Consider the following 55,281-nt stretch of genomic DNA (forward strand, 5'->3'; position numbering starts at 1 on the left):
ATCGGCGGATCCTTTTGGCGAAGAATCCTCCAATCAAATCACTTCAAGCCGTCCTCACCCTTGCGTCGTGTACTGTGAGCGGATCCAGGCGACGCGCTTCAAGGCTTTGTTTTCATGCATGTCGTTATCGCAAAACCGCTGCACACTTTTGCGCGACACGCATTAGCCTGACCCGTTGCGCACTTTCATGGAATTGCTCTCACGCCATCGGCGGCACCATCAATCCGTCTCGAAATTTCCGTGCGGGACGGTGAGACGGTATTCCATGCGGTCCTTGCCGATTTCCAGCGTCGCTGAGCCATTCAGCGACATCGGCACGACGCGTTCCAGCGCCACGCTGCCGAAGCGCTTCTCATTGCGCGGCGCGTCGTCGACCGCCTCCGTCCAGGTCAGCAGAAGGTTGGGCGAGGTTCCGTTTTCGGTCTCGAGCCTGGCGCGAACCTCGACATGGCCCTCCGGCCGCGACAGCGCGCCGTAGCTCACGGAATTCACGGCCAGCTCATGCATCGCCAGGCCGATATGCAGGGCGGCATTGGGGTTGAGATAGGGATTTTCGCCCGCGAACCGCAGACTGTTGGCCAGATCGCTGCTGTAGCGGCCGACCTGGCCGGAGACGAGCTCCTGCAGCGCCGCTCCCCGCCAGTTGGAGGATGTGACCAGATCCTGCGAGGACGAGAGCGATTGCAGCCGGCCGCGAAACCGCGCCAGGAACTCGCCGAGCGTCTCCGTATAGCGCCCGGTCTGAGTGGCGATGCTCTGGATGATGGCCAGAAGATTTTTCGATCGATGGCTGACTTCGCGCAGCAACGCCTTCAGCGTCTGCTCGCGGCGTTTCTGCTCCGTCGTCTCCACCATCGTGGTGACAACGCCGAGGACGTCGCCGGCGTCGCCACGGTCGGCATCGATCCAAAGCTGGAACCAACGTACGCCCTGGTGTCCCGGAATGCTGAGCTCGAGCTGGTCCGCGTTGCCGGATTCGATTACCTTGAGTTTGGCGGCCCTTATGCGTTCGGCCTGCGCCGGCGAGAGCAAGTCCTTGCCGGCGGCTGTATCGGACGCCCAGGGCGCGTTCATGTTGCGCGCCCAGACCGTTTCCATCTGCCGATCCTCGTAGACAACCGAAATCCCGGCATTGTGCAGGGCATGAAGCAGGGCTCGCCCCAACTGCATCCCGCTCTCCGAGGGATGCATCGCGATCACTTCGCCTTTCTGCTTTTCAACCCTGTCTTTCGTGGGACCCTCGGAAGGCATTGGAACATCCCGCACTCGGTCCTGGAACGGCTCAATCCGCAACTGGTTCCGCGTGAGCCAGCGCCTTGAAATCGCAGTGGCCTTGAAATCGCAGTGGCCCTGAAATCGCGGGGGCTCTCCAAAAACGGTCCGCCGGACGGTGCTCTTTCGAGGCGCCGTCCGACGGTGGCTGGAAACCGTTTGAGGGGTGCGGCTTCCAGTGTCGCGGTCAGGCTCTCCTGAAAAGGCCTGCGATGAGCGAAATCACCAGGAAGGCGAGGAAAATGAAGAACAGGATCTGCGCGATGCCCGCCGATGTGCCGGCGATGCCGCCGAACCCAAGCGCGCCGGCGATGATCGCAACTACGAGAAATACGAGCGCCCAGTACAGCATGATGCGTCTCCTTCTTACGTCGGGAAAAGAACGTGGCTCGGTGTCGTTTGTTCCACCATTTGCTGAAAAAGACGATCCCCTTGAAGGGGCTTTTCAGACCGCAAACGGGCCAGGCGTCACGCGCGGCGGAGGGCCTCGCATGACGCTCGAGGTCCAAGCTCCGGAAGGATCAGGCGGCGGCCTTGGCCTGACGGTCGAAGAACAGGGCCTGGCTGATCAAAGCCTTGACCATGTCGGGATTGAACGGCTTGGTGACCAGGAAGGCCGGCTCGGGGCGCTCGCCGGTCAGCAGGCGTTCCGGGAAGGCGGTGATGAAGATCACCGGCACCGGCGTCGAGGACAAGATCTCGTTGACCGCTTCGATGCCCGAGCTCCCGTCGGCGAGCTGGATGTCGGCCAGAACCATTTTCGGCCGCGTCCTGCCGAACACGGCCACGGCCTCGGCATGGGTGCGCGCCGTGCCGACCACACGGTGGCCGAGACTCTCGACCATCTCCTCGATGTCCATGGCGATCAGCGGCTCGTCCTCGATGATCAGCACGTCGGTCGCGACCTGCCGGGAAATCTCGTTGCTCGCCTGGGCAAGCAGTTCCGAGAATTCGTCCTCGTCTACATCGAGGATTTCCGCCGCCTCGTCCTCGCTGAAGCCCTCGACGGCAACCAGAAGGAAAGCCTGCCTCGGCAGGGGCGCGATGGCATTCAGATTGGCCGCGGCCCGCTGCTCCCAGGCGGTCTGGGCCTGTTCCTGCGGCACGCGGATGGCCACGGAGGTGAACAGTCTGGCGAAAACCTTGTACAGCGCAATACGGTCGCTCGAGGCTTCGGGAAAGATATTGGTATCGGCGATGATGGCTTCCAGCATCGCGGCGACCAACGCGTCACCGCTCTCCTGCGATCCCGATACCGCCCGCGAGAAGCGGCGCAGGAACGGAAGATGCGGCGCGATGGTTGCGGACAAACTCATTATCGACGTCTCCCTCAAATGACGTTGCACGTTCAAGGCCGCACTGATTGCATGCCCCTGAAAATCAAACGCCGGCTTTCGGAAAAAGTTCCGCCGGCTGTGGAACTAAATTAGCAAGCGGGCGTTTCGGGGTTTGGGATGGGCAACCAGACGAAGGTCCCGCTTGCGTTGTGGTTTGAAGTCGAAGAGCGGTTCAGGCGCTGGAAACTAGGGCGACTATGAAAGAAATGAAGAAAAAACAGTTGGCTGATGCTGCAAGCAGGCATCGGAACGGGGACGGTAATCCGCTTGGGGCAAACTCAGAGATAGCCCGCAAGCTCAAACAATATTATGACGAGTTGGTCTCGGACCATGTGCCGGACCGTTTCGCTCAGTTGCTCAGCCAACTGGAACAGACCGAACCTGCCCAGAAAAAGGACTGAGGCATGGCGGTGGTATCCCAGAGCTTCAAGACCGAGTTGCTCGGTGCGATCCCGAGTCTTCGCGCCTTTGCCGTGTCGCTGACGCAGAATGCGGACCGGGCCGACGACCTCGTCCAGGAAACGCTGGTCAAGGCGTGGGACAAGCATGAGAGCTTCCAGCCCGGCACCAATCTGAAGGCCTGGCTGTTCACCATCCTGCGCAATGAATTCTATTCGCAGATGCGCAAGCGCGGCCGCGAAGTTCAGGACAGCGACGGCATCATGACGGCCAGGCTTGCCGTTCACCCGGCCCAGCATGGCCAGCTCGACCTCAAGGATTTCCGCGGCGCGCTCGAGCAGCTGCCCGAGGACCAGCGCGAGGCCATCATCCTGATCGGCGCCTCCGGCTTCTCCTATGAAGAAGCCGCCGAGATCTGCGGCTGTGCCGTCGGCACGATCAAGAGCCGCGTCAGCCGGGCGCGCGCCAGGCTCCAGGAAATCCTCAAGATTTCCGGCGAGGACGAGTTCGGGCCCGACGCGATCTCGGCGCAGGTCACAGGTTCGAACGCGGCTTGAACCGACCGGTTACGATTGCGATTGCAAGGATGGCCTCAGGCCGCCTTTGCCCGGCCGCAGGCCATGGCCAAGGCTTCGATCAGATCGTCGCCTGAGTAGGGCTTGGCGATCAGCCGGATATCCGGAAACGAACCCTTGATCTCGTCCGAATCCGAATAGCCGGAGGCAAATACGAACGGCACGCCCTCGCTGCGCAGCCGCGCGGCGAAATCCAGAGTCGAGACGCCGCCGAGCATCAGGTCGACAACCGCCGCGTCGAAGCGCGCAGGCAGCGCCTGCCCGTCGATCTCGCCGAGTTCACGCGCGATCGTCACATCTGCGGCGCCGTGGTCGCGGCAAAGCTGCTCGACATCCATCGCGATCAGGAACTCGTCTTCCAGAACGAGAATACGCAGTCCATCAAGCAGCGCTGGCACTTATCAGTGTCTCCTCGGCAGGACCGCACTCATGCGCGGAATTGGCCGCCATGTCATTTAAAAAAGACATGGATCCCAGCCTCACGGAACCCCTACCGGTCTCAGGCGTTTCCTTGCGCCCATAAGGGCAGGGATTTCGAAGAGGGGTCGAAATGTCCGGCCAAAGCGCACGCGCGGCTGCCAGCCGTCAATATCCTTGTGAAAAGTGCCCGTTGCGGCCGTTGCCGGCGTTCCGTGAGTTCGACAAGCTGGAATTGTCATTCATCGGCACCTTCAAGCGCGGTGAACTTGCGGTCGACAAGGGGGCGACAGTCCTGGTCGAAGGCAGCCACAGCGCGCATCTCTATACCGTGCTGTCCGGCTGGGCGTTCCGCTACAAGCTTTTGCCCGACGGACGTCGGCAGATCCTCAATTTCTCCATGCCCGGCGACCTCATCGGCCTGCAGGGAAGCCTGATGGGCGAGATGCAGCATTCCGTCGAAGCGCTGTCGCCGATGCTGCTGTGCGTCTTCGAACGCGACCAGCTGCAGGAACTCTATCGCAACCATCCCGGCCTTGCCTATGACATCACCTGGATCGCGTCGCGCGAGGAGCGCATGCTGGACGAGAACCTGCTCAGCATCGGCCGCCGCACCGCGCTCGAACGAGCGGCCTATCTCGTCGCCTTCATCGCCGGTCGGGCGCGCAGCGCCGGATTGAATGGCAAGACACCGGTGCAGATTCCGATCACACAACAGCATATCGCCGACACGCTCGGCCTTTCGCTGGTCCATACCAACAAGACCATCCGCAAGCTGATGGACCGCAAGCTCGTGATGTGGCGAGATGGCCGCTGCGAAGTGATCGACTATGATGGACTGAAGAAGCTTGCCCGATGGGAGGGACTGGGCGAGGAACGCAGGCCACTCATCTAGGATGCCCAGGGACGCGACGACCGGAACCATGGCGCTGGACGGGCGTTGAAACCAACGCAAACGCAAGGAGTTAGAGAATGGCAACCGCCGCAGGCAAATCCGCAACGGACCAAGCAACCACTGCCGACCTCGAGGCCGATATCGAGCAACTGAAGGCGGATATCCAGAAACTTACGGAGCAGCTCGCCAAGACCGGTCAACACGGCTATGGCGCGGCCCGTCGCGCCGCCGCGGATGGCGTCGAGCAGTTGCGGGCGCAGGGCGAAGCCGCGTTCGAGAGCATGCGGGGAAATGCCGAGGACATCGAAGCGCAGCTGATCGCCAAAGTGCGCGAGAAGCCGGTGACGTCGCTGGCCATCGCGGCGGGCGTCGGTTTCCTCTTCGCCCTGCTTTCCCGCCGCTAACCGCAGATGGGGGCGCTTGTCTCGCTGATCTCGGCCCTCGCCTCGGGCGAGGCCATGGCCGCCTTGCACAGGGCGCGGACGACGGCGATCCTTTACGGACTTGCCGCCGTTTTTGCTCTGTGCGGCATCGGTTTCCTCATCGGCGCCGCCTATATCTGGCTGGCGGCGCGCTACGGGCCGCTGGCGACCAGCCTCGGCTTCGGCATCGGCTTCCTGGCGGTTGCCGGGCTCATCCTCGTCATTCACAAGCTGACGACCAGCATGCGCAGCAGGCGGCGCGCAAGACGGCGGCAGGCCGACATGACCGCGCTGGGCGTTACCGCGGCACTTGCCCTGCTTCCGGCCATTGCCAAGAGCAAGGGCGGGCTGGGAGCCGTCATCGCGCCCGCCCTGGCGGTCGTCGCCTACGCCATCTATCGCGAGAACGCCAAGCCCACGCCACCGAAGCAGGATCCGCAGGACATGTCGTAAGCGGTTCAGGAAACGCCGGGACCTCAGGGAGGCTCGGCGGCATCTTTCCTGCGGGCGAGGACGCCGGCGGAACTCGTGGCCAACGTCGCTGACTTGGGCAAGGCGGCGGATGTCATTCCCTGGTTCGGAACCTTCCCGATCAAGACCCGTTACCCGACCGTATCGTGCCTAAAGCGCCCGCCGCCGCGCAGCATGGAGGCCAAGAGTGACCAAGATCGTACCCGAAGACAAAGCACGCCAGGGGCATTGGGGCTGGCATGCGCTCAGGATCCTCATCGCGGGGCTCTTGCTCGCCTTCATCGCGTGGGGGGCAGTCGAGATTTACGGCGAGCTGATCAAATCGCCGACGACGCAGCAGACCGTGCCGGAAGCGCCGCCCGCGGCTCAGAAATCCGTCCAGGGCGGTTGATCCCCGCATCACGCCGCCCTTGCCTGCGCATTGCTTGCCGGAACGAGCACTTTCAGCGCGCCGGGGTGAATCTCGATCGTTGTTTCGCGTTCTAGCCTGACGAGTTCGCCATCCAGCACCGCGCTGAACTTTTTGGCGGGCGAATGGATCTTCAGCACAGCCCTGCCTGCCTGATGCACTTCGACATGCGCGCTCTGGCGCAGCCTCCCGCGCAGCATGTCCAGCAGGAGTTTTGCCAAGTGATGACGCTGGCGCGCGACGCTGACATAGATGCCGAGCACGCCGCCGGCCGGGTTGTCGGCATAGGGCAGATGGCCTTCGCCGAACAGATTGTTGGAGATGCCGATGCCGGTGGTGCGGGTGACGATCTCGGCCTTGCCGACGCTCAGGCTGACCTTGAGGGCGGGCGGATTGTTGATCGCCGCCCATGCGGCGCGCACGGATGCCTGCATCTTTCCAAGGCGCGAGCCGAAGTCCATCTTTTCGCGCAGCTGAACCATCTCAGCGTGCATGCCGACGGAGAACTGGTGCACGAAAGGCTGGCCGTTGGCGCTGGCCATATCGACCGCGATCACCTCGCCATCGGCGAAGGATTGCAGGGCGGCTTCCAGTGTCTGCGGAATGCCCAGGCCGCGCGCGAAGAGGTTCATCGTGCCGGCGGGCAAGATGGCCAGGACCTTCTTCTTGTTCATGAGGAGGGACGCCGCGGTGGAAATCGTGCCGTCGCCGCCTCCGGCAAGAACGACGTCGATGTTCCGCCTGGCGATGGCCTTCTCCAGCGCCGTGGCGATGTCGCGGCCGGCGACGATATCGATCTCGACCGAATGTCCGGCCGCTTCGAGCGTGTGACGCAACTGTTCGGAAAATGCTTCCAAATCGATGGTGCGGAGCGTGCCGCCGTCCTGGTTCAGCACCGCAGCAAACCGCATGCACCACTCCGTGTCGCTTCAGGTCAGTTTGAGCCGGCAGACCCTCAGCCGCACGCTGGAACGAAGATGCGGCCGCAAAGGTTCCACCGGAGGTTCAGGATTCCAGCCAGTCGTGGATGCATTGTGGTTGGAACAACACCCCGGTCACGACGTTGTGAACCTGTCGACACTGCCGCTCCCGACCCGCCGCTCAGAGGTTGGTCGAGGCAGTGTCATATACAAATCAGGCACGAGGAGAGACCATCATGATCCGCACTCTTTTTGCGACGACCGCGATCGCGACGCTGCTCGCAAGCGGCGCTTTTGCACAGACGACGCCCGCCCCCGCTCCACAAGCCCCAGCAGCCGAAAATCCAGCGCCGGTCATGCGCTCGGATGGCGCCCTGATGACGAACATCATCGGCGAGTCCGTCTACAACGGCACCGGCGATGACGCGCAGGACATCGGCAAGGTCGATGATGTCGTCTTGGATTCCAGCGGCAAGGCCAAATCCGCCATTATCGGGGTCGGCGGGTTCCTTGGCGTCGGCAAGAAGGACGTCGCTTTCGACTACGGCAAGCTGGAATGGGCCGAGAAGAACGGCGACCGCTGGCTAGTCGCCAAGTCCACGAAAGATGAACTGAACGCTCTGCCGGCATTCGACCGCAAGCCTTATGATCCGGCGCCAGCGCAGTCGGCCGACGCTACGCAACCTGCTAACAACACGACCACAACGCAGGCTCCGGCGGCCGCACCGGCTGAGCCGGTGAACAAGGCCGAGGGCAACCTCGCCACCAACATCATGGGCGAGTCGGTCTATAACGGCACCGCGGACGACGCCCAGAAGATCGGCGACGTGAAGGACATCGTGCTTGCCAAGGACGGCAAGGCCGAGTCGCTGGTGATCGGCGTCGGCGGCTTCCTCGGCATCGGCACGAAGAACGTCACCTATGACTTCGCCAAGGCAAAATGGGCGGAGAAGAACGGCGACCGCTGGCTGGTGGCCGAGACGACGAAGGAGGAGCTGCAGGCCCAGCCCGATTTCGACCGCAAGGCCTATGATCCGGCGCCCGGCTCGACGACGGCAGCGAGCAACGCTCCTGCGGCGACCACGCCCGCTGTGGTATCTTCGGATACGACCTCCGACAAGGGGGCCAAACCGGCAGAGCCCGCCAAGTCGACGGCCGAGAACAAACCTGCGACGCCGCCGGCCCAGAGCACGGCCGAGAACAAGCCCGCCGATAACGGCACGGCCGCAACCGACCAGACCAAGACCGCTTCCATCGACAAATCGACGCTGAGCGAAATGCCGATGGGCAACATCCGCGTCGACGACCTCAAGGGCACGACGGTCTATGGCGCCAACGATGCCAAGATCGGTTCGATCGGCGATGTCGTGCTGACGCCCGACAACAAGCCGGACGCAGTCATTGTCGATGTCGGCGGCTTCCTCGGCATCGGCGCCAAGGAAGTGGCGATCGGCATGGACAAGCTCAAATTCATGACCGACAAGAACGGCAAGAAATATCTCTATACCAACTTCACCAAGGAACAGTTGCAGGCGCAGACGGCCTATGACAAGAGCAGTTATGCCGCCAACCGCGACCAGCAGCGGATGATGTTGAAGTAGGGATTATGGATTAGGCAGTAGGCAGTAGGGAATAGGCAGTAGACGAAAGAAAAGTTAGCAAAGCAACCCGCGCGGTTTGGATATTCACTGCCTACTGCCTACTGCCTACTGCCTACTGCCTACTGCCTACTGCCTACTGCCTGACTAACGTACCCAACCAAGCCATCTTCCGTCAGTTCCGCCAATGCCAGCGACTGATCGAGATGCGCGGCGCGCCAGGCGAGCATCCTTTCGGCGAACTCAAGCCGTACGGGCAGATAGGCCGGGTCGCCTGCCACGTTGTTCAACTCGCCCGGGTCTTTCGAGAGGTCGAAGAGAAGCGCCGGCAGACCGCCACCGAAATGGACATATTTGAACTCGGCCGTGCGGATGACGGCAAGGTTGCAGGCGCTCGATGCGATACCGAAATGGCGCTCCGCTTCGTCTTTGGCGACTGTACGGAAGTCAAACTCCCAATGCGCCGCGTCGCGCCAGGTCTCCGGCTTCTTGCCCTCGATCCAGGGCACGAGCGAACGGCCGTCGAGATGGCGCTGTGGCGCGGCGCCGATCAGGTCGAGCAAGGTCGGGAAGATATCCACCGCCTCCGTGAAATGGTCGACGGATGAACCGGCCTCGGCTCTCCGGCGCGGATCGCGGATGATCAGCGGAATGTGGTAGCTGGCGTCGAAGAAGCCGCCCTTGCCGAGCATGAAATGGTCGCCCATCATCTCGGCATGGTCGGAGGTCAGCACGATGACGGTGTCGTCCCAGGCGTCCGCCGATTTGATCGCCCGCCAGATGCGGCCGAGCTGCGCGTCGACCTCGGCGATCATGCCGTAATAGATCGCGCGGACTAAGCGGAAATTTTCCTCGCTCCAGTCCGGCACCTTGCCTTCGATGCCGGGAACGAATTTTGTCCGCTTCTGCCGGTCGAGATCGTAAGCGACATAGGGATGGCTTTCCGCCTCGGCCTGCCAGCTTGCAGCGCGCCGGAAGGCGGGACCATCGTCTGGATCGTACATCGTGTTGTAGGGTTCCGGCACGATGAAGGGCGGGTGCGGGCTGATGAAGGAGATATGCGCGAACCACGGCACGCTCTTCTCCTGCTCGCCGAGCCAGCGGATGAATTCGCCGGCCAGGAAAGCGGTCGGCGTCTGGTCTTGCGAATAGACCGGCGGCGCGTTGGTCACGTCGCGTTCCGCTTGCCCGTTGGCCGGACGGTGGATGCCGGGGCTGCCGGCGCCGGTGTCGATGCCCTGCGCCTGCAGCCATGACAGCCACTGCTTCTGATGCTCGGGCAGGGCTTGGCGCACAGTGAATCCCGGTAGCACGCCTTCATAGCTGCACAGCCGCGGATCCTCGGGGGAGAGTTGTCGGGGATCGAGCGAGACATCGGTGTAGCCGAACAGGGTCGGATCGTAGCCCGCCGCGCGCGCCGAAAGCGCGATATTGCCATGGCGCGCGTCGAGCGGCGTGCCGTTGCGGCAGACACGATTGTTCATCTGGTAGAGCCCGGTATAGAGGCAGGCGCGGGCCGGCGAGCAGGGCGCTGCGCCTCCGTAGTGCCGGCGGAAGAGCACGCCTTGCGCGGCGAGCGCATCCGCATTCGGCGTCTTCACCACCGGGTGGCCGGCGGCCGACAGGCAATCGCCGCGCCACTGGTCGCAGGTGATGAGGAGAACATTCGGGCGGCTCGTCGGATTATCCAAGATCGTCTCCTTGTGGACGCGCGCCCCAGATGGGACGGAAATCACCGGCGTTGCAAGCCGAAGTCAGTGATGGATCGGTGAACATATTTTGAACAGTCGTTCACTTTTATGACACAGTCCATTCTGTGTTTGCCCGCTTTGCCGCCGGCCCGCCGATCCTCATATTGGCGTGGACAGCGGCGAGGGCCGCACAAGGACAAGGGAAGGAGCACGATCATGCTCAATCAGATCAAGGGTCTGCATCACGTCACCTCGATGGCGAGCGACGCGCGCCGCAACAACGAGTTCTTCACCAAGAAGCTCGGCCTGCGCCGGGTGAAAAAGACCGTCAATTTCGACGCACCGGATGTCTACCATCTCTATTACGCCGATGAAGTCGGCACGCCGGGCTCGGTGATGACCTATTTCCCGTTCCCCGATATCGGCCAGGGCCGGCATGGCGTCGGCGAAGTCGGCACCACGGTGTTCTCGGTGCCAGAAGGCACGCTCGCCTATTGGGAAAAGCGCTTCGCCGACGAGGGCGTGGGCAACGTCGCCCGCACGGAAAGTTTCGGCGAGAAGCGGCTCACCTTCACCGGTCCGGACGGCGACAGCTTCGCGCTGGTCGAGGACAAGGCCGACAAGAGGGCGCCCTGGGTCAAGGGCGGCGTTCCCGGCGACGAGGCGATCCGCGGCTTTCACTCGGTCTCGCTCCGGCTGAAGGATGGCGGCGCCACCGAGGAGCTTTTGAAGTTCATGGGCTATGAGGAGGTCGACAAGTCCGGCAACGTCCGCCGGCTGGCCATCAAGAACGGCAACGGCGCCGATGTCGTCGACATCGAATCGCTGCCGGGCGCTGGCTTTGCCAATCTCGGCGCCGGCTCAGTGCACCACGTCGCCTTCGCGGTCGAGGATCGCGCCAAGCAGCTCGAAGTGCGTAAGGCGCTGATCGACACGGGTTATGGCGTGACGCCGGTCATCGATCGCGACTATTTCTGGGCGATCTATTTCCGCACGCCGGGCGGTGTGTTGTTCGAGGTGGCGACCAACGAACCGGGATTCGACCGCGATGAGGACACCGCGCATCTCGGCGAGGCGCTGAAGCTGCCGACGCAGCATCAGCATTTGCGGCCTTATCTCGAAGAGCATCTGCAGAAGCTGGAAGGATGAGCCATGAGCAAGGACGCTTACATCCACAAGGTGCTGCCCGGTTCGCCGGGCGGTCCACTGCTCCTCCTCTTCCACGGCACCGGCGCGGATGAGAACCAGCTTCTTGGCTTCGGCCGCGAGCTTTTGCCTTCGGCGACGATCGTCTCACCGCGTGGCGACGTGTCGGAGCATGGTGCCGCCCGCTTCTTCCGCCGCACCGGCGAGGGCGTCTACGACATGGACGACCTGGCGCGCGCGACATCGAAGATGGCGGGCTTCGTCAAGGCGCATGTCGAGGCGGCAAAACCCTCGGCGGTGTTCGGCCTCGGCTACTCCAACGGCGCCAACATCCTGGCTTCGGTGGTGTTCGCCGAGCCGAGCCTGTTCGACGCCACGGCGCTGATGCATCCGCTGATCCCGTTCGAACCTGAGGTGCGGGGCAGCCTTGCCGGCCGCAGCATCCTGATCACGGCCGGCAGGCGCGACCCGATCTGTCCGCCCAGCCTGACATCGCGGCTCGAGGCTTATTTGCGCGCCGACGGCGCCGATGTCACAGTGGAATGGCACGACGGCGGGCATGAGGTTCGGCCGAATGAAATCGAAGCGGCGCGGCGGCTGTTCGCGCTCGCGCCCGCTGAAGGAGGCAAGAACAATGGCTGACCAACTGCCCGAGATCGAACTGGAGGACCGCGGCTCCAAGGGACGCTACGTGCTGCGCGGACCCGGCGGCGCCGAGGCCGAGATGACCTTCACCAAGATCGGTGAGCACCAGCTCATCATCGACCACACCGAGGTGCCGGATGCCTTTCGCGGCCAGGGCGCCGGACTTCGGCTCGTCACCCGCGCGGTCGAGGACGCACGCGCGGCCGGCAAGAAGATCATCCCGCTCTGCCCCTTCGCCAACGCCCAGTTCCGCCGCCATCCGGAATGGGCGGATGTGCTGAAGCAATGAGCTTTCCCTTCTGGAAGAAGGTGGATCGGCGCGCGGCGCCGAGACGGATGAGGGGTGTTTCAGCGGAGTGAGACGTCGGCGTTTCCTGGAACACCCCTCATCCGTCGCCTTCGGCGACACCTTCTCCCACAAGCGGAGAAGGAGAAGCCCTTGGCATTTGCACGGCCCGATCATCTTGCCTAAGTTGACGGTTCGCCCGGACGAAACCTGTCGTCCCGCCTGTCCCCGATTTGAATGGCTTCCCTGATGACCGATACCGACCTGATCCCCGTTTTCGACGGACATAACGACACGCTGCTTCGGCTCTACCAGTCGAAGGAAGCCGACGTCGAAAAGCTGTTCATCGAGGGGACGCCGGGCGGCCATATCGACCTGCCGCGCGCTAGGAAGGGCGGCTTTGCCGGCGGCATGTTCGCTATCTTTCCGCCGCCGGTCGAGAAGTCGAAGCGCAGCGCCGTGCCGCCGGCGCCGAGCGACAACGAGCCGCTGCCGCCGGAGCTGCCGCAGGCCGAGGCGATCACCTCGACCATCGGCATGGCCTCGATCCTGTTTCGGCTGGAGCGTGCCGGCGCGTTGACCGTCTGCCGCAGCGCCGGCGATGTGCGTGACGCGATGGCGAAGGGTTCGATCGCGGCGGTGTTCCACATCGAAGGCGTCGAGGCGATCGATCCCGGGCTTGCCATGCTCGACGTGCTTCACGCCGCAGGCCTGCGCTCGCTTGGCATCGTCTGGAGTCGCCCCAACGCCTTCGGCAATGGCGTGCCGTTCCGCTTTCCTTCGTCGCCCGATACTGGGCCGGGCCTCACCGACGCTGGCAAGGCGCTGGTCAAGACCTGCAATCAGCTCAGGATCATGATCGACCTCTCGCATCTCAACGAGAAGGGCTTTCGCGATGTCGCGGCGCTGAGCGACGCGCCGCTGGTCGCCACCCATTCCAACGTGCACGCGATCTGCGGCCACTCGCGCAACCTGACCGACTGGCAGCTCGGCGCGATCCGCGAGTCGGGCGGCATGGTCGGCCTCAACTTCGCCACCGGCTTCCTGCGCGAGGACGGCCGCATGAATGCCGACACCAGTATCGACATCATGGTGCGCCACATCGACTCGCTTTTACAGGCGCTGAGTGAAGACGGGGTCGGGCTAGGTTCGGATTTCGACGGCGCCATGATCCCGGCCCCCATCGGCGACGTCGCCGGCTTGCCGAAGCTCATCGACGCGCTCGCCGCGCGCGGTTTCGGGCGCGCGCTGATCGAGAAGATCGCCTATCGCAACTGGTTGAGCGTGCTGGAAAGGACGATCGGCTGAGCGCGTTACAGCGCGTAACCCATCCGCTTCAGCCAGTCCTTGCCGACGCCGCGGTCGCGGATGATCGGCAAGGGATTTTCCGCGTCGAGCCGGGCGCAGATGCGGTAGACCTCCAGCGTCTCGGCGTTCATCTCGCCGCGCTTGAAGAAGAACATCGCCGCCGCGTAGCGGGTGCGGCCGGACCACATCTCGCCGAGCGGCGTGTTGACCAGCTGCCACTGCTCGGTGGCTTCCGCTTCTAGGTCCTCCGCTTCGCTTACCATGGTCAAAAGTCCGCGGGCGGGTTGGCGGTGCGGCGGTCGAGCTTGATGAAGGGCCGCTGCACCACCTTCGCCTTCTTCATCAGCTTCTGGTACTGCAGCTCGCGCATGGCGTAAATCTCGACCCAGAGGTCGTCGACGATGGTATCGCCATAAGGCCGCTGCAGCGAGGCAAGCGCGATGTTGCGCTTGGCCATGGGCGACCACATCGCCGCGCTGACCAATCCGACCTCCTGGCCTTTCTTGTAGTAGACGATGGCATGCTCGGCCGGAATGTTGCCTTCGATCTCCAGCCCGACCAGCACGTGGCGAAGCCTCTTCTTGGCGCGGGCTTCGAGGATGGCGCGGCGACCGTTGAAGTGGCCCTTGTCCGGATCGATCATGAAGCCGAGGCCAATCTCGTCCGGCATGCGCAGGCGGTCCGTGCGGACGGCGTGCTCGGCAGCTGTGAAGTCGCCGTTGGCGACGATCAGCCCGGCTTCGAGGCGAGCGCGGTTCAGCGCGGTATAGCCGATGGCGCGGATGCCGCGCGGTTCGCCCGCCGCCATCAGCCGGTCCCACAGGCTCAGCGCCTTGTCCGCCGGCACGAACAATTCATAGCCGAGATCGCCGGTGAAGCCGGTGCGCGAGATGGTGACTTTGCCAGTTCCTTGGGGAGCGCCATCATGCGCGAATTCGGCGAGGTCGAAGAGCTTCAGCCGCTCGACGCCGGCAAAGCCCGCGTCGCGCAGGACGGCGAAGGAGGTCGGGCCCTGCAGCGCCAAGCCGGCAACCGCCTCGGTCTCTTCCTCGACACTGACCTCGTAGCCGATCGCGCTGTCCAGCAGCCAGGGCAGATGCCGCTCCTGCGAGCACAGCCGGAAGCGTGTCGGCGAGAGCCGGAACAAAGTGCCGTCGTCGAGCACGAAACCTTCGTCGTCGCACCAGGCGGTGTAGTGGACGCGGCCCGGTTTCAGTTTGGTCACGTCGCGCAAGGTGACGCGGTCGAGATAGGCTTCGGCGTCCGGACCTTCGACCCGGTATTTGGTCATCGGCGAGATGTCGAAGAGTGCCGCCTGGCTGCGGATGGCGAAATATTCGAGCTCCTCATCCCACAGCGAATGCGGCGCGCGGTAGCCGGCCCAACTGTACCAATCCTGCTTCAGCCCCAGCGCGTCGATGCGTGGCTGGAAGGGCGTGCCGAGCCGCAGCGTGCGGAAGTGGGATTGCGCGGCTGCACGGGCTTCGAGGGCGGGATCAATCACCGTCTCGACGGGCTTCTTCCTGGTTGCTTGCGCCATGCTCATGCCCTCATCGCGATGATGCGGCGCGCGGCGTTGAGGCCGGGCGCGCCGGAGATGCCGCCGCCCGGATGCGAACCGGCGCCGGCAAGGAACAGCCCTTCGAGCGGCGTGTCGTAGCCCGACCAGCCGGAAACGGGCCGCGACATCAGCATCTGGTCGGCTTGCAACTCGCCATGGTGCCAATGGCCGCCGGGCATGCGGTAGCGCGCCTCGATGTCGGCGGGCGTCAACAGCTCGACGTGGCGCACCGTTGCGCCGATGCCGGGCGCATAGGTTTCGAGCTGCGCCATGATCGCCTTGAGGAATTGCGGCTTGCCGGCGGTCCAGCCCTCTTTCAGCGCATAGGGCGCGTATTGCACCACCGCCGAGAGCACGCAGGCGCCGGACGGTGCGAGCGATGGATCGGCTAAGCTGGGCAGCGTGATCTCCATCACCGGCTCGGGCGAGAACTCGCCATATTTCGACGGGTTGAAGGCGCGCTCGACATGGTCGGGCGAAGGCGCGATGACGAGGCGGCCCTTGTGGCCGGCGGCGTCGACGCCAGTGAATTGCGGCGGCCGGTCGAGCGCCAGATGCAGCTTTGCCGCGTCGCCCTTCATGCGGATATTCTTCACCTTGCGCACGAAGCCGGTGTCGACTTCGCGCGGGCCGACGAGATCGAGGATCGTCGTTGCGGGATTGATGGCGGAAACGACGGTCTTGGCGCGCAAGGTTTCGCCGCTCTGCGTGACGACACCGACGGCGCGGCCCTTCTCGACGATGACCTTGGCGACCGGCGAAGCCGGGCGGATCGTAACGCCAGCCTTTTCCGCCGCCGCGCGGATGGCGGCGACGATGGCGCCCATGCCGCCTTTCGGCTGCATCTGCGCCCCGGCAAGGCCGCCGATCTCGCCGGCCAGCCGGTAGTAGAGGCCAAGCAGTGAGGTCGGCGAGCGCGGCCCGAGATGCGAGCCGAGCGTGGCGTCGAAAGCAAGCAGGCCCTTCAGTCGATCGTCCGACAGCTGTTCGTCGAGCAGGTCGTAGACATTCATCAAAAGCACGCGCAGGAAGTCGCGCATATCTTCCTTGCCGAGCCGCTTCAGCGCCAACGCGGTCTGGCCGAGCCCGGTCATTTCTGCCAGCGACATGCCGGCAAGGTCCGGCGGCCGGCGCGACAGGAAAGGCTTCAGCACGCCGGCATAGCGCAGTAATTGCGCGCGCAGGTCTTTCCAGGCGGATTGCTCCGAGGGGCTGGCGCCGGTCAGCACCTCGCCATAGGCGCCGTGCAGCACCAGCGGATCATCCTTCGACAAAGCAACTGACGGCACGAAATCGCCGCGCTCGATCTTCAGCCCGTGCCGCTCCAGCTCCAGCGTTTTCACGACATCGGGATGCAGGCGATTGAGCAGATGCGCGACGGCGGAAGCGCGAAAACCCGGCGCGAACTCCTCGGTGCGCGCGGCGCCGCCGACATCGTTGCCGGCCTCGAGGACCAGCACCTTGCGGCCGGATTTGGCCAGCGTGGCGGCGGCGACGAGGCCGTTATGGCCACCGCCAATGACGATGGCGTCCCAGTTCAAATCAGATGACGTCATGGGCGGGGCTCATATGCAGGGTTGGCTTGGCGAGATCGCGCAGGATCTCGGCGGCGGCGTTGCGTCCGGGCGCGCCCATGACGCCACCGCCCGGGTGGGTGGAGGAGCCGCACATATAGAGGCCGCCGACCGGCGAGCGGTATTGCGCGTAACCCGGCACCGGGCGGTTGAACAGCAACTGGTCGAAGGTGAGCTCGCCCTGGAAGATGTTGCCTTCGGTGAGGCCGACCTCGGCCTCGATCTCGCGCGGCGTGCGCACCTCCATATGAACGATGCGGTCGCGGAAGCCTGGCGAATATTGAGCGATCTGGGAAATCACGCTTTCGGCGAAGCCGTCACCGTCGGCGTCGGTCCAGTCGCGGCCGTCTATCTTGGGTGGCGCGTATTGCACGAAGCAACTCATGAAATGCTTGCCGGGCGGCGCCATGGTCGGATCGAGCGTGGTCGGGATCATCATGTCGAGGGAGGGATCGGCCGACCAGCGCCCGGCCTTCCAGTCGTCATAGGCGCGTTCCATGCGCTCGATGGAATCGGTGAAATGCATGTCGGCGCGGTAGACCGGCGAGTCCTTCGGCAGAGCCGGGAACTCGGGCAGCGAATCCAGCGCGATGTTGATCTTGCCGGAGGAGCCGCGGATCTTGAAATTCCTGACACGGCGCAGGAAGATGTCGGGCAGCTCCTTTTCCTCGACCAGCTTCAGGAAGGTGCGCTTGACGTCGGCATTGGAGATGACGAGCTTACCAAAAATCTCCTCGCCGCCGGCGAGCACCACGCCCTTCGCCTTGCCGTTCCTGATCAACACATGGTCGACCTCGGCGCCGGTGCGGATGGTGCCGCCGCTGGCCTTGAAGGAGGCGGCCAGCGCCTTGGTGACGGCGCCCATGCCGCCGCGCGCATAACCCCAGGCGCCGACCGAGCCGTCGACCTCGCCCATATAGTGGTGGAGCAGAACATAGGCCGTGCCGGGCGACATCGGGCCGAGCGCCGTGCCGATGATGCCGGAAAGCGCGAAGTTCGCCTTGATGACGTCGGTCTCGAAATACTCGTCGAGGAAGTCCGAGATCGACATGGTCCAGAAGCGCAGGGTCAGCGCCATTTCCTCGGCCGAGAGCCCGGCGAATTTTTTCCCCAGATAGAGCAGTTCGCCGAGATCGCGCGGCCTGAAGCTGGTCGGGTCGGGCGCGGTGCGCATCAAGAGCGGCTGGATGAAGCGGCACTGCCTTGTGACGTCGCGCGAATAGCGGTCATAGGCCTCGGCATCGCGCTTCGAGAAACGGGCGAACTCGCGGCGATGCGCGTCGTGGTCGCGGTAATTGGCGAGATAGTCGCCGTCGCGCGTGAACACCGCGCCGCCTTCATAGGAGATTACCTGCAGGCCGAAGCGCGGCAGCTCGAGATCGCGCATGATCTCGGGCCTGAACAGCGAGCAGACATAGGAGCAGTTCGAATAGAGGAAGCCCGGCGTCAGCTCGCGGCTGGTGGCCGCGCCGCCGACCCAGTCTTTCTTCTCGACCACCAGCACATCCAGGCCGGCGCGCTGCAGATAGCAGGCGTTGACCAGCCCGTTGTGGCCGCCGCCGATGACGATCGCGTCCCATGCCTTCATGCGCGCCGAGCCTCCATCCGGTTTCCCTATCTTCTTGTTTTTGCGCAATTCCGGACGGAAAACCGCTTCACACTTTTCCTGGAATTGCTCGGTGCGTTTTGTTCCCCGATTGCCCGAATTTGGCACGGATCACAGTTTTTTGTCCAGCCATATTGAATGAATGTTCAACAAATGGTGTTGCGTTTTCCCGTTGATGCGCTAGGCTTTGCCTGCGTTCTGGACTGATCCACATCGGCATTTGGGGTTGAAGATCCGATGATCGAAACGGCTGACGCCGAGCCGGAATATGACGACACCGCCATTCGCTTCCTCGAAGCGCTATGGGGCGAGGGCTACCTGTCGCCCGGCGGTCCGGAAGAGGTCGACCGCGTGGTCGAAGGCTTGTCGCTCCAGGGCAAGACGATCCTCGATGTCGGTTGCGGCGCCGGCGGCATCACGCTGCATCTGGTAGCGCGGCACGGCGCGGCTCGGGCCACCGGCTTCGACGTCGAAAAGCCGGTGATCGAGACGGCGAGGCGAGGGGCGGCCCGGCAAGGTCTCGAAGACCGTGTCGGCTTCGTGCAAGCGCCGCCGGGGCCGCTGCCTTTCACGGACGCTTCCTTCGACGTCGTCTTCTCCAAGGACGCGCTGCTGCATGTGCCGGACAAGGACGCGCTATTCGCCGAAATTTTTCGCGTGCTGAAGCCCGGCGGGGTGTTTGCGGCGTCGAACTGGATGATCGGGCATGACGGCGAGCCGTCGCCTCAGATGAAGGCTTATGTCGCGGCCGAGGGGCTCTCCTTCGCCATGGCCTCGCCGGCACGCTATGCCGAAGCGATGCGGCGCGCCGGCTTTACCGACATCGCCGTCCGCGACCGCAATCCATGGTACCGCGAGGTCGCGCGGGAGGAACTGGCGCGCCTCAAGGGACCGCTCTACGCGCAGGCCGCCGCGGCGGTCGGCGCGGCCTATGTCGACAAGAACATCAAGACCTGGGAGGCGATGCAGAAGGTGCTTGACAGTGGCGAGCACCGCCCCACTCATCTGCGCGGTTGGAAGCCGGTCGGATAGCCGGCAATGCTGGAGATCGTCACACCCATGAAGACTGCAGAGGCGAGCGACGCTCTCCCCGAAACGACGCGCAAGGGCGATGCCGAAAAGCGCGGCCGCAAGGCCTCGAAAGAGGTCAGGCAGCTGCAGCTGATCGAGGCGACGATCGATTCGCTGGCCAAGCGCGGCTATGCCGAAACGACGATGGCCGACGTTGCCGACGGCGCGGGCCTGTCGCGCGGCATCGTCAACTTCCATTTCGAGAGCAAGGAAAAGCTGCTGATCGCCACGCTGCAGCACATGTATGACGAGTATTCGGCGCATTGGCGCACGGCCTTGCAGAAGGCGGGCGACGATCCGGCCAGGCAACTGCAGCAGCTGGTATGGGCCGATTTCGACCGCTCGATCTGCAACAAGCGCAAGCTCGCCGCCTGGCTCGCCTTCTGGGGCGAGGCCAAGTCGCGGCCGACCTACCAGGCGCTGAGCAGCTCGCGTGACAATTACTACCAGCAGGTCTTCATCGATCTCTGCACGACGCTCAAACAGAGCGGCGGCTATGCCTATGACCCTCAGGTCATCGCCCTGGCGCTCAGCGCCATGCTCGAAGGCCTGTGGCTGCGGCTGATGATGGGCACCGAGGACACGACGCGCGAGACGGCCTTGCAGTCGGCGAATGCATTTTTGGCCGCCGCTTTCCCGAAACACTATGGCTAGCAAAAGCCGGGGTTTGGCGACAGCCGGCCAAACAAGACCGGCAAGACCAAAAGAGGATGGAACAGCATGAAGAAATTCAGCCGACGCCTGACACTGACCTTGGCGCTTGGCGGCGCGCTCGCGGCCTCCGCGGCAGCGTTCGCCGTCGCCGCCGACAAGGACCTGATCGTGTTCGACTGGTCCGGCTACGAGGATCCGAGCTTCCACGGCAAATATGTCGAGAAGAACGGCGACTCACCGACCTTCGCCTTCTTTGGCGACGAGGACGAGGCGTTCGAAAAGATCCGCTCCGGCTTCAAGTCCGATCTCGGCCATCCATGCTCGCAGAGCGTCGTGAAGTGGCGCGAGGCGGGCCTGCTGCAGCCGCTCGACACTTCCAAGATCGCCGGCTGGAAGGATCTCAACCCCGGCATCATGGCGATGAAGGACCTTGCCACGACGTCCGACGGCAAGGCCTGGTTCATGCCCTGGGATTGGGGCGACACCCAGCTCACCTACAATTCCGACAAGATCGCCGAAAAGGACGTGCAGTCGCTGAAGGCCTTCGCCGATCCGAAATACAAGGGCAAGGTTTCGATCGGCGACAATGTCGACGACGCCTACGCGCTGGCCAGCCTCGCCATCGGGCTCAAGGACTGGACCAAGATGACGGACGACCAGTTCAAGCAGGCGTCCGACTTCCTGCGCCAGGTGCACAAGAATGTGCGCTCCTACTGGACCGACACAACCGACATCGTGCAGCTGCTCTCCGGCGGCGAAGTCGATCTCGCCTGGGCCTGGAACGACGCGGCGGTGCAGTCGCAGGCCGCCGGCGTGCCGATCAAGTCCAAGAAGGACACCGACGAAGGCATCTCGACCTGGGTGTGCGGCTATGTGCTGTTCAAGGACGCGCCCGGCAACATCGACAAGGCCTATGACTACCTCAACGCCGTCAACGATCCGGAAGTCGCCAAGGTGCTGGTCAAGGATTGGGGCTACGGCCAAGCCAATGCCAAGGGCATGGCCGGCGTCGACCCGGCGATCCTGAAGGAAAAGGGCTATGACGACGTGGGAAAATTCGTCGACAAGACGCTGTTCCAGTCGCCGGTGCCTTCCGCGCTCAAGCTCAAGATGATCGCCGAGTTCGAGAAGATCAAAGCCGGCTATTGAGTCGACCTTCAGCGGCCCGCTCACTACAAAGCAGAGCAAGGTGAGCGGGCTCGCCAAAGCCCGGGAATTCTCCTAACCTCCCCCGATATGTCCGCGATGGGGGAGTTTCTCGGGCCATGAAAACCATGCTTCGCCGCTTTGCCCTTGCTGCCGTCGTCACCGTCGGCGCGGGTACCGCCTATGCGCTTGCCGAAGGCGGCGGCGACCTCGTCGTCTTCGACTGGTCCGGCTACGAGGACCCGCTGCTGCATCCGGCCTACGCCGCCAAACACGGCGCCGAGCCGACCTTCTCCTTCTTCGGCGACGAGGACGAGGCCTTCGAGAAGATGCGCGCCGGCTTCAAGGCCGATATCGCGCATCCCTGCTCGCAAAGCGTGGTGAAATGGCGCGAGGCCGGTCTCTTGCAGCCGCTCGACACCTCGAAGATCGCCGGCTGGAAGGACCTCAATCCAGGCATCATGGCGATGAGGGATCTGACCACCACCGCCGACGGCAAAGCCTGGTTCATGCCTTTCGACTGGGGGAATACCTCATTGCTCTATCGCACCGACAAGGTGACCGCCGACGAGGCGCAGTCGCTGAAGATCTTCGCCGATCCGAAATTCAAGGGCCGCGTCACCATCGGCGACAATGTCGACGACGCCTATGCGCTGGCGAGCCTGGTCATCGGCCTGAAGGACTGGACCAAGATGACGGACGAGCAGTTCAAACAGGCCTCCGCCTTCCTGCGCGACGTGCACAAGAACATCCGCTTCTACTGGACCGACGACACCGATCTCAACCAGGCCTTCACGGGCAATGAAGTCGACCTGGTCTGGGGCTGGAACGAGACCTATGTGACGCTGAAAGGCCAGGGTCTGCCGATCGCCATGAACCGCGACACCAAGGAAGGCATCTCGACCTGGGTGTGCGGCTATGTGTTGCTCAAGGATGCGCCGGGCAAGCCCGACCAGGCCTATGATTTCCTGAGCGCCGTCAACGCGCCGGACGTTTCGGAGTATATGGTGAAGACCTTCGGCTACGGTCACGGCAACAGCGCGGGCATGGCGGCGATGGACCACAAGCTGCTCACCGACCGCGGCTTCGACAATCTCGACAAATTCCTCGACAAGACGCTGTTCCAGCAGCCGGTTGCGCCGGATTTGAAGCAGCGCATGGTCGCCGAGTTCGAGAAGATCAAGGCCGGCTATTGAGCAGCATCATCGAAAGAACCGACGTCGTCATCGTCGGCGCCGGCTTCACCGGCCTGTCCGCCGCGCTCGACTTTCAGCGCGCCGGCGTCGATTTCCTTGTGCTGGAGGCGCGCGACCACGTCGGTGGCAGGGTGGAGGCTGTCCGCAATGGGCTCGGCGAACTGATCGACAGCGGCGGCCAGTTCCTGTGCCAGGACATGCCTGAGCTGATGGCGCTGGCCAGGGCGCGCGGCAAGACTTTCGTCGAGACCTATATCGAAGGCGAGTTCATCACCCATCCGTGGATGTCGGTCGAGGAGGCCGAGCGGACCTACCAGGTCGCGATGGCGATCCGCGAGCGCATGAACAGGATCGAGCCGGACGATCCGTCGATCGCAGGGCTGACGGTCGCGACATGGCTCGAGCGCCAGAAAGACACGACCGACGCCAAGGCAGCCTTCCGTTCGATGATCGAGGGCCTGTGGTGCCTGGCGCTGGACAAGGTGCCGCTGTGGTACCTGATCGACAATGATCGCCGCATCACCAACGAAGTATTCGAGCTGCAGTATTTCCTGCGCGAGACGATGCAGTCGCTGGCTGATGATCTGGCGGCGGACCTTGGTGATCGGCTGCGGCTGAATGAGCCGGTTGCGCGCGTCGAGCATGGGCAGCAAGGCGTTCGGGTCGTTTCGGCCCGCGGTGTGATCGAAGCGCGCACGGCGCTGGTCGCCCTGCCGCCTGCGACGGCCGCGAAGCTCGACTTCACGCCCGCCTTGCCGGCGGAGCTCGCAAGCGCGCTCGGCGTCTGGGAAAGCGGCGCGGTGATCAAGATCCTGGTGCGCTATGCCAGCCCATTCTGGCGTGAGCGGGACCTGTGCGGCATGGTCATGTGGCGCGACCAGCCGGGGCTGTTTGCCTGCGACGCCAGCACGGATGCCGATCATGCCGCGCTTATCGTCTTCGTCGGCGGGCCGTTGGCGCTGCGCTGGCACCCGCTCGGCGCGGCGGCATTCCGCGCGGAAGTCACGGCGAGGCTCGTCGAGGCGCTCGGCCCGCGAGCCGCCGACGTCGTCGATTTCAGCGCGCGCGACTGGACGCATGACCGGTGGAGCGGCGGCGCCTATAGCGACCTCATCGTCGACGTGACCGCGCGGCATGCCGAACGAGCAATTCTCGCGGGCGCGCCGCCCGTCTATTTCGCCGCTTCGGAAGTGTCGCCGTCTTTCCCGGGCTATGTCGAAGGCGCGATCGTCGCCGGCCGCATCGCGGCCGGGAAGATTCAGTCGGCCATCGCCACCAGCGCCTCGGGGTCGTAGGCGAGGCGGATCGGTGCGCCGACCGGAATGTCGTCGGCGCCGAAATCGTTGGTCTCGGTCACCGAGAGCGGCTTCTCCAGTCCCGGTATCTCGACGATCAGATGCGTGATCTCGCCGAAATAGTGGCGCTCCACCACCTTGCCCGCGACCTCGAACTTTGCCGTCGCGGTGTCCCACAAAACACGCAGCCGCTCCGGCCGGATGCCAAGCGTGGCCGCGCCGCCATTGCGCACGAAAGCCCTCGGCTTGTCGGTCTTGACGCGGCCGAAGCCCAACGTGTCGAGCACCATTGAAGTCCCGTTTTCCTCGACGATCTCGGCCTTGACGAAGTTCATGCCGCCGAGGAAGTCGGCCACCTGGCGATTGACCGGGCGCTGGTAGATCTCCTTCGGCGAGGCGACCTGGGCGATCTTGCCGCCGAACATGACGGCGATGCGGTCCGACATCGCCAGGGCCTCGTACTGGTCGTGCGTGACCAGCACGAAGGTGATGCCGACCGCCTGCTGCAGGCGGCGCAATTCGACCTGCATCTGCTCGCGCAGCTTCTTGTCCAGCGCCGAAAGCGGTTCGTCGAGCAGCAGCACTTTCGGCCGCATGACCAGCGCGCGGGCGAGTGCGACGCGCTGGCGCTGGCCGCCGGAAAGCTCGGTGGCGCGGCGTTTGCCGAGGCCGGTCAGCGACACCTGCGCCAGCGCTTCCTCGACGCGGCGCTTCTCCTCGCCGGCGTCGAGCCTCAGCCGCCTCAGCCCATAGGCGACATTCTGCTCGACATTGAGATGCGGGAAGATCGCGTAGCTCTGGAAGACCATGTTGGTCGGCCGGCGGTTGGCGGGGATGCCGTCCATCGGCTGGCCGTCGACGGCGATGGAGCCGCTGGTCGGCGTGTCGAAACCGGCGATCATGCGCAAGAGCGTGGTCTTGCCGCAGCCGGAAGGCCCGAGCAGCGAGAAGAATTCGCCCTCCTTGATCGCCAGCGAGGCATTGTCCAGCGCCTTGAAGGCGCCGTAGCTGCGCGTGACGTCGCGGATCTCGATCATGGTGCGATCCGATTGCGTGCGCTCGGACTGGACGCGCTCAAGCATAGAGGCCTCCCTCATTCTGGGTGCGTCTCGCCGCGCGGCGGCGCAGGATTTCGGCAATCGTCATCAGCAGGAAGGACGCAAAGAGCAGCAAGGTGCCGAGCGCCAGCACACCGGGAAGCTTGGCCGCGAAACGCAGCTGGCCCCAGATGTAGATCGGCAGCGTCGCCTCGGTGCCGGTGAGGAAAAAAGCGATGATGAACTCGTCGAGCGAGATGGTGAAGCAGACGAGCAAGCTGGAGATGATCGCCGGCGCGACCATCGGCAGCGTCACGCGCCGGAAGGTGCCGAAGGCGCTCTCGCCGAGATCGGCCGAAGCCTCCTCCAGGCTGCGGTCGAAGCCTTCGAAGCCGGAGGTCAGCACGGTCATCGAATAGGGAATGCAGACCAGCACATGGCCGAGCACGACGGTGAACAGCGACAGGCTCAAGCCGAGTTGCAGCATGACCAGCAGCATGGAGATGGCGATGATTACCTCCGGCAGCACCAGCGGCGCCATGATCAGCCCATTGATGGCGCGGCGGCCCGGGTAACGGTAGCGGGTGATCGAGCGGGCGGCGAGGATGCCCAGCACCGTCGACAGGATCGCGGCGGAAACGCCGACGATCAGGCTGTTCCAGGTGGCGTCGATCAGCGCCGGCGTGCGCGGCAGGTCCTCGTACCAGTGCAGCGTGACGCCCGAGAGCGGGAATTTCGGCGTCGCTGCCGTATTGATCGAGAAGATCGGCAGGAAGATCACCGGCAGATAAAGGAAAAGCAGATAGAGGACGGCGTAACTCGAGAGCCAGCCGGGCAAGAAACGTCTTATCGCCGTCATCGTGCCAGCCTCTGCAGGGCGCGGAAGACCAGCACGGTGGCGCCGGCCATCAGCGAGACAATGATCATGGTGGTGACGGAGAGCGCGGCACCCAGCGGCCAGTTCGACGCCTTGCCGAACTGCGCCTGGATTGCGTTGGCGATCATCACGCCGTCCTTGCCGCCGACCAGCTTCGGCGTGACGTAGTCGCCAACGGTCGGGATCATGACGATCAGCGCCGCCGAGATGACGCCGGGCGCCGACAGCGGCAAGGTGACGCGCAGGAAGGAGCGCAGCGGCCCGTCGCCGAGGTCGGTCGCCGCTTCGACCAGGGTCCGGTCGACCTTCTCCAGCGAAACGAAGATCGGCAGGATGGCGAAGGTCGCCCAGGCATGGGTCAGCGTGATGATGACGGCGGTGGAATTGTAGAGCAGCGCGTCCGATGGCTCTTGGATGATGCCGAGACCCATCAGGCCGGAGTTCAGCACGCCGTTATAGCCGAGGATCACTTTCCACGACATCACGCGCAGCAGGTAGCTGGTCCAGAACGGGATGGTTATGAGGAACAGCCACAGGCTCTTGTGGCGGCCGCCATGGAAGGAAATGAAATAGGCGATCGGGTAGGCAAGGGCCACGGTCAGCAGGCTGACCGTCAGCGAGATGTAGAGCGAGCGCCAGAGCAGGTCGCGGTAGATCGGCTCGGTCAGCGCGATCCGGTAATTCTCCAGCGTGAATGTGTGGTCGATGGTGAGATAGTTCTGCGTCCAGAAGGAATGCGCGATGACGACCAGGATCGGCAGGACCAGAAGAATAAGGGCATAAACGAAGGTCGGACTGATCAGGGCAAAGCCCTGGACGGCTTCCGATTGCAGAAGGGGACTTCGTCTCGATCCCGCCATGCGCAGCGGGGGCGACCCTTCCGCAGCCGCCGTCATTGCAGCGCTCCGGGCGTGATTTCGATAGCTGGCACGGAGTGTCCCGCCATGCGGCCTTCCCATTCGTGGCGCCGGTTGCCTGTTCCCGATTTATGCTCGGAGCGCGATCGCTCCCTGGCTTGCCGGCTTTCTTTCATCATGAGCGCATCCGCCGATTGAAATCAAGCGCTATTTCTGCGATATTGATTGAACGGATATTCAAAATGAAGTGATGAAAAGCCGAATTTCCCTGGTTTTCCACGCCGTTTGATATCCGAGGAAAATTCGACAACCCTGGCAATGCGAGGCGAAAATGGCGGCTCAAAGCAAGATCAAGGCAAGCGAACTCATCGAGCCCGGCGATGAGGACGCGGTCGAGCTCGCCAAGCGCCATCTCGTGCAGCCCTGGCCTTATGCCGGCTCGGTCGGCAACGAAGCTCGCGCGCTGATCGCCGAGGGTGACGGCATCTACATCACCGACGGCTCCGGCAAGCGCCTGATCGACGGCCCGGCCGGCATGTGGTGCATCAATGTCGGCCATCGCCGCGAGGAACTGGCCAAGGTCATGTACGACCAGGCGATGGCGCTCTCCTACAACACGCCCTGGTACACGATGAACGCGCCCTCGGCCGAGCTTGCCCGGCGCATCGCCGATGCGGCGCCTGGCGACCTCAGCCACACCTTCTTCACCACCGGCGGCTCTTCGGCGGTGGAGACGGCGCTGCGCTTCATGCAGTTCTACAACAATGTGCGCGGACGGCCGGAGAAGAAGCTCATCCTCAGCCGCGCCGGCGCCTATCACGGCTCGACCTATCTGTCGGCCTCGCTCAACGGCCGCCCGCGCGACCGCGACTGGATGGACGGCGCCGACGAGCTGGTGGTCAAGCTGTCCTCGCCCGATCCGTTCCGGCGCCCGAAAGGCATGAGCATTGCCGCCTTCACCGATTTCCTGGTCGACCAGTTCCGCGACACCGTCGCGCGTGTCGGCGCCGACCGGATCGGCGCCTTTGTCGGCGAACCGGTGCAGGCTTCCGGAGGCGTCATCGTGCCGCCGGACGGGTATCTGAAACGCATCCGCGAGATCTGCCGCGAGAACGATATCCTCTATGTCTCGGACGAGGTGGTGACCGGCTTCGGGCGGCTCGGCCATGTCTTTGCCTCCGGCGACGTGTTCGGCATCGACCCGGACATGATCACCTTCGCCAAGGGCGTCACATCGGGCTATTTCCCGCTCGGCGGCGTCATCATCTCCGAGCGGCTGCTGGAAGAACTGCGTCGTTCCAACCATCCGGATGCGCTGTTCGGCCACGGGCTGACCTACACCAGCCATCCGATCGGCTGCGCGGTGGCGCTGAAGAATCTCGACCTGCTGGAAGAGGGCGTGCTCGCCCATACGCGCGAGATCGCGCCCTATTTCCAGGCGCAGCTGAAGACGTTGGAAGAGCTGCCGCTGGTCGGCGAGGTGCGCGGCCTCGGCCTGATGGGTTGCGTCGAATGCGTCGCGGACCGCGAGAGCAAGGATCCGCTGCAGCTCGACAAGGATGTGGGAAAGCGCATCGACGCGCATTGCCACGAGCTTGGCCTCCTGGTGCGGCCGCTGATCAACATGTGCGTGATGTCGCCGCCGCTGATCATCAGCCGCGAGCAGGTCGACGACATGGTCGGCATCCTGCGCGAAGGGATTTCGCGGACCATGGATGATTTGCGGAAAGAGGACGTGTGGCGGGGGTGACCCTCGCTTCCTTCTCCCCGTGGAACGGGGAGAAGGAAGGGCCTCACCCCCTCGACCGCAGCGCGTCGTTCAGCCCCCACATGTCCTTTTCCTCGGGCGCGGTTTCCAGGCCGAGAACCGGGACCTGCTTGCGCAGATGGTCGTGGTGGGTGCGCACGCCATATTCGAGGTCGGAGAGATAGAAGCCCTCGAAGGCTTCCGACAGCATGGATTCGTTCGACCACACCGAAAGCTGGACATCCTCGCTCATCGTGTCGCGGTCGATGCGATAGGCGAGGTAACGCGCCGCGGCCTGCTCGCGCGTCTCGTCCTTGTAGCGGTAGATGGCGCCGCGCAGCAGCGTCTCGCCGGTCGACAACGGGAACTCCTGATAGAACTGGACGGATTCCGGCATGATCGACAGCGCGTTGTTGGGGAAGATGCCGTAATAGATCCAGGCCTTGCGCAGATGCTCCGGCAGATGCGCGGCCTCGGGTGCGAGCTTGATGTACTCGCGAACGCTCCAGCGCCGTCCGGCATGCGGATTGTAGGTGGCGAAGGACCGCGACACGCCGTTGATGAAGGGTTCGTCGAGATAGGTCGCGCCATAGAGGTCTTGCAGCGCCGGATGCGCCATGGCGACGTGATAGCCTTCATTGTCGACGTCGCGCACCGACTTCCAGTTGACCGGCGATTTCTGGGTCCATATGCCCCAGGACGGCACCATGTCGGCGATATTGTAATGCGCCATCTCGGCCTCGATCGGCTTCAGCAGTTCGGCCACCGAAGGCTGCGGACCGCCTTTGCGAAAGCGGATGAAGATGAAGCCCATCCAGATTTCGAGGTCGAGCGGCATCAGGCCGAACTCGGTCTTGTCGAGCTCGGGGAAGGAGCGCGGACGGGCGGCGCCCCGCAGCGTGCCGTCGAGATTGTAGACCCAGCCGTGGAACGGGCACACCAGGGCGTTCTTGCAGGTGCCCTGGCTGTCGGCGACGACGCGGCTGCCGCGGTGGCGGCACATATTGTTGAAGGCGCGCACGACGCCGTCCTTGCCGCGCACGATCAGCGCGCGCTCGCCGATGACGTCCATGGTCAGATAGTCACCAGCGTTGGGCACGTCGCAGACATGGCCGGCGATCTGCCAGTGATTGCGGAAGACATATTCCTTCTCGAGCTCGAGAAGGGCGTTGGAATGGTAACTCCACCCCGGCAAACCCCGCCGGTCCCAATCGTTGGGGATCGCCACGTCACGGAGGTGCGGGTTCATGGGCATGCTCTTCTTTTTGTTGAATACTCATTCAATATAAACATATTTTTCATTGAAATGCAATGGCTTGCGTAAATGTGGAAATTCCATGGCGGCAAGTCTGGCCTCGCCTGAGCCGGAAAAATACCGGAAAATCCGGGTGTTAATCGAGGAAGCGGAACGGCGATTCAGAAGTCGGATGCCCGTCTCGGAGAAGGCCTGTTTCGACGGGTCACGGGCGTGCGGCAGACAGCGGCGGCGCGCTCGATTCAGGTATTGCTGTGTGAGGCTGCTTACAGTCGGCCCCGCGCGACAGGCGCATATCTGCGCCGACCAGCTTCGATGGCCGTCGAGCGGTTGCCGCGGATTGGGAATGCCGGCGCGTCCGGCGCCTGTTTCAATCCTGTTACACAGGCAGCCATCGCCGATCATTCGGCTGTTACCCGGTGCGATTATGTTCGTTTCATAGCAAAAAGAAAGATAACGAAGGGAACAACGATGTTTGCGAAAGCTCGCGCCACGGACGCCAATCGCCGCCTTGATGTGCCGGAACGCAATGACCGCCGGCCGAAGCTTGCGCTGCGCCAGCGCGCCAGCGACCATCCGATGGCGATGTTCATGCTGATCGGCGCCTGCGCCCTTGTCGCCATGCTGGCGGCACCTGCCTCAGGTCCGGCTTTCGCCTCGATCAATCCGCCGGTCAATGTCATCGAGGGCGCCCAGACCACGCTCAAGACCGCCCGCCTGCCGGAACCTTCGATCGACTTTGCCTGCAAGGGCCAGAATTGGGGCGCCGAGAGCGTCGACTGCCTGCGCGCCATCGCCGAGCAGTCCGGCCAGCACAGGGAACGCGCGGTGCGCATGATCGCCAACGCCGCGCCGCTCACCAACACGCCGAACGTTTTTTAAGACCTCCCCTGAGCGCACCCTCCTGCGCTCCAGTCAGGCTCCCGCCGCACCGTCGGTAGGGAGCCTCTTTTTTCGGCTCGGTCTGACCTGAATCTCAACAGACCCTCTGGCGGCGCGAGGGCAGCACTCGGCCACACTTTTGCGATCTTGTTCTTGCCTCAGACCGGCCGGTTCAAATGTGGGCGCCATTGTCGGCTGCCGCGGCGACCTCGTCGGCGACGGTTGAGAGGATGCTGCGGACGTCGAGCGTCGAGAAAGGCTTCTCCAGGATTTGCGGCCGCTGCTGCGGCGGCAAGGCTTCGATCTCGGCCTTGGCGCCGATCAGATCGCCGGTCACCAGCACAAAGCGCTTCGCCAGCACCGGCTTCTCGACCAGCAGTTCGCGATAGATCGCCATGCCGCTGGTGCCCGGCATGCGCAGGTCGGAAAAGACGATGTCGGGCGGCATATGGCCGTTCAGCACGTCGGCGGCGGACGTCCAGCTTGCCACGACGCGTGACTTCAGGCCCATCAGCTCCAATATATCTGAAAGCGAACCGGCGACGTCGGGCTCGTCGTCGATGATCAAGGCATGGCGCAGTCCGCTCGAGCGTACGGCACTCTCGCCGGCCTTTGCCGCCTCACCGGCGATCGCCGGCAATTGCACGACGAAGCGCGCGCCGTGCGGCTCGACCTCCTCGAACCAGATGTTGCCGTGGTGACGCTCGACGATCGACTTCGAGATGGACAGGCCGATGCCGGTGCCGACGCCGACCGGCTTGGTGGTGAAATAGGATTCGAAGATGCGCGCGCGGATCGCCTCGGGAATGCCGGGGCCGTTGTCCTCGACGGAAAAGCCCGGGTTGCCGTGCTCGTTGCGAAACGTCCGCACCTTGATGGTCCGCTCGCCGGTGACGCCGACCAGCGCGTGCTGGCTGTTGATAAGGAAATTCGCCGCCACCTGCGTGATGTGATCGGCGTCGGCCATGGCAAGCAGTGGCCCGCTGGCGAAATCGGTGTCGATGACGATGCCGCTGGAGCGCGCGCCATAGGCGGTGACCTCGAGCGCCGAGCGCATCACCTGGTTGAGATCGGTCTCGGCCTGCTCGGTCGGGTGCAGGCGCACCATCGACAGGAAGCTCTTGACGATGCGGCCGCAGCGCTCGGCGGCGGCGCGCACTTTTTCGGCGCGGACCTTGGTCTGCGGATCGCTGGCGAATTCGTGCAGCAGCGTCGACTGCGCCACCACCACCGCCAGCGGGTTGTTGAGCTCATGCGAGACGCCGGCAAGCAGCGAGCCCATCGCCGCCATCTTCTCGTTCTGGTGCAGCTTCTCGCGCTGGCGGTTGATCTCTTCCTCGGCCTGCAGCTTTTCGCGCAGGTCGCGGATCGAGCCGAAGATCAGGCGGCGGTCGGCAACGCGCATCTCGGTCGCCGTAAGCTCGATCGGGAAGATCTCGCCGGCGGCGTTCTGGGTGACGGTCTCCAGCCGTTGGCCGACCATCGGCGCGCCGCGCCCGGCCATGTATTCGGCGCCCGAGGCATAGCCCTTGCGATAGTATATCGGAACGATGGTATCGAGCAGGTCCTTGCCAAGGATGGCGCTGCGCTGGAAGCCGAACATCTTCTCGGCGGCCGGATTGAACTCGATGATCGAACCGGCCTCGTCGATGACGATGATGGCGTCGAGCGAGGCCTGCAGCATGGTGCGGCGAATCACTTCGCTGGCATGCGCCTCGGACGGCGAGCGCTCGATGGCGTCGCCGATCGCCAGGGCGATGATGTGCAGGGTCGCTTCTTCCTCGTCCGTCCATTCGCGCTCGGCGACGCAGTCGTTGACGGCCAGCGTGCCCCACAGGTGGCCATGCGCGAACACGGAGACGGACAGGAACGACTTGATGTTCTGCTTCTCGAAATCGGTCCGCAGGAAACCGTCGAGGTCGCGTGTGTGGCCGGAGAAAATCTTGCCTTGCCGCTCATCCTCCTGCAACTGCTCCAGCAGCGAGTCCGAGTTGATGATCGACTGCATGATCACCGAGGGCGACGCCAGCTCGCCGCCGAAGTCAGGGTCGATCCAATAAGCGGCGACGGACTGGGCGAAGCCTTCGCCCGGCAATTCACGCAGGCGGAAGAGAATGCCGCGCTGGCAATCCATCTTGCGGCACATTGTTCGCAGTATGTCGTCCATCTCGCGCTGCCAGTCGCCTGCCTCGCGCAGGCGGCGCACGACATGGACGGCCGCCATCGCGGCGCCGCCCGGGCGCGAGCCATGCGTATCGGCGCGTGCTGTATCAGCAGTCATGGTCGGCCGTCTCTCGGAGCCCGCTTGAAGCGCGTCGCGTCGAAACGGATTCGAGCGCCGCGATTCAAGTCTGTATTTTGATGCATGTCGTTCCCAAAACCGCTGCGCACTTTTGGGCAACATGCATTGGGCTGGTTCAATTGCTGTCGCCGCTCGGCAGCGAGAAGATATAGCCTTCGCCGCGCACCGTGCGCAGGAATTTCGGATTGGCGGGATCGGCCTCGATCTTCTTTCGCAACCGCATGATGCGGATGTCGACCGCGCGCGAGGATTCCGGATCCTCCACGAAGCCGATGGCTTCCGAAATCGCCGCTCGCGTCAGAAGCCGGTTGGCGCGGGTGAGAAAAACCTCGAGCACGTCGAACTCGCTTTTGGCCATCTCGATGACCGCGCCATTGGCGCCGATGACCAGACGGCCGTCGAAATCGGCCTGGAAGCCGCCGAAATTCATCAAGCGGCGATTGCCGGTTTCGGCCTTAGCCGCCTGCGGCTCGGCGGGCAGCGGCACGCGGCGCAGCACGCTGCGCACCCGCGCCAGCACCTCGCGCAATTCGTACGGCTTGACGATGTAATCGTCGGCGCCGAGCTCCAGCCCGACGATGCGGTCGAGCGCGGTGCCGGCGGCCGTGGCGTAGATGATGCCGATCTGCGTTTTCGAGCGCAGCCAGCGGCCGAGCGACAGCCCGTCCTCGCCAGGCATGGCGATGTCGAGGATGGCGAGGTGGAAGGATTGCGCCTCGAACAGCGCGCGCGCCACGGCCGCATTTTCGGCCGTGACGACGTCATAGCCGCTGGCGCCGAGATATTCGGCCACAGCCTCCCTCAGATCCGGTTCGTCCTCGACGACGATGATGCGTGCCTTCACGACGCGCTCGCTCCCGCTTTCAGCGGAAAGTAGATTGGGTATAAACATGATGTCCAGCACTCATCTCGAGTTGTCTGTGGCGGGGTGAAGAAAATGGCCGCACGATCCGTCATCGCGCTTGTGTCCGTCGCCGAGGTGGTGGCTAAAGATCTCGCCGATCATCTCGACCGGCGCGGGCACGACGTGCGCCAGGCGCGCCAGCCCTGGGAAGCGGAGACGCTGCTTTCGGCCGGCGGCATCGATGTCGTGGTGGTCGGCGACGGCGTCACCCAGGCCGAGAGCCGCGAACTGCTCAAACGTTACAGCGGCCAAGGCGGTGGCGGCGAGGGCGGTCCCGATTTCATCCTGATCTGCCGGCCGGGCGACCTCGTCGACAAGGTGCTGGCGCTCGAACTCGGTGCTGCCGACGTCATCGAAAGCCCGCTCAACGTGCGTGAGCTTGCCGCGCGTATCGGCGGCCTGCTGACCAGACGCGGCAGGGCCGCCGGCGAACTGATCGTGCTGGAAAACGCCACCGTCGATCTGCGGTCGGCCATGGTGATGCATCGCTCGGGCTCGGAGGATCAGCTTTCGCCGGGGCAGGTGGCGCTGCTCAGGCTTTTCCTGGCGAGCCCGCGCAAGGTGCTGACGCGCGACGACATCATTGCCGCGGCGCCGGCCGAGAATGCCGACGCATTCGACCGTTCGATCGACTCGCGCATCGTGCGGCTGCGCCGCAAGCTCGACACCGAGACCATCACCACCATCAGGGGCGCCGGCTATCGTTTCGATCCGCCGGTCCCGCGCAACGAGTAAGTTCCGATCGGCGAGGCGTTTGAGCATCGGCTTTCCCAAGCGGTGGTCATTTTGGGTCCGACGCCCGGCGCTCAGCGCACCACGATGACAGAGGGGCCGGATGGAAGGTCGGCGCTGGCGGTTATCTCCGCCTTGGCGCGCTCCTTGAGCAACACCGTCGCCAGCGCGGCGAAGCCGAGCAGACCCTGCGCGTAGAGCAGCGCGGAAAGTACAGAAGCGGCAAATTTCGTCTTCATCTTCAAACCCCAATCTCGAAATCGTCGGTGCTTCAGGAGACTCCCGAAGCGCCCGCGCCGCTGACGGAGCCCCCCGCTGCGGCGCGGGCCTTCGGTCCTCTCGGCAGCAAGTAGCCGGAGGGGCCGCGTGTCCTCATCAACCGAAGGCCGACCCGCCAGAGGGCCTTCAGCCGGTGGACGCGCAGGCTGGACAAAATCCAGACCGTGGCGATGAACAGAGCCATGTGCAGCGTCGAAACCTCGCCGGACGTCATCGCCGCCAGCGTCGTTTCGATTTCCTGCGCATTTTCGTTTGCAGATGTCTGTTCCCGTTGCGTCAAATCTGACGCCGGCCTGTATCCAGATCATGCCGCCGTGGCTGCACTTTGTTGCAGATTGGTTTCAAAAGGGGCTGTGTTTCTTTCATATATGTATGAAGTGAACTTTCGTTTCCCGACTGAGCCCATTGTCCAACCCTCTATCCCTTACCTTGGAAAGGTCTGGCAGCAACCCCCTTCGGAGACATCTTGTTAATTTCTAGAAACGAATTCGAAACAAAAACGAGCACCAAGCGAAATTGACCTGAAACAGGCCTTCTCGATAAGGCGGTCCATCGAAATTGAAGCCGGACACAACGGCAAAAACAGAGGGATCGTCATGCACACCGCCATTTCCGCCAAGCTCATCAATGTCACCGCCGCCGCGCTCACCGGCGCGGCTCTGCTCTTCGGCGCCGGCAATGCCGCGCATGCCAACCAGATCGTCGCCAAGGTCTCGCTGTCGCAGCAGATCATGGAAGTCACGGTCGACGGCCGCCCGACTTACACCTGGAAGGTATCGACCGGCGCGAGGGGGCACATCACGCCGACCGGCTCGTTCAAGCCGACCCGCATGCATGAGATGTGGTATTCGAAGAAATACGACAACGCGCCGATGCCGCATTCGGTCTTCTTCAGCGGCGGCTACGCCGTTCACGCCACCTATGCCATCGGCCGTCTCGGCCGTCCTGCCTCGCATGGTTGCGTGCGGCTGCATCCGGATGCGGCGGCCGACTTCTATCAGCTTGTCGAGGTCTTCGGCCCCGGCAACACCAGCATCGTGATCGTCAAGTAGCAGACTGGGTCAAGTAACGGGCTGGGTAAAGTAGCAGGCGGGTTGCCGCCTTCGGGATAGCGCCGAAGCCGTGGGGCGACCGCCAAAAAAGAGGCCGGAATTTCCGGCCTCTTTTTTTGGCTCGCTTCAGCTCGGCAGCGCCGGCATCAGCTTCGGATCGGGCTTCTCGGCGAGATGCGGCAGGTCCCTGCTGGCGATGAAGGTGTAGAACATCGGCACGACGAAGAGCGTGAACATGGTGCCGACCAGGATGCCGGTGAAGATGACCAGGCCCATCGAATAGCGGGCCGCGGCGCCGGCGCCGCTGGAGACGATCAGCGGCACGACGCCGAGCGCCATGGCGGCCGTAGTCATCAGGATCGGCCGCAGGCGCACCTTGGCCGAGGCGATGATGGCGTCGCGGCGCCGCATGCCATGAATCTCACGCTGCTGGTTGGCGAATTCCACCAGCAGAATGCCGTGCTTGGTGATCAGGCCGATCAGCGTGATCAGGCCGACCTGGGTGTAGATGTTGAGCGTCCCCAGGCCGATGTTGAGCGGTACGATCGCGCCGAAGATCGACAGCGGCACCGCCATCATGATGATCAGCGGGTCGCGGAAGCTCTCGAACTGGGCCGCCAGCACCAGGTAGATCACGATCACGGCAGCCGCGAAGGCGATCAGGATGGTGTTGCCCTGTTCCTTCTCCTGCCGCGACTGGCCGGAATAGTCGACGAAGAAGGTGTCGGGCAGGGTCTCCTTGGCGAGGTCCTCCAGCACCTTCAGGCCGTCGCCGGTGGTCACGCCGGGCAGAGGCAAGGCCGAGATCGTCGAGGAGTTCAGCTGGTTGAACTGCTCGATGGCCGCCGGCGAGGCGTTGGTCGAAATCTTCACGACCGCCGACAGCGGCACCATCTTGCCGTCGACGCTGCGGACGAAATATTCGCCGAGCTTCTCGGGGTTGTCGCGGAATTCCTGCGGCACCTGGGGGATGATGTCGTAGCTGTTGGAATCCCGGTCGAACTGCGCCACCTCGGCGCCGCCGACAAGCAGCGTCAGGGTGTTGCCGATATCGGCAATCGGCAGGTTCAACGCCGCCGCGCGCTCGCGGTCGATGGTGACGGTCACCTGCGGGGCATCGTAAGCCATCGAGTTCTGCACGACGATGAAGCGGCCCGAAGCCTGCGCCTTGTTCTTGATCTTCTCCGCCTGCTCGAAGACTTCCGAGGGGTCGCCGGTGGAGCGCACGACCATGGAAATCGGCAGGCCGCCGCCGGAACCGGGCAGCGTCGGCGGCGCGAAGACGAAGGCCTCGACGCCGGCGACCTTGGAGATGCGCCCCTGGATGTCGGCCTGAAGCGCCTTCGAATTGCGCTTGCGTTCCGCCCAGTCCTTGAAGGCGAAGCCGACAAAGGCGCTGTTGGTGGCGCCGCCAAAGGCAACGGCCGAGAACTGCGCCCTGGTCTCGGGAATATCCTTCACTAGGCCGAGGATCTGGTTGACGTAGGTCTCTGTGTAATCCGACGTCGCGTAGCGCGGCGCGGTCACGATCGAGAGCAGGAAGCCCTGATCTTCTTCCGGTGCGAGTTCGGTCGAGGTCTTGGTGAACATGAAGCCGGTAAGGGCGACCAACGCGACGACGATGATCAGCGTTACCGGGCGGTTCCTGAGCGAGGCGGTGACAGCCCGCTCATAGAGGTGTTCGACACGTGTGAACGTGCCGTCGACGATACGCTGGAAGCGGCCGTGCTGGCCGGCCTTCAGCAGACGTGCCGACATCATCGGGGTGATGGTGATGGCGATAAGGCCGGACAAGACCACCGAGCCGGCGAGCGTCACCGCAAATTCACGGAACAACGCGCCGGTCAGGCCGCCGGTGAAGGCGAGCGGCGCGAACACGGCGGCCAGGGTCATGGTCATCGCCACGATTGCGGTCGCGATCTCGCGCATGCCGTTGAATGCCGCCTGCATCGGCGACATGTGGTCCTCCTCCATGTGACGGTGGATGTTCTCCACCACCACGATGGCGTCGTCGACGACAAGGCCGATCGCCAGCACCATGGCCAGCAGAGATAGAAGGTTGATCGAGTAGCCGACCGCAAACAGGATGAAGCAGACGCCGATCAGCGACAGCGGGATGGTGACGATCGGCATCATCACCGAGCGGAACGAACCCAGGAACAGAAGGATGACGACGATGACGATGGCAACCGCCTCGGCGATGGTCTTGAACACTTCCTCGATCGACGCGCTGATTTGCCCGGTAGCGTCGTAGACGATCTCGATCGTCATGCCCTTCGGCAGCGTATCCTGGATCTGCGGCACGAGCTTGGTCAGCGCCGCCGCCGTCGTCAGCGGGTTCGCCGCGGGCGTCGGGAAGATGGCCAGGAAGGTTCCCGGCTTGCCGTTGAAGCTCACCCTGGTGTCGGTGTTCTCCGCGCCGAGCTCGACTCGCGCGACATCGCGCAGGCGCACAACCTGGCCATCCGTCGAGCGGATCGGGAGCTGGGCGAAGGCCTCGGGCGTCTGCAGGGTCGAATGCACGGTGATCGAGGAGACCACATATTCGTTCTGGGTGTTGCCCGGCGCCGACAGGAAGTTCGAGTTGTTGATCGCGGTCAGCACGTCCACGGCCGTGGCGCCACGGGCGGCGAGCCGGATCGGGTCGATCCAGATGCGCATGGAATATTCCTGGGCGCCGAAGATCTGGACGTCGGCGACACCTTCCACGGTCGAGATGCGAGGCCGGATGACGCGCTCGATATATTCGGTGAGCTGCTCCTTCGTCATGTTCGGGTTTTGCATCGAGATGTACATCATCGCGAACTGCTGCCCGGTGCCCTTGACGATCACCGGGTCCTTGGAGGCGTCCGGCAGGGTGCCGCGCACGCCCTGGACTTTGGACAACACCTCGGCGAGCGCGACGTCCGGGTTGGAGCCGAGCTTCATCTGCACGGTGACCGTGCTCGAGGACGGACGGCTGGACGAGGTCACGTAGTCGATGTTTTCGGTCGAGGCGACGGCACGCGCGATCGGGGCCGATATGAAGCCCTGGATCAGGTCGGCGCTGGCGCCGGGATAGGCCGTGGTGATGGTGATCGCCGTCTCGTCGACCTTCGGATACTGGCGGATCGACAGGCCGAAGATGCCCTGGAAGCCCAGAAGCAGGATCATGCAGGCCAGCACCGTCGAGAGCACCGGCCGGCGAATGAAGAGGTCGGAGAAGCTCATTGCTGAACCTGCTTGTTCGCCGATTTGCTGGGATCGATGGTGTTGTCGACGGCAACCGACATGCCGTTGAAGAGCCGGTTCTGGCCGGCCGTGACAACCTGGTCGCCGTCCTTGAGGCCCTCGGCGATCTCGACCATGCCGTTGTTGCGGCGGCCGAGCTTGACGAACACCTGCGAGATGGTGAGCGCAGGCTGCTGCGCGGCCTCGGCCGGCTTGGCGGCGTCGGCTGGTTTGGCGGCGTCGCCGGACGCCTTGTCGGCGCCGGCCTTCTGCTCATCCGGCTTCGCCGGCGCGGCAGCGGCACCCCCTGCGGGCTTTGCCGGCTCGACCACGAAGACATAATCGCCATAGAGGCTGGTCGTCACCGCCGTCTGCGGCACGGAGATGACATTGTTTTCCTGTGGCAGCTCGACGCGGATCTGGACGAACTGGCCAGGCGTCAGCTTGCCTTCCGGATTGGCGACCTCGCCGCGAATCGAGACCAGCCGGCTTGCCGGATCGATCTTGGGATCGATGCCGCGAATAGAGCCGGCAAAGGTCATGTCGGCGAGGCTGCCGCCGAGCTTGACGGTCTGGCCGATCTTGAGCAGCGGCAGCTGCTGCTCGGGAACCGTGAAGTCGACCCGCATCGTGTCGAGGTCCTGGATCGTCACGACGGAGTTGCCGGGGGCCAGGTACTGTCCGACGTCGATCTTCGGGATGCCGACCGTGCCGCCGAAGGGCGCGGACAACTGCTTCTGGTCGAGCACGGCCTGCATCTTGTTGACCTGCGCGGCCGAGGCGTCCGCCGCGGCGCGCGCGGCGTCGAGCGTCGCATCCGTGCCGACGCCGCGCCGCTGCAATTCGATCGCGCGGGTCAGCGCCGCCTGGTCCGACGCGGCCTGCGCCTTCTGCGCCACCAGATCGGCTTTCTCGACCGCGTCGTCCAGCTGCAAGAGCACGGCGTCGGCGGCGACCTTCTGGTTGGCGTGGAAGAGGATGTCCTTGACGATGCCGCTCGTTTCGACGGTAAGGTCGACACCGCGCACGGCATTGACGGTGCCGATCGCCTCGACGCCGGGCGTCCATTCGGCCGGCTTGACGATCACGGTCGAGACCGTAGCGGCCGGCGGCTTCATAGTGGCAAAGAATTGCTTGATGCCGGCATCGCGCATGAAGTTGAAGCCTACGATGCCGACGCACACCAGGGCGAGCAAAAGCAAGAATCCGGCGATGATGAAAAAGCGCTTCACGGATGGTCCCCTCGAGCCGGCAACCGGCAAATCAATCGATGCCGGGACACATATCGACGAAAGGTCCCGATTTCAAATGGCGCGCCTTACTGTACCGGCTGGACGGTCTTGTCAATTCCGCCTAGGCTAATGTAGGGGGAGGCGTGATGAGAGTACCCAGGGCCAACTCACGCGAAAAGATACTTGCCGCCGCCGCCGACGTGGCGCGCGAGGCTGGTCCGGGAAGCCTGTCGCTCGAGGCGGTCGCCAGCCGCGCAGGAGTGTCGAAAGGCGGCCTGCTCTACAACTTCCCAACCAAGGCCAAGTTGATGCAGGGGCTGGTCGAAAGCTACCTCAGCGATTTCCAGAAGGCGCTAGAAGCACGCGCTAGCGAGGCCGGCCAGGAAAGCGTGCTCTCAGCCTATATCAAGTTGTCGGCCGACGACTGCGAGCGGCCGAAACCCTCGGCGTCCTGGATGTTCTCGGCGATCGCCGAAGATCCCGATTTTCTGACGCCGATCAAGGCCTTCAAGCACCAGCTGTTCGAACGGCTGAAGGGAGAGACGGACGACCTCGGCTCGCTGCTGGTCTGCTTTCTCGCCATCGAGGGGATGCGCAGCATGAATCTGTTTGATTCAGACGTGCTGTCCGAAGACGAGCGCAAGCTTCTGGTGTCCTCGCTCCTGAAGATAGCCGGATAGGTCGCCAAACGGTTTGGTAGTGACCAAACAGTTTGGTGGTGACCAAACGGTTAAGAGCGTCACACCAGCTTCATCCTAGGGACATAGCGTCCTCCCCGGTTCTTTGCTGCAATGCAAATGGAGTGGGACAATGGTGGACGTAGTTTCCAGTGAGGCGGGGATCCCGAGACCGGATCATCCCCTAGAACAATCGGGCGGTGCCAAATGGTTCCTGCCGGCTTTCGGCGTGCTGGTGCTCGTCGGCATCATCTATGTCGGCTATGCGCTCAGCCAGGATCTTGCCATCGCCAAGACGGTGCCCTGGATCCTGCTCGGCATCGCCCTTCTGATTGCGCTGGGCTTCGAGTTCGTCAACGGCTTCCACGACACCGCCAACGCGGTGGCCACCGTCATCTACACGCGGTCGCTGCCGGCCGAATTCGCCGTCATGTGGTCGGGCGTCTTCAATTTCCTCGGCGTGCTGACCTCGAGCGGCGCGGTGGCCTTCGGCATCCTGTCGCTGCTGCCGGTCGAGCTCATCCTGCAGGTCGGCTCGTCATCCGGCTTCGCCATGGTGTTCGCGCTGCTCGTCGCAGCGATCCTGTGGAACCTCGGCACCTGGTTCCTCGGCCTGCCGGCCTCGAGCTCGCACACGATGGTCGGCTCGATCATCGGCGTCGGCCTCGCCAACCAGTTCATGGCCCCGGCCGGAAGCGCCACCAGCGGCGTCGACTGGGGGCAGGCGACCAATGTCGGCACCACGTTGCTGGTCTCGCCGATCGTCGGTTTCTTCGCCGCGGCCATCCTGCTCTATGCCATGAAGCTCCTGGTGCGCAATCCGGCGCTCTACGAGGCGCCGAAGGGCAACGCGCCGCCGCCATGGTGGATCCGCGCGCTGCTGATCTTCACCTGCACCGGCGTCAGCTTCGCGCACGGCTCCAATGACGGTCAAAAGGGCATGGGCCTGATCATGCTGATCCTGATCGGCGTCGTGCCGACCGCCTATGCGCTCAACCGCACGCCCGACATCAACTATCTCCAAGCCTACAAGTCGGCCTCCGCCAGCGTCGAGACGGCGCTGGGCAAATATGCCAAGCCCGGCGTCACCGTTGCCGATGCCAATGCCGCAAAGGCAGCCGTGCAGGAAGCCGTGCGCAGCAAGACATGGAACGATCAGACGACCGTTGCGCTGCAGACCTATATCCACAACACGACTGCCGAGCTGCAGCCCTACGCTTCCGTCGACAACGTGCCGACTGACCTGGTCAGCAACGCGCGTAACGACATCTACCTGATCGGCGAAGCGCTGAAGCTGATCGACAAGAAGAAGCTGCTGCCGATGCAGGACGCCGACCTGAAGTCGGTGACCGACTACCATAAGGCGGTCGACAACGCGACGAAGTTCATCCCGCTGTGGGTGAAGATCGCCGTGGCGCTGGCGCTTGGCCTCGGCACCATGGTCGGCTGGAAGCGCATCGTCGTCACCGTCGGCGAAAAGATCGGCAAGAGCCACCTGACCTATGGCCAGGGCGCCGCCGCCGAGCTGGTGGCGATGGTGACGATCGGCATGGCCGACCGTTTCGGCCTGCCGGTGTCGACGACGCACGTGCTGTCGTCCGGCGTCGCCGGCACGATGGCGGCCAATGGCTCCGGCCTGCAGTGGTCGACCGTGCGCAACCTCCTGCTGGCCTGGGTGCTCACGCTGCCCTGCTCGATCGCGCTGGCCTTCGTGCTGTTCGTGATCCTGCGCCACGTTTTCTGAGCGGCGGTTCTTGCCTGACCAGCAACATCGACGGCGCCGGTTCCGGCGCCGTCTTGCTTTCGAGCATTTGATTGAGTGGCGGCCATGAATGAGGCATCGCATCTGACGCTGCTTGCCTGGGACGACAGCCGCCACCACGCGCCCGGCCTGATCTGGGCCTATCGCGGCGCCGCCGGCCAAGCGCCGCAGCCGATCGCGCCGAAGGACATCGAAGCAGCGCTTGCCGCGCCGGACGGCTGGGTTTGGCTGCATGTCGATCTCATCGACCAGCGGGCGCATTCCTGGATCGGCCATGCCTGCGCGCTGCCGCAATCGGCGCATGCGATCCTCGAAGGCCATGAGGACAGCATGGCGCTGGCGCATGAAAAGGGCGTCGTGCACGGTATCGCCGCCGACCTGCATGGCGAGATCGGACGCAGGTCGACCACCATCGGCAGGCTGCATTTCGCCGTGACGGACCGGTTGCTGGTGACCGGCCGGCGCCATTCGCTGGCAGCGGTGGAAGAGGTGAACAAGGCGCTTTCGCAAGGGCTCCAACCGGCGACCGCCTTCGAGCTGTTCGGCGCTATCGTGCTTGCCTTCTGCGGAAGCGCGAGCGGGCGGCTGGCGCTGGCCACGAAGCAGCTTGACGAGGTCGAGGACCGTCTCGTCACCGAGCGCCTTGCCGACGAGCGGCGCCGGATCAAGGAGGTGCGTCGCCTGGGGGTGTCGCTGCACCGGCCGATCGCGGCACAGGTCGCGCTGTTCCTGGACGAGAACCGTGCCGGCTGGGAATTGTCGGCCGGCGCGCATGAGATATTGGGCAAGCTGGCGGCTCGCCTCAAAAGGCTCGACCGCGAAGTCGTCATGGTCAACGACCGGGCAAGGCTGCTGCAGGAAGAGGTCGCGGCGGAACTCGCGGACGAATCGAACCGCAGCCTGAAGGCGCTGGCGGTGATGAGCGCGCTGCTCCTGCCGGGAACGCTGATCGTCGGCATTTTCGGCATGAATACAGAAGGACTGCCGCTCACGCATACGCATGGCGGCTTCCTGCTGGCGATGCTGCTTGCGGGTGGGGCGACCGGGTTGTTCTACTGGCTGCTGCTGCGGGCAGGCGCCGATCTCAAATTCTAAAGCGCGTCGCGTCGAAACGGATACACGCGACGCGCTTTAGGCCGTTGCCTGATGCATGTCGTTGTCGCAAAACCGAGGTCATTTTTGCGCGACATGCATTAGGCTTCTTGACGTGCGTCAGGACCCCGAGCCGCGACGCGGCCCGGGCGGCCATGACCCTTAGGTCGGGTCTTCGCGGTGCAGGTCGTGGATGGTGACGCCGTCGGCATTGTCGGGCAGCATCAGCCATTTCTTGTGGCGCAGCGTGCGTTCGGTGTCTTCCAGGCCCATCTCCCAGTGCTCGCGCATCGAGGTGCCGGAAAACTCATAGTCCTTGGCGTGGCCTTCGTAGCCTTTGTGCTGGTAGATCAGGTGGACGATGTTGACCACGCCGGCGTCGGAATAGTCGGCGATCAGTTCCTTCTCGCCGTCCTTGAGCTGGTCCGGCGGCACGCGCTTCAGCGCGTCGAGCAGCTTCATCTTGAGCGCATGGATGCGCTGGAAGTTGTCGGTGTTCTGGCGCGTGCGGCTGGAATACATGATGTCCTTGTGGCGCGACAGAACGTCGGCCATGCCGCGCGGCAGCACGCCGCGGGCGCTGAACAGATCGACCTGGAACACCAGCGAGGAACGATCCTCCTCCTGGTCGAGCAGATATTGCAGCGGCGTGTTGGAAACGATGCCGCCATCCCAGTAATATTCGCCCTCGATGCGGATCGAGGGGAAGGCCGGCGGCAGCGCGCCGCTCGCCATGATGTGTTCCGGCTCGATGCGCACCTTGTCGGTGTCGAAATAGACGAAGTTGCCGGTCCTGACATTGACCGCGCCGACGCTCAAGCGCTTCTTGCCGTCGTTCAGCACGTCGAAGTCGATCAGGCTCTCCAGCGTGTCCTTGAGCTCGGCGGTGTCGTAGAAGCTGGTGGCGCCTTCCGCTCCCGTCAGCTGGAACCAGGGGCTGGGACTGCGCGGCTTGAAGAAACCGGGCTGGCCCATGGTCATGGTCATCCACGACGAGGTCTGGTTGCGGATGTCGCGGTAGATGTCGCCTTCGGGCGTATAGGCCCAGATCTTGCGGCCCGAGATCGTCTGCCAGAACTGCTCCAGCCGCTGCAGGCGGCGGCTCGGCTCGTTGCCGGCGATGATCGAGGCGTTGATGGCGCCGATCGAGACGCCGGAAAGCCAGGTCGGCTCACAGCCGGCGTCGGCAAGCGCCTGATAGACACCCGCCTGATAGGCGCCGAGCGCGCCGCCGCCCTGGAAGACCAGGGCGATGCGGTCATATTGCGCCGTGATTTCCTGAATGGTGGCGGCGGCCGCCTTGCTGCGGTTGCGCTCAAGCACCGGCTTTCTCCAGCTCCTTCGCGCCGGCAGCCGATCGGCCGTGGTCCGCGAGGTAATCATGCACGACTTCGCCGAGGCCCAGCGTCAGGTCGGCGGTGAAATGAACGGCAGAGACGATGTCGAGCACCGGCAGCTTGGCGACGTCGGCCATGACATGCGGGCGAAGGTCGAGCGCAGCCGGCGCCGTCCAGGCTTCCTTCAGCGTGATGTCGGTGAGGTAGTAGCGGACCAGCTCGCAGATGCGCGGGCTGCCGTCGACATGCGGGATGATCTTGATGAGGAAATTGGGCGCGGCGAGCGAGGCCAGCACCTGGTCGTGGTCGGCCTCGCGGTGCTTGTAGCCCATGGTGCCGGTGGCGCACAGAACGCTGCCATAATGCAGCGTGCCGACCACCACTTCGCCTTCATGCACGATCTTGGGGCTGGCAAGCTTCTTCGGGAAACCCCACAGCTCGCGGCCTCCGGCGATCGGCGCATCGTCGTCGAGATACATGGAATGCACATAGCCGCCATGCTGGCCCTTGTAGCGCACCGGGATGACCTGGCCGGTTTCGGTGTAGTCGCCGAAGCCGGTGGAGTCAGGCATGCGGATGAATTCGTATTTGACCAGCGGCTCGTCGATCTCGAGCGGCGCCGGAACGACGGCTTCCAGCGCCTCGCGCGTCGTGCGGTAGGTGATGATGATGTATTCGCGGTCGAAGAAGCGATAAGGGCCTGGCGGGAAGGACGGGTTGGTGAGCGGCATCGCATAGGCCCGCTTCACGACGTCGGCGATTTCCATGGCTGGTGCCCCAAACAAGGTTTGAAATGAGCCCGCGCGAATGCGCTGGCAAATATGTTGCACGGCAGCATGACAGTGCCGTGTCAGCGCCAAGACGACACTTCTTACAGCCGGCAAACCCCATCGCGGAGCTGTAATAGCGCCGACATATGGGTGTGGCATTGTGATGCTGCGGCGCACAAATCATGTGCCTTCCCGGCTGTTCGTCTTCATAGTCTTCCCTCCTGTCCTCCTGTCGCGAGATCTCCCATGGGTTCCCTGTCTTCGAAGAATGCGCTCGTCACCGGCTCGACCAGCGGCATCGGCCTGGCAATCGCCCGCGCCTTCGCCGCCGAGGGCGCCAACGTCACCATCAACGGCCTGGGCGACGCCGCGGCGATCGAGCAGGAGCGGGCCGGCATCGAAGAGGATTTCGGCGTCAAGTGCCGCTATTCGGGCGCCAACATGATGGACGGCGCCGCCGTCAGCGCCATGGTTCACGAGGCCGAGGCAGCGTTCGGCAGCCTCGACATCCTGGTCAACAATGCCGGCATCCAGCACGTCGCGCCGATCGACGAATTTCCGGACGACAAGTGGGAAGCCATCATCCGCATCAATCTTCTGGCAGCCTTCTACGCCATCAAGGCAGTGCTGCCCGGCATGAAGAGCCGCAAGTGGGGCCGCATCATCAACACGGCTTCCGCTCATGCGCTGGTCGCCTCGCCGTTCAAGTCGGCCTATGTCTCGGCCAAGCACGGCATTGCCGGCCTGACCAAGACGGTGGCGCTGGAAGTCGCGCAGGACGGCATCACCGTCAATGCGATCGCGCCCGGCTATGTCTGGACGCCGCTGGTCGAAAAGCAGATCCCCGACACGATGAAGGCGCGCGGCATGACCGAAGAGCAGGTCAAGCACGATGTGCTGCTTGCGGCGCAGCCGACCAAGGAATTCGTCACCGTCGAAGAGCTTGCCGCGCTGACGCTGTTCCTGTGCTCGGATGCGGCCAAGCAGATCACCGGCACGACCCTGCCGATGGATGGCGGCTGGACGGCGCAGTAAGGGCGACGACCGTTTAAGGGAGACAGGGCGGAGCTCCCATCTTCCCTAAAAGCGTGTCGCGCTGAAGCGGATTCAGCGACGCGCTTTAAGCCTTTGTTTTCATGCATGTCGTTATCGCAAAACCGCTGCACACTTTTGCGCGACATGCATTAGCAATTTGAATTCTTGACAATCGTAGGGGAGCGTTCCAGCATCCTGGCCAAGGGGTTCCTCGCGACGACCCCGTGAGGCGTCAGCCCAACGATCGCGTCCAAACTCTCTGTGTTCTGGAGGTGGACGCCATGCCGTCAACAACCGCAATTACCGTTCCGCAGCTTTCCCGTCTCGTCGGCTTGCCCGATGCGCCTTGCCTGGTCGATGTGCGCACCGACGAGGACTATGAAGCCGATCCGCGCCTGTTGCCGGCGTCATGCCGGCGCGATTTCAGGACTGTCTCAAGCTGGGCGTCGGAGTTTTCGGGACGCAAGGTCGTGGTCATCTGCCAGAGAGGGCAGAAACTCTCGCAAGGCGTTGCCGCGTGGCTGCGCCACGACGGCATTCCGGCGGAGTCGTTGGAAGGCGGCTTCGAGGCCTGGGCCGCCGCCAGCGCGCCGTTGGTCGCGGCCGGCGCGATCCCGCCCCGCGACCAGAACGGCCGCACCGTATGGGTCACCCGTTCCCGGCCGAAGGTAGATCGCATTGCCTGCCCCTGGCTGATCCGCCGCTTCGTCGATCCCGATGCGGTGTTCCTGTTCGTCGACGCGGCTGAGGTGCCTCTGGTCGCGGATCGCTTCGCCGCGGTTCCCTTCGATATCGAAGGCGTGTTCTGGAGCCATCGCGGCGATCGCTGCACATTCGACACGATGGTCGAGGAATTCGGACTGCGCGTCGATGCGCTCGACCGCCTGGCGCTGCTCGTGCGCGCCGCCGATACGGCGCGCCTCGACCTCGTGCCGCAGGCGGCCGGGTTCCTCGCCGCTTCGCTTGGCCTGTCGCGCATGTTCCGTGATGACCTCGAACAGCTCGAAGCCGGCATGCTTCTCTACGACGCCTTCTTCCGCTGGTGCCGCGACGCCACCGACGAGACGCATAACTGGCCGGTTGTAGGCAAGGCACAATGAGCGCGCTTGCCAAGGACGCCGCTGTGCGACGGGCCGAAATCCCGGCCGCGCCAAGCTTCCGCGAAGCGACGCGGCTCTGGGCCAGGATCGGCCTGCTCTCCTTCGGCGGGCCGGCCGGCCAGATCGCGCTGATGCACAAGGAACTGGTCGAGGAGCGCCGCTGGATCGGCGAGGAGCGGTTCCTGCACGCGCTCAACTATTGCATGCTCCTGCCGGGCCCGGAGGCGCAGCAGCTCGCCGTCTATATCGGCTGGCTGCTGCACCGGACGGCAGGCGGCCTCGTCGCCGGCATCCTGTTCGTGCTGCCCGGCGCGTTGGTGATGCTCTGCCTGAGCGGCTTCTACATGCTCTACAATGATGCGCCGGTCGTCGAGGCGTTGTTCTTCGGCATCAAGGCGGCGGTGCTCGCCGTCGTCGTCGAGGCAGTGATCCGCATCGGCAAGCGGGCGCTGAAGAACCGTGCGATGGTGGCGATCGCCGTGGCGGCCTTCCTCGCCATCTATGTCGTCCGGGTGCCGTTCCCGCTGATCGTGCTCGCAGCCGGGCTGATCGGCTGGACCGGCAACCGCTTCGCGCCGGCGCTGTTCTCCGCCTCGGCGCAGGGCAAGACTGCAGCCGGCACCGAGACCAGGGGCGTGGTCGACCTGATGTTCGAGCGGGGCGAACTCGGCCACACCATTCCGAAGCGAGGGCATGCCATCCGCACCATCGCCATCTGGCTGCCGGTCTGGCTGGGGCCGGCGGCGCTGATCGCCGTGTTGGCGGGGCCGGGGAGCGTCTGGGCGCAGATCGGCGGCTTCTTCAGCCTGATGGCCGTCGTCACCTTCGGCGGCGCCTATGCCGTTCTTGCCTATGTCGCGCAGGCAGCGGTGACCTCGTTCGGCTGGCTTTCGCCCGGCCAAATGGTCGATGGGCTCGGGCTTGCCGAAACGACGCCGGGGCCATTGATCCTGGTGCTGCAATTCGTCGGCTTCGCCGCCGCCTATCGCCATGCCGGCTTTGCCAACCCGCTGCTGGCTGGATCGCTCGGATCGCTGCTGACGCTCTGGGTCACCTTCGTCCCTTGCTTCTTCTGGATATTCCTCGGTGCGCCCTACATCGAGCAATTGAGACGGAACAAGGCGCTGGCGGCGGCGCTTGGCGCGATCACCGCCGCGGTGGTCGGCGTCATCATGAACCTTGCGCTGTGGTTCGCGCTGCATGTCGTCTTCGGCAAGGTGGCAAGCGTCGGCTGGGGCGTGGAGGTTCCGGTCCTGTCCTCGCTCGACTGGCGTGCCGCGCTGCTGTCGGCGGCGGCGATGGTCGCCATGTTCAGGCTGAAACTCGGCATGCTGCCGACGTTGGCGGGATCTGCGCTGGCGGGGCTTGCGCTGCTGGCGCTGTAGGCGGGCACGCCGTCCGATCACGTTAGCGTGAACGAAAAAGCCGACCGGCCGGGAATAAACCGCCCGGTCCGCCGGTCTCCAGGGCATGCGCCATTTGTGCGCAACAGCGGAGACCATCATGAAGCGGCACGACGACAAATACGCGCGGGCTGAAGAGGGCGAAGGTGTCAGCCGTCGTCGTCGCTTGGAGCGTTGGAGCTGGGCGCATCTGTTCTGGGCGATACCGCCCCGCCGCCGGCCCTGATCTCGTGCCGATCGCAACCATCGAGATCCACGACCATGACGGCGAGCATCCCGTTGCAGCCAGCGATGCGCCGTCCTCTTCCGAGGCGCCCCTTGCTTCCGAGACACTTGACTCCGGTGACACCAATGCCTTCTCCTCCCTCGAAGCAGGCGCCATCGCCTGCGGTCGCGATCTTCACCCGCACGAGCAGGGACAGATCGTCGCCTCCCGCTGACGGCGGCGGCAGACCCGTGGCGGGAGCGCCCGACGGCGGAACGGTGTTGAGCGAAAAGATGCTGGCCGCGCGTTTTGCCGAAGTGGTGCTGCCGCATCTCAGCGATGCGCTGTCGCTTGCCCGCTGGCTGACCGGCAATCAAGCCGACGCCGAGGATGTGGTGCAGGAGGCCTGCCTCAAGGCGCATGCGGGCATTGCCGGGTTCGCTGGGGGAAATTCCCGCGCGTGGCTGCTCACCATCGTGCGCAACGCTTCCTACACATGGATGGCGCGCAACCGCCCGCGCAGCGTGGTTGCCGTCGGCGACCTCGCCGATCTCGACGACGTCTCGCCGCTGCCGGACAATGATGCCGACAGCCCGGAGGCGGTGCTGATCGCCAAGGCGAATTCGGCGGCGGTGGAAGCGGCGATCGCCAGGCTGCCGCAAGCCTTCCGCGAAACGGTGGTGCTGCGCGACATCAACGGTCTCAGCTACCGCGAAATCGCCACCATGCTCGGCGTGCCGCAAGGCACGGTGATGTCGCGGCTGGCGCGGGCCCGCGGTCTCTTGATGACGGAACTTGGAGGGCGCCATGAGCCCGCATGAAAGCCGCCCGCGTGAGGATGGATTGCCGCAAGACCCGCAGGATATGAAGCTGATGATCCACGCCCTTGTCGATGGCGAGCTCGATGCCGCGGCTGCCCTGGCGGTCGAGCGGCGCATGGCCGCCGATCCGGAGCTCGCCGCCGAACATGCGCGCCTGGTGGCGCTGCGCGGTGCGCTCGCCAATGTGCCGCGGCCCGCCGTCAGTGACGACTTTTTGGCGCGCATCGCGGCGATCGCCGAGGTGAAGGATCCCGAGGTCGCGGAGGCCACGGAGGCTGAAGATATGAGGGTGGAGGCACAGCCCTCCGTGCCGCAACAGCAGCAGGGCCAGGTCATCGCGATGCGGCCACGCGCGCCGCGCTGGTTCAACTCCTTCGACTGGCGCCAGATGGCGGCCTCGATCGTGTTGACGGCGTTTCTGGCCAGCGGCGCGACGCAATGGCTGACGACGGCGGACAATGGGTCCGACAGCTTCGCCGTGGCCGTCGCCAACGGCCATCGCCGCAGCCTGCTCGCGGCGACGCCGGTCGACATCGTCTCGTCCGACCGGCATACGGTGAAGCCATGGCTCGACGGGCGCATCGGCGTGTCGCCGCCCGCGCCCGACATGGCCAAGGACGGCTACGCGCTGCTTGGCGGCCGTGTCGAGGTGATTGGTGACAGGCCGATGCCGGCACTGGTCTACCGCCATCACGAGCATCTGATCACGCTGGTGGCCGCACCCCGGCAGAACGAGGCCAAATCGGTGCCGGTGGCGGACGATCTCTCGGCGGGCGGCTTCCTTCTGGTCCACTGGACCGACGACGCCTTTTCCTACTGGGCGATCTCGGACGCCGAGCGCCCGGCGCTCGACGATTTCGTCGCCCGCTTCCGGGCCGCCATCATCGCCAATCCGGCGGCCGGCAGCCCGGGTTAGGGAAACGAAACTTCTTTATCGCCGCTATAACCCGTTTGGCGGGAAGGCAGGTGCCTGTCCGTCCAGGATAATCGCGCCAAAGCACTTGCCCCGTTGCGCCGTCGCCCGGGCGCGCAGGTAGAGAAGTCAAGGTCACCTTTGGTATGTTATACACGCCACGTTCTCGGGGCGGATACGAGTCGATGGATCAGGAAAGACTTCTAGCCGCAGTCCTCTTAGCTGATGTCGTGGGCAGCACGACACTTTATGAGCGCATCGGCGACGATGCCGCCCTGCTGCGGCAGGTCTCGGATTGCCTCGACGCGATACGCGGGATCGTCGCCCAGCACGGCGGTGACTTCATTTACTCCAAGGGCGATGACGTGCTCAGCCTGTTCGAGAGACCGGAGGCGGCGCTGAGGGCCGTCTGCCAGATTGGCGGCCAACTGACGAAAGAACCTTTGATCGCCCGGATCGGATTGCATTTCGGGGCGGTCATTCGCGCGCGTGGCGCGGTGTTCGGCGACGTTGTCAATGTCACCGCAAGATTGTCCACCACGGCCAGCCCCGGGGAGGTCCTGATCAGCCAGAGCTTCTTCGAAGCCCTTTCCGCGGGCAGCCGCAGTACCTTGCGGCTCCTCGACAAAATGGCATTCAAGGGAAAGCAAGAACTCTTCGATGTCTATACGCTGAGGAGCGACGATGGGGCCCTCAGCACGCACGTCGCCAATCGAGGCACCTTTGTCGATAGGCGCTCCGCTCCGCTGCCGCAGATCAATCTGGTCATCCGCTATCAAGATCAGGTGCGATCCTGCCGAAACAACGAATTGGTGACGATCGGCCGATCTCCGGAATGCAATATCGTCGTCCCGCGGCCCTGGGTCTCAAGGCACCACGCGACCTTCACCATTTCGAATGGCAAGGTCCGGCTTGTCGAGCGCAGCTCGTCGGGCACATTTGTGTCGATGGGGCCCGGCAATGAAGTATTCGTACGCCGCGAAGATATTCTCCTTTTCGGCTCCGGCGTCATCTCGCCTGGACGCAGATCGGCCCTCGGCGACGCCCAGATCCTTCGCTACGAAATCATCTCAGGCTGACCGGCTGGGTTCGTTGGGGCGTGGCTGACTTCAAGCGGCCACGCCGCCGTCCCGCCGCTGCTGGTGGCTTGGTCCAGTGTTTGTTGTGCGCCCGATATCACCGGCAGGTGTAGCCGCCGTCGATGGGCAGCGAGACGCCGGTGACCATGAACGTCACTCCACCATGAACCGCGAGCTGAAGGGCAGGCCCGCCGCTCCCACCGCCTTGGGCGAACGCTCGATGTTGCCGGCTATGGCGCTTATACCAGGCATAGCCTGTTCCAGCTCCCGGCAGATTGCCTTGCAGACCGCCTGCGGCGCGTAAGAGGACAGCACGACCGAAGCCACGGGAACGAACGGCTTCAGCGCCGCTATCGACGACTTCATCTGCTCCAGCAACTCGCGTTGCCACGCGATCTCGGCATCGCCGAACGAAGGCCAGTCCGCGCGCCGCTCCCACAGCTCGGAGGGCGAATTGCCATTTTTCCGGATCTCCTGCTCCAGGCGCAGGATGCCGACGTCGAAACTCACCGCGGCAGTGGTGTTGTAGATCTGGTGATTGAGGACCAGGCGGCTGTGCAGGCGCGCGCCGAGATAGAAGAAAAGGTAGTCCGAAAGATGCTTTGCCACGCCGAACATGCTTTCGCCACCGGCAGCGGCGGTGATGTCGTTCTGGACGTAGACGGGATAACCGATCTCCCTCTCGACCTCCTCCTGCAGGGCGTCGAACCGCTCGCGCGCCGCTTTTGGCGTTAGCTCGAGTTCTGCTTCGTCGCCGGGCAGGGCAAGGCCGATACCGGCAATGCGCGAGTGGAGATGCCGGGGCAGATCGGCAATCGCCTTGGCGATGGCGGTCATAAATTGCGGGTGGTTGGTGTCTTGTGCGGCTGAGAACGGCAGGACCGTATGGGAGCGGATCGAGCCGACGAAGTCGACAAGCACGACCTCCACCTGCCGGTGGCCGACGCTGATGCCGACGGAATAGGCACCCTCGGGGTTGAGCGAGATCGGCACCGTCGGCGGTCCGACACGGCCGCGCTGGGCCTCACCCTTGGCGATCAGCCCTTCCTGCTCGAGCGATCGGACGATGACCGACACAGTCTGCGCCGACAGGCCGGTCCGCTCACCGATCTCGAGACGGGTGATATCCTTGCTCTGAAGCAGCAACGACAGCACAAGGCGTTCGTTGTAGCTGCGCACGCTGACGGCGTTGAGGCCGCTGGCGCGGTCCGCGATGCGGAGCGGGTTCGGCGGCGCAAAGCGCATGTCAGGCATGGTGCGTCCTCTCGCGATCGGTCGTGCGGGACACCCGTATGCCGCGTTCATCTCTCATCCGGCCACCCGATTGCTTCGACTTCGCGGGCCAGTGCACGGCCAAGCGACACATGGGCCTGTCCGTTGATGTGGAATCCGTCAAGCGGATCGCAGGTGACGACCGAGCCCGCGTCGAAGAAATGCACTTCGAGCGAATCGGCGATGATCTCGAATTCGAGCGCCAGCTGCCGCGACTTCTCCGGCGCGCCGGCGAAGATCGACCGCCATTCCTTGATGTCGTCCAGCATTGGCGGCGGAGACACGATCATGATTTCGGGCACGCTGCCGCCCGGGCCAGGCTTGAGCTCCTTGATGTCGTAGACGAGGCAGCCCATGGCCATGGCGACTTCCGAAGCCGGCTGGTTGAAGCGCGCCTTGAGATCATTGGTCCCCAGCATGATGATGACGAGATCGAGAACGGCGTGGCTCTGCAGGCAAGGCCTGAGGTAAGTACGTCCGTTCTTGTGGGCACCCTCGATGGGATCGTCGCGCACCGTCGTACGGCCGCTGAGGCCTTCCTCGATGACATGCCAGCCGACGCCCAGCTCCCTTGCCATGACACCGGGCCAGCGCTCGGCCGGGCCGTAGCGATCAAGCGGTGTGCCGCCGGGTACCTGCCCATGCGTGTTGGAGTCGCCGTAGCACAAGACCGATCGCATGCTCCTCCCCGATCCAGCCAAGGTTCTGATTTGCAGAAATTATCGGACGAGAGTCGGTCGTCCGCGTCCAGCGACCCTGCCATCTGGCGGAAAGGTAGCGCAAGCTGCAAAGATAATCCATCACTCTGAATAATTATTGACAGCTCGCCGGATCGATGGTTGAACTGAGCCTGGGAGGAATGCCCCGAACCTTTTGCGCCGACCGGCTGCCATGATCCATGGCGGCAACGCTGGACCTTTGTCTCCAGCGGCCATGCGCTCGGGTTGAGCAAATGAACTGAAGCAGTGCCGGGATCGCCCCGGCAGGTGCGGCGTTTGGCAATGGCCGCGCGCCGATGGGGAAGTCGTGGCCCTGGTCAGCAGGGTCCATGGAGCTTGAGAAGGAGGATGGCTCAGTGAGACGGATTATCCAATCAATCGCAGCGGCAGTGATCGCGACCACCATGTGGTGCGCTCCCTCGTTCGCCGACGAGGTATCGCTGCTCGACGGGGTTACCGCCCGTGCCGGCGACAATCCAGCGGTCGAGGCCGGGAAATTCAAGAAGGATCCGCCCTGGGTCATCGGCATGAGCCATTTCGGCGTAAACGCGAACACCTGGACGGTGCAGGTCGCGCATGAGGCGGAGGCTGCCGCCGCCAAGGACAAGCGCATCAGCAAATTCATCCTGCTCGATGCCGGCTTTGACCAGAAGAAGCAGGTCGCCGACATCGAGGACCTGATCGCCCAGAAGGTCGACGCCATCATCGTCCAGCCGGTCACGTCAACCTCGGCGGACGCCAGCATCGCCAAGGCCGTGGCGGCGGGCATTCCCGTCATCGTGCATACCGGCCGTATCGAGAGCGACGCCTTCACGACTGAGATCCAGGGCGGCGCC

The 55,281-nt window shown here is 64.0% G+C and carries 56 protein-coding genes (1 of these 56 only partly in view); 31 read left to right on the top strand and 25 right to left on the bottom strand.

Translation table 11 applies throughout. From position 1 onward, the window contains the following. Positions 1–219 precede the first annotated feature (219 nt). The 3 genes from FJ418_RS27445 to FJ418_RS27455 all read right to left on the bottom strand — a co-directional run bounded on the left by FJ418_RS27445 (position 220) and on the right by FJ418_RS27455 (position 2,588). Positions 220–1,170, bottom strand: coding sequence for a sensor histidine kinase (locus tag FJ418_RS27445; RefSeq protein ID WP_246672543.1), 951 nt, complete (start codon positions 1,168–1,170; stop codon positions 220–222). 289 nt (positions 1,171–1,459) lie between these two features. Next, complete coding sequence (locus FJ418_RS27450) at positions 1,460–1,624, bottom strand: DUF1328 domain-containing protein (protein ID WP_018429836.1); 165 nt, start codon at positions 1,622–1,624, stop codon at positions 1,460–1,462. A 169-nt stretch (positions 1,625–1,793) separates the two neighbouring features. Further along, a complete protein-coding gene (locus FJ418_RS27455) occupies positions 1,794–2,588 on the bottom strand; it encodes a response regulator (protein WP_140648116.1) in 795 nt (264 codons plus the stop codon). A 218-nt stretch (positions 2,589–2,806) separates the two neighbouring features. Here FJ418_RS27455 and FJ418_RS27460 point away from each other — a divergent pair, with 218 nt between their 5' ends. Continuing rightward, positions 2,807–3,010, top strand: a complete 204-nt coding sequence (locus FJ418_RS27460; protein WP_140648115.1) for a NepR family anti-sigma factor — start codon at positions 2,807–2,809, stop codon at positions 3,008–3,010. Positions 3,011–3,013: 3 nt separating this feature from the next. Then, the gene (locus FJ418_RS27465) at positions 3,014–3,565 is read left to right on the top strand and encodes an RNA polymerase sigma factor (RefSeq protein WP_140648114.1); all 552 of its coding nucleotides are present in this window, start codon (positions 3,014–3,016) and stop codon (positions 3,563–3,565) included. Positions 3,566–3,600: 35 nt separating this feature from the next. Here the strand turns inward: FJ418_RS27465 and FJ418_RS27470 are convergent, their stop codons facing one another. After that, positions 3,601–3,981 (bottom strand): response regulator, encoded by a 381-nt coding sequence (locus FJ418_RS27470; protein ID WP_140648113.1) that lies wholly within the window; start codon positions 3,979–3,981, stop codon positions 3,601–3,603. Positions 3,982–4,133: 152 nt separating this feature from the next. Here FJ418_RS27470 and FJ418_RS27475 point away from each other — a divergent pair, with 152 nt between their 5' ends. From FJ418_RS27475 to FJ418_RS27490, 4 genes are all read left to right on the top strand, one after another. Beyond that, positions 4,134–4,895, top strand: a complete 762-nt coding sequence (locus FJ418_RS27475) for a Crp/Fnr family transcriptional regulator (RefSeq protein WP_140871064.1) — start codon at positions 4,134–4,136, stop codon at positions 4,893–4,895. Between the two features lie 77 nt (positions 4,896–4,972). Continuing rightward, positions 4,973–5,299, top strand: coding sequence for a DUF883 family protein (locus FJ418_RS27480; RefSeq protein ID WP_140648111.1), 327 nt, complete (start codon positions 4,973–4,975; stop codon positions 5,297–5,299). 6 nt (positions 5,300–5,305) lie between these two features. After that, on the top strand, positions 5,306–5,770 hold the full coding sequence (locus FJ418_RS27485) for a phage holin family protein (protein ID WP_140871067.1): 465 nt from the start codon (positions 5,306–5,308) through the stop codon (positions 5,768–5,770). A gap of 205 nt (positions 5,771–5,975) precedes the next feature. Further along, complete coding sequence (locus FJ418_RS27490) at positions 5,976–6,179, top strand: hypothetical protein (RefSeq protein ID WP_140657984.1); 204 nt, start codon at positions 5,976–5,978, stop codon at positions 6,177–6,179. An 8-nt stretch (positions 6,180–6,187) separates the two neighbouring features. Here the strand turns inward: FJ418_RS27490 and FJ418_RS27495 are convergent, their stop codons facing one another. Then, positions 6,188–7,108 (bottom strand): diacylglycerol kinase family protein, encoded by a 921-nt coding sequence (locus FJ418_RS27495; RefSeq protein WP_140648108.1) that lies wholly within the window; start codon positions 7,106–7,108, stop codon positions 6,188–6,190. 245 nt (positions 7,109–7,353) lie between these two features. Between FJ418_RS27495 and FJ418_RS27500 the strand changes: the two genes are divergently transcribed. Further along, positions 7,354–8,718 (top strand): PRC-barrel domain-containing protein, encoded by a 1,365-nt coding sequence (locus tag FJ418_RS27500; RefSeq protein WP_140871070.1) that lies wholly within the window; start codon positions 7,354–7,356, stop codon positions 8,716–8,718. A 119-nt stretch (positions 8,719–8,837) separates the two neighbouring features. Here FJ418_RS27500 and FJ418_RS27505 read toward each other — a convergent pair whose 3' ends face one another. Further along, on the bottom strand, positions 8,838–10,406 hold the full coding sequence (locus tag FJ418_RS27505) for an alkaline phosphatase family protein (protein WP_140871073.1): 1,569 nt from the start codon (positions 10,404–10,406) through the stop codon (positions 8,838–8,840). A gap of 216 nt (positions 10,407–10,622) precedes the next feature. Between FJ418_RS27505 and FJ418_RS27510 the strand changes: the two genes are divergently transcribed. The 4 genes from FJ418_RS27510 (at position 10,623) to FJ418_RS27525 (ending at position 13,791) form a co-directional block, all read left to right on the top strand. Next, complete coding sequence (locus FJ418_RS27510; RefSeq protein WP_140871076.1) at positions 10,623–11,555, top strand: VOC family protein; 933 nt, start codon at positions 10,623–10,625, stop codon at positions 11,553–11,555. 3 nt (positions 11,556–11,558) lie between these two features. After that, positions 11,559–12,194 (top strand): alpha/beta hydrolase, encoded by a 636-nt coding sequence (locus FJ418_RS27515; RefSeq protein ID WP_140871079.1) that lies wholly within the window; start codon positions 11,559–11,561, stop codon positions 12,192–12,194. After that, positions 12,187–12,486 (top strand): GNAT family N-acetyltransferase, encoded by a 300-nt coding sequence (locus FJ418_RS27520; protein ID WP_140820969.1) that lies wholly within the window; start codon positions 12,187–12,189, stop codon positions 12,484–12,486. The genes FJ418_RS27515 and FJ418_RS27520 overlap by 8 nt, the downstream gene beginning before the upstream one ends. Positions 12,487–12,732: 246 nt before the next feature. Beyond that, positions 12,733–13,791, top strand: coding sequence for a dipeptidase (locus FJ418_RS27525; protein WP_140871082.1), 1,059 nt, complete (start codon positions 12,733–12,735; stop codon positions 13,789–13,791). Positions 13,792–13,796: 5 nt separating this feature from the next. Here the strand turns inward: FJ418_RS27525 and FJ418_RS27530 are convergent, their stop codons facing one another. From FJ418_RS27530 to FJ418_RS27545, 4 genes are read right to left on the bottom strand one after another with little or no spacing between them, the layout of a single operon-like run. Next, positions 13,797–14,054, bottom strand: coding sequence for a hypothetical protein (locus FJ418_RS27530; RefSeq protein ID WP_140871085.1), 258 nt, complete (start codon positions 14,052–14,054; stop codon positions 13,797–13,799). A gap of 2 nt (positions 14,055–14,056) precedes the next feature. Then, the gene (locus FJ418_RS27535) at positions 14,057–15,331 is read right to left on the bottom strand and encodes an aminomethyltransferase family protein (protein WP_140871088.1); all 1,275 of its coding nucleotides are present in this window, start codon (positions 15,329–15,331) and stop codon (positions 14,057–14,059) included. Positions 15,332–15,333: 2 nt separating this feature from the next. Continuing rightward, positions 15,334–16,908 (bottom strand): NAD(P)/FAD-dependent oxidoreductase, encoded by a 1,575-nt coding sequence (locus tag FJ418_RS27540; protein WP_140871091.1) that lies wholly within the window; start codon positions 16,906–16,908, stop codon positions 15,334–15,336. After that, positions 16,895–18,514 (bottom strand): NAD(P)/FAD-dependent oxidoreductase, encoded by a 1,620-nt coding sequence (locus FJ418_RS27545; RefSeq protein ID WP_140871094.1) that lies wholly within the window; start codon positions 18,512–18,514, stop codon positions 16,895–16,897. Before FJ418_RS27545 ends, FJ418_RS27540 begins: the two co-directional genes overlap by 14 nt. Positions 18,515–18,769: 255 nt before the next feature. Here FJ418_RS27545 and FJ418_RS27555 point away from each other — a divergent pair, with 255 nt between their 5' ends. The 5 genes from FJ418_RS27555 to FJ418_RS27575 all read left to right on the top strand — a co-directional run bounded on the left by FJ418_RS27555 (position 18,770) and on the right by FJ418_RS27575 (position 23,894). After that, positions 18,770–19,564 carry a class I SAM-dependent methyltransferase gene (locus tag FJ418_RS27555; protein ID WP_140871097.1) on the top strand — a complete coding sequence of 265 codons (795 nt, stop codon included), beginning with the start codon at positions 18,770–18,772 and terminating at the stop codon, positions 19,562–19,564. Positions 19,565–19,570: 6 nt separating this feature from the next. Then, positions 19,571–20,257 (top strand): transcriptional regulator BetI, encoded by a 687-nt coding sequence (gene betI, locus FJ418_RS27560; RefSeq protein WP_140657962.1) that lies wholly within the window; start codon positions 19,571–19,573, stop codon positions 20,255–20,257. Positions 20,258–20,323: 66 nt separating this feature from the next. Further along, entirely contained in the window at positions 20,324–21,406 is a 1,083-nt protein-coding gene (locus FJ418_RS27565; protein ID WP_140871100.1) for an ABC transporter substrate-binding protein, read from the top strand. A gap of 116 nt (positions 21,407–21,522) precedes the next feature. After that, entirely contained in the window at positions 21,523–22,599 is a 1,077-nt protein-coding gene (locus FJ418_RS27570) for an extracellular solute-binding protein (RefSeq protein ID WP_140871103.1), read from the top strand. Then, positions 22,596–23,894 carry a flavin monoamine oxidase family protein gene (locus FJ418_RS27575; protein ID WP_140871106.1) on the top strand — a complete coding sequence of 433 codons (1,299 nt, stop codon included), beginning with the start codon at positions 22,596–22,598 and terminating at the stop codon, positions 23,892–23,894. Before FJ418_RS27570 ends, FJ418_RS27575 begins: the two co-directional genes overlap by 4 nt. On the opposite strand, the gene FJ418_RS27580 is transcribed toward FJ418_RS27575, so the two are convergent. From FJ418_RS27580 to FJ418_RS27590, 3 genes are read right to left on the bottom strand one after another with little or no spacing between them, the layout of a single operon-like run. Further along, positions 23,858–24,931: an ABC transporter ATP-binding protein gene (locus tag FJ418_RS27580; RefSeq protein WP_140859322.1), complete on the bottom strand. Its 1,074-nt coding sequence runs from the start codon at positions 24,929–24,931 to the stop codon at positions 23,858–23,860. The two genes, FJ418_RS27575 and FJ418_RS27580, sit on opposite strands and share 37 nt — an antisense overlap. A gap of 37 nt (positions 24,932–24,968) precedes the next feature. Beyond that, the gene (locus FJ418_RS27585) at positions 24,969–25,790 is read right to left on the bottom strand and encodes an ABC transporter permease (protein ID WP_140871108.1); all 822 of its coding nucleotides are present in this window, start codon (positions 25,788–25,790) and stop codon (positions 24,969–24,971) included. Next, a complete protein-coding gene (locus FJ418_RS27590) occupies positions 25,787–26,704 on the bottom strand; it encodes an ABC transporter permease (protein ID WP_140684701.1) in 918 nt (305 codons plus the stop codon). Before FJ418_RS27590 ends, FJ418_RS27585 begins: the two co-directional genes overlap by 4 nt. A 292-nt stretch (positions 26,705–26,996) precedes the next feature. On the opposite strand from FJ418_RS27590, the gene FJ418_RS27595 reads away from it, so the two are divergent. Next, a complete protein-coding gene (locus tag FJ418_RS27595) occupies positions 26,997–28,415 on the top strand; it encodes an aminotransferase (protein ID WP_140871111.1) in 1,419 nt (472 codons plus the stop codon). 43 nt (positions 28,416–28,458) lie between these two features. On the opposite strand, the gene FJ418_RS27600 is transcribed toward FJ418_RS27595, so the two are convergent. Beyond that, complete coding sequence (locus tag FJ418_RS27600; protein WP_140704774.1) at positions 28,459–29,661, bottom strand: aromatic ring-hydroxylating dioxygenase subunit alpha; 1,203 nt, start codon at positions 29,659–29,661, stop codon at positions 28,459–28,461. Positions 29,662–29,688: 27 nt separating this feature from the next. After that, positions 29,689–30,072: a hypothetical protein gene (locus FJ418_RS27605; protein WP_140871114.1), complete on the bottom strand. Its 384-nt coding sequence runs from the start codon at positions 30,070–30,072 to the stop codon at positions 29,689–29,691. A gap of 66 nt (positions 30,073–30,138) precedes the next feature. Here FJ418_RS27605 and FJ418_RS27610 point away from each other — a divergent pair, with 66 nt between their 5' ends. Beyond that, the gene (locus tag FJ418_RS27610; RefSeq protein ID WP_140704778.1) at positions 30,139–30,549 is read left to right on the top strand and encodes a hypothetical protein; all 411 of its coding nucleotides are present in this window, start codon (positions 30,139–30,141) and stop codon (positions 30,547–30,549) included. 172 nt (positions 30,550–30,721) lie between these two features. On the opposite strand, the gene FJ418_RS27615 is transcribed toward FJ418_RS27610, so the two are convergent. Then, positions 30,722–32,830 carry an ATP-binding protein gene (locus FJ418_RS27615; protein ID WP_246683235.1) on the bottom strand — a complete coding sequence of 703 codons (2,109 nt, stop codon included), beginning with the start codon at positions 32,828–32,830 and terminating at the stop codon, positions 30,722–30,724. A 136-nt stretch (positions 32,831–32,966) separates the two neighbouring features. Then, the gene (locus tag FJ418_RS27620) at positions 32,967–33,695 is read right to left on the bottom strand and encodes a response regulator transcription factor (RefSeq protein WP_226892102.1); all 729 of its coding nucleotides are present in this window, start codon (positions 33,693–33,695) and stop codon (positions 32,967–32,969) included. Positions 33,696–33,788: 93 nt separating this feature from the next. On the opposite strand from FJ418_RS27620, the gene FJ418_RS27625 reads away from it, so the two are divergent. Continuing rightward, positions 33,789–34,490, top strand: coding sequence for a response regulator transcription factor (locus tag FJ418_RS27625; RefSeq protein WP_140647443.1), 702 nt, complete (start codon positions 33,789–33,791; stop codon positions 34,488–34,490). A 71-nt stretch (positions 34,491–34,561) separates the two neighbouring features. Here the strand turns inward: FJ418_RS27625 and FJ418_RS27630 are convergent, their stop codons facing one another. After that, positions 34,562–34,726, bottom strand: coding sequence for a hypothetical protein (locus FJ418_RS27630; protein ID WP_140647442.1), 165 nt, complete (start codon positions 34,724–34,726; stop codon positions 34,562–34,564). Positions 34,727–34,758: 32 nt separating this feature from the next. After that, on the bottom strand, positions 34,759–35,046 hold the full coding sequence (locus FJ418_RS27635) for a hypothetical protein (RefSeq protein WP_246683237.1): 288 nt from the start codon (positions 35,044–35,046) through the stop codon (positions 34,759–34,761). A 316-nt stretch (positions 35,047–35,362) separates the two neighbouring features. Between FJ418_RS27635 and FJ418_RS27640 the strand changes: the two genes are divergently transcribed. Then, positions 35,363–35,818: a L,D-transpeptidase gene (locus tag FJ418_RS27640; RefSeq protein ID WP_140704779.1), complete on the top strand. Its 456-nt coding sequence runs from the start codon at positions 35,363–35,365 to the stop codon at positions 35,816–35,818. Between the two features lie 126 nt (positions 35,819–35,944). On the opposite strand, the gene FJ418_RS27645 is transcribed toward FJ418_RS27640, so the two are convergent. Together FJ418_RS27645 and FJ418_RS27650 are read right to left on the bottom strand one after the other, a co-directional pair. Then, positions 35,945–39,028, bottom strand: coding sequence for an efflux RND transporter permease subunit (locus FJ418_RS27645; protein ID WP_140647440.1), 3,084 nt, complete (start codon positions 39,026–39,028; stop codon positions 35,945–35,947). Further along, positions 39,025–40,260, bottom strand: a complete 1,236-nt coding sequence (locus FJ418_RS27650) for an efflux RND transporter periplasmic adaptor subunit (protein WP_246683238.1) — start codon at positions 40,258–40,260, stop codon at positions 39,025–39,027. Before FJ418_RS27650 ends, FJ418_RS27645 begins: the two co-directional genes overlap by 4 nt. Positions 40,261–40,406: 146 nt before the next feature. Here FJ418_RS27650 and FJ418_RS27655 point away from each other — a divergent pair, with 146 nt between their 5' ends. From FJ418_RS27655 to FJ418_RS27665, 3 genes are all read left to right on the top strand, one after another. Then, positions 40,407–40,940, top strand: coding sequence for a TetR family transcriptional regulator (locus FJ418_RS27655; RefSeq protein ID WP_140657938.1), 534 nt, complete (start codon positions 40,407–40,409; stop codon positions 40,938–40,940). 130 nt (positions 40,941–41,070) lie between these two features. Continuing rightward, positions 41,071–42,681, top strand: coding sequence for an inorganic phosphate transporter (locus tag FJ418_RS27660; protein ID WP_140657936.1), 1,611 nt, complete (start codon positions 41,071–41,073; stop codon positions 42,679–42,681). A gap of 84 nt (positions 42,682–42,765) precedes the next feature. After that, on the top strand, positions 42,766–43,794 hold the full coding sequence (locus FJ418_RS27665) for a CorA family divalent cation transporter (protein ID WP_140871117.1): 1,029 nt from the start codon (positions 42,766–42,768) through the stop codon (positions 43,792–43,794). Between the two features lie 159 nt (positions 43,795–43,953). On the opposite strand, the gene FJ418_RS27670 is transcribed toward FJ418_RS27665, so the two are convergent. Then, a complete protein-coding gene (locus tag FJ418_RS27670) occupies positions 43,954–45,114 on the bottom strand; it encodes a patatin-like phospholipase family protein (RefSeq protein WP_140871120.1) in 1,161 nt (386 codons plus the stop codon). After that, a complete protein-coding gene (locus tag FJ418_RS27675) occupies positions 45,107–45,895 on the bottom strand; it encodes an acetoacetate decarboxylase (protein WP_140704785.1) in 789 nt (262 codons plus the stop codon). Before FJ418_RS27675 ends, FJ418_RS27670 begins: the two co-directional genes overlap by 8 nt. Positions 45,896–46,144: 249 nt before the next feature. Here FJ418_RS27675 and FJ418_RS27680 point away from each other — a divergent pair, with 249 nt between their 5' ends. The 7 genes from FJ418_RS27680 (at position 46,145) to FJ418_RS27710 (ending at position 52,454) form a co-directional block, all read left to right on the top strand. Further along, complete coding sequence (locus FJ418_RS27680) at positions 46,145–46,933, top strand: 3-hydroxybutyrate dehydrogenase (protein ID WP_140657930.1); 789 nt, start codon at positions 46,145–46,147, stop codon at positions 46,931–46,933. Between the two features lie 281 nt (positions 46,934–47,214). Next, the gene (locus FJ418_RS27685) at positions 47,215–48,033 is read left to right on the top strand and encodes a sulfurtransferase/chromate resistance protein (RefSeq protein WP_140657928.1); all 819 of its coding nucleotides are present in this window, start codon (positions 47,215–47,217) and stop codon (positions 48,031–48,033) included. Further along, complete coding sequence (chrA, locus tag FJ418_RS27690) at positions 48,030–49,418, top strand: chromate transporter (RefSeq protein ID WP_140871123.1); 1,389 nt, start codon at positions 48,030–48,032, stop codon at positions 49,416–49,418. The genes FJ418_RS27685 and chrA overlap by 4 nt, the downstream gene beginning before the upstream one ends. A 248-nt stretch (positions 49,419–49,666) precedes the next feature. Continuing rightward, positions 49,667–49,876, top strand: coding sequence for a hypothetical protein (locus FJ418_RS27695; protein ID WP_140835103.1), 210 nt, complete (start codon positions 49,667–49,669; stop codon positions 49,874–49,876). A 46-nt stretch (positions 49,877–49,922) separates the two neighbouring features. Next, positions 49,923–50,462, top strand: coding sequence for a sigma-70 family RNA polymerase sigma factor (locus tag FJ418_RS27700; RefSeq protein ID WP_246683240.1), 540 nt, complete (start codon positions 49,923–49,925; stop codon positions 50,460–50,462). Further along, positions 50,449–51,378, top strand: coding sequence for an anti-sigma factor (locus FJ418_RS27705; RefSeq protein WP_140871126.1), 930 nt, complete (start codon positions 50,449–50,451; stop codon positions 51,376–51,378). Before FJ418_RS27700 ends, FJ418_RS27705 begins: the two co-directional genes overlap by 14 nt. Positions 51,379–51,560: 182 nt before the next feature. Next, a complete protein-coding gene (locus tag FJ418_RS27710) occupies positions 51,561–52,454 on the top strand; it encodes an adenylate/guanylate cyclase domain-containing protein (RefSeq protein ID WP_181167109.1) in 894 nt (297 codons plus the stop codon). Positions 52,455–52,607: 153 nt separating this feature from the next. Here the strand turns inward: FJ418_RS27710 and FJ418_RS27715 are convergent, their stop codons facing one another. Next, on the bottom strand, positions 52,608–53,708 hold the full coding sequence (locus FJ418_RS27715) for an ROK family transcriptional regulator (RefSeq protein ID WP_226892105.1): 1,101 nt from the start codon (positions 53,706–53,708) through the stop codon (positions 52,608–52,610). A 47-nt stretch (positions 53,709–53,755) separates the two neighbouring features. Further along, entirely contained in the window at positions 53,756–54,406 is a 651-nt protein-coding gene (locus tag FJ418_RS27720; protein ID WP_140647428.1) for an SGNH/GDSL hydrolase family protein, read from the bottom strand. 395 nt (positions 54,407–54,801) lie between these two features. Between FJ418_RS27720 and FJ418_RS32620 the strand changes: the two genes are divergently transcribed. Continuing rightward, positions 54,802–55,281: the 5' portion of a substrate-binding domain-containing protein gene (locus FJ418_RS32620; protein ID WP_281407587.1), read on the top strand. It continues 135 nt past the right edge of the window; 480 of the gene's 615 nt are visible here — the first part of the coding sequence; its start codon is at positions 54,802–54,804; the stop codon falls past the right edge of the window.

Origin of the sequence: Mesorhizobium sp. B2-8-3, from assembly GCF_006440815.1 — a bacterium.
Classification (GTDB): Bacteria; Pseudomonadota; Alphaproteobacteria; order Rhizobiales; family Rhizobiaceae; genus Mesorhizobium.

Excerpts from the sequence above, each read along its gene's own strand:
- chrA (WP_140871123.1), top strand. The coding sequence starts at position 48,030 with ATGAGCGCGCTTGCCAAGGACGCCGCTGTGCGACGGGCCGAAATCCCG.
- FJ418_RS27585 (WP_140871108.1), bottom strand. The coding sequence starts at position 25,790 with ATGACGGCGATAAGACGTTTCTTGCCCGGCTGGCTCTCGAGTTACGCC.
- FJ418_RS27445 (WP_246672543.1), bottom strand. The coding sequence starts at position 1,170 with ATGCAGTTGGGGCGAGCCCTGCTTCATGCCCTGCACAATGCCGGGATT.
- FJ418_RS27465 (WP_140648114.1), top strand. The coding sequence starts at position 3,014 with ATGGCGGTGGTATCCCAGAGCTTCAAGACCGAGTTGCTCGGTGCGATC.
- FJ418_RS27480 (WP_140648111.1), top strand. The coding sequence starts at position 4,973 with ATGGCAACCGCCGCAGGCAAATCCGCAACGGACCAAGCAACCACTGCC.
- FJ418_RS27680 (WP_140657930.1), top strand. The coding sequence starts at position 46,145 with ATGGGTTCCCTGTCTTCGAAGAATGCGCTCGTCACCGGCTCGACCAGC.
- FJ418_RS27565 (WP_140871100.1), top strand. The coding sequence starts at position 20,324 with ATGAAGAAATTCAGCCGACGCCTGACACTGACCTTGGCGCTTGGCGGC.
- FJ418_RS27705 (WP_140871126.1), top strand. The coding sequence starts at position 50,449 with ATGAGCCCGCATGAAAGCCGCCCGCGTGAGGATGGATTGCCGCAAGAC.
- FJ418_RS27660 (WP_140657936.1), top strand. The coding sequence starts at position 41,071 with ATGGTGGACGTAGTTTCCAGTGAGGCGGGGATCCCGAGACCGGATCAT.
- FJ418_RS27615 (WP_246683235.1), bottom strand. The coding sequence starts at position 32,830 with ATGACTGCTGATACAGCACGCGCCGATACGCATGGCTCGCGCCCGGGC.
- FJ418_RS27530 (WP_140871085.1), bottom strand. The coding sequence starts at position 14,054 with ATGGTAAGCGAAGCGGAGGACCTAGAAGCGGAAGCCACCGAGCAGTGG.
- FJ418_RS27640 (WP_140704779.1), top strand. The coding sequence starts at position 35,363 with ATGCACACCGCCATTTCCGCCAAGCTCATCAATGTCACCGCCGCCGCG.
- FJ418_RS27675 (WP_140704785.1), bottom strand. The coding sequence starts at position 45,895 with ATGGAAATCGCCGACGTCGTGAAGCGGGCCTATGCGATGCCGCTCACC.
- FJ418_RS27710 (WP_181167109.1), top strand. The coding sequence starts at position 51,561 with ATGGATCAGGAAAGACTTCTAGCCGCAGTCCTCTTAGCTGATGTCGTG.
- FJ418_RS27495 (WP_140648108.1), bottom strand. The coding sequence starts at position 7,108 with ATGCGGTTTGCTGCGGTGCTGAACCAGGACGGCGGCACGCTCCGCACC.
- FJ418_RS27460 (WP_140648115.1), top strand. The coding sequence starts at position 2,807 with ATGAAAGAAATGAAGAAAAAACAGTTGGCTGATGCTGCAAGCAGGCAT.
- betI (WP_140657962.1), top strand. The coding sequence starts at position 19,571 with ATGCTGGAGATCGTCACACCCATGAAGACTGCAGAGGCGAGCGACGCT.
- FJ418_RS27630 (WP_140647442.1), bottom strand. The coding sequence starts at position 34,726 with ATGAAGACGAAATTTGCCGCTTCTGTACTTTCCGCGCTGCTCTACGCG.
- FJ418_RS27715 (WP_226892105.1), bottom strand. The coding sequence starts at position 53,708 with ATGCCTGACATGCGCTTTGCGCCGCCGAACCCGCTCCGCATCGCGGAC.
- FJ418_RS27485 (WP_140871067.1), top strand. The coding sequence starts at position 5,306 with ATGGGGGCGCTTGTCTCGCTGATCTCGGCCCTCGCCTCGGGCGAGGCC.
- FJ418_RS27450 (WP_018429836.1), bottom strand. The coding sequence starts at position 1,624 with ATGCTGTACTGGGCGCTCGTATTTCTCGTAGTTGCGATCATCGCCGGC.
- FJ418_RS27545 (WP_140871094.1), bottom strand. The coding sequence starts at position 18,514 with ATGAAGGCATGGGACGCGATCGTCATCGGCGGCGGCCACAACGGGCTG.
- FJ418_RS27655 (WP_140657938.1), top strand. The coding sequence starts at position 40,407 with ATGAGAGTACCCAGGGCCAACTCACGCGAAAAGATACTTGCCGCCGCC.
- FJ418_RS27645 (WP_140647440.1), bottom strand. The coding sequence starts at position 39,028 with ATGAGCTTCTCCGACCTCTTCATTCGCCGGCCGGTGCTCTCGACGGTG.
- FJ418_RS27455 (WP_140648116.1), bottom strand. The coding sequence starts at position 2,588 with ATGAGTTTGTCCGCAACCATCGCGCCGCATCTTCCGTTCCTGCGCCGC.
- FJ418_RS27500 (WP_140871070.1), top strand. The coding sequence starts at position 7,354 with ATGATCCGCACTCTTTTTGCGACGACCGCGATCGCGACGCTGCTCGCA.
- FJ418_RS27595 (WP_140871111.1), top strand. The coding sequence starts at position 26,997 with ATGGCGGCTCAAAGCAAGATCAAGGCAAGCGAACTCATCGAGCCCGGC.
- FJ418_RS27625 (WP_140647443.1), top strand. The coding sequence starts at position 33,789 with ATGGCCGCACGATCCGTCATCGCGCTTGTGTCCGTCGCCGAGGTGGTG.
- FJ418_RS27720 (WP_140647428.1), bottom strand. The coding sequence starts at position 54,406 with ATGCGATCGGTCTTGTGCTACGGCGACTCCAACACGCATGGGCAGGTA.
- FJ418_RS27525 (WP_140871082.1), top strand. The coding sequence starts at position 12,733 with ATGACCGATACCGACCTGATCCCCGTTTTCGACGGACATAACGACACG.
- FJ418_RS27475 (WP_140871064.1), top strand. The coding sequence starts at position 4,134 with ATGTCCGGCCAAAGCGCACGCGCGGCTGCCAGCCGTCAATATCCTTGT.
- FJ418_RS27540 (WP_140871091.1), bottom strand. The coding sequence starts at position 16,908 with ATGACGTCATCTGATTTGAACTGGGACGCCATCGTCATTGGCGGTGGC.
- FJ418_RS27685 (WP_140657928.1), top strand. The coding sequence starts at position 47,215 with ATGCCGTCAACAACCGCAATTACCGTTCCGCAGCTTTCCCGTCTCGTC.
- FJ418_RS27580 (WP_140859322.1), bottom strand. The coding sequence starts at position 24,931 with ATGATCGAGATCCGCGACGTCACGCGCAGCTACGGCGCCTTCAAGGCG.
- FJ418_RS27535 (WP_140871088.1), bottom strand. The coding sequence starts at position 15,331 with ATGGCGCAAGCAACCAGGAAGAAGCCCGTCGAGACGGTGATTGATCCC.
- FJ418_RS27520 (WP_140820969.1), top strand. The coding sequence starts at position 12,187 with ATGGCTGACCAACTGCCCGAGATCGAACTGGAGGACCGCGGCTCCAAG.
- FJ418_RS27605 (WP_140871114.1), bottom strand. The coding sequence starts at position 30,072 with ATGATCGGCGATGGCTGCCTGTGTAACAGGATTGAAACAGGCGCCGGA.
- FJ418_RS27665 (WP_140871117.1), top strand. The coding sequence starts at position 42,766 with ATGAATGAGGCATCGCATCTGACGCTGCTTGCCTGGGACGACAGCCGC.
- FJ418_RS27555 (WP_140871097.1), top strand. The coding sequence starts at position 18,770 with ATGATCGAAACGGCTGACGCCGAGCCGGAATATGACGACACCGCCATT.
- FJ418_RS27570 (WP_140871103.1), top strand. The coding sequence starts at position 21,523 with ATGAAAACCATGCTTCGCCGCTTTGCCCTTGCTGCCGTCGTCACCGTC.
- FJ418_RS27510 (WP_140871076.1), top strand. The coding sequence starts at position 10,623 with ATGCTCAATCAGATCAAGGGTCTGCATCACGTCACCTCGATGGCGAGC.
- FJ418_RS27610 (WP_140704778.1), top strand. The coding sequence starts at position 30,139 with ATGTTTGCGAAAGCTCGCGCCACGGACGCCAATCGCCGCCTTGATGTG.
- FJ418_RS27515 (WP_140871079.1), top strand. The coding sequence starts at position 11,559 with ATGAGCAAGGACGCTTACATCCACAAGGTGCTGCCCGGTTCGCCGGGC.
- FJ418_RS27590 (WP_140684701.1), bottom strand. The coding sequence starts at position 26,704 with ATGACGGCGGCTGCGGAAGGGTCGCCCCCGCTGCGCATGGCGGGATCG.
- FJ418_RS27600 (WP_140704774.1), bottom strand. The coding sequence starts at position 29,661 with ATGAACCCGCACCTCCGTGACGTGGCGATCCCCAACGATTGGGACCGG.